This window comes from Kutzneria buriramensis (assembly GCF_003387475.1).
GTDB lineage: Bacteria > Actinomycetota > Actinomycetes > Mycobacteriales > Pseudonocardiaceae > Kutzneria > Kutzneria buriramensis.
The window spans coordinates 113370-171040 of sequence record NZ_QUNO01000011.1; the positions used below are offsets into that span (position 1 = coordinate 113370).

Here is a 57671-nt window from a genome sequence, read left to right on the forward strand (position 1 = left end):
AATAGCTGTACGTGACCCAGGACGAGCCGTTGCCCGCCGCGTCGATGCTCTCGACGGTCAGCCGGCCGGGGCCGGTCCGCGCCGGGGTGATCACGATGGTTGCCGGGCCGCCCTTACGGGTCGCGGCGACGTAGTCAACGGGTGTGTCCCACCCGTACTTGTACCCGACGACGTCGGTGGAACCGTTGGGGGAGAAGACAAAAGCTCCCGGAATTCCGCTGCCGCCCGCGGCCTTGCCGGTCGGATAGTCCGAGGAGGACACCGTCGGCGCATTCGGCCCGGTGAGGTCGAAGGTGACCTCGCAGACCGCGCTCCATGAGCCGGTCGCCTGCTGGTCGCTGGACCGCGCCCGCCAGGCGTAGGTGGCGCCGTCGGTGAGCGTGGAGCCCAGGATGGTGGCCTTGGCCGTCTCGCCGCTGGAGAGGCCGGGCGAGTTCGCGGTCGTGACCTGGTCCGGGTGGTCGACCGGCCACCAGTCGAACTCGGTCGCGATGGAGTCGCCGTTGTCCGGGTCGGACACCGTCGCGGCCAGCACGGGGTTGAAGGTCTTCCCGTGCAGCAACGGCTTCTTGCCGCAGGCCTGTCCGTCGACGGCCAGGGCGGTCGGCGCGTTCGGGGCGTGGTTGTACGTCGCCAGCAGCGTGGGTGCGTGGTCGAACACCCGGAACTGCGACGGATCGGACTGCTGGTCCTCGGGCAGCTTCAGCTCGAGGGTGATCTTCTTGGTGCCCGCGGCCAGCGCGTTCTGCACGGCCGTGGTGGCGTCCCACACCAGCCGCTCGGACGGGCATTCCCAGGTGTAGCCGACCGGGCCGGACAGCTGCGCCCGCTCGGCCGGCGGCTTGGCCCAGGTGGGCGCGGTCGCGGTGTCGGTGAGCCAGACCTGCTGGGTGCGGGCCTTGGTGCAGTCCGCCGCGGACTTCTCGTCCGTGACGAACTGGGCGAGTCCGACCGTGGTGCCGACGAACTTGGTCAGGTCGAAGGTGAAGTACGCCTTGGTTATGTGCGTTTCACCGGACGCGTAGGCCTGCGCCCCGACCGGCGCGTCGCCCGCGGGGTTGAGGAACTTCGTCGTGGGCGCCGCGGAGTCGGTGTACGCCCAGGACGTCGACGTGACGCTCGTGATCGCTGCGGACGCCGGCGCGGCGAGCGCGACGGTGGCGAATCCGGCGGTCACGGCGGTGACGGCTGCTCCCGCGAGCAGCCTGGATAAACCTGAGGCCATGAGGCCCCTCCCCCTACAAGTAGTCCAGACCACCGGACGGTGGCTGAACCGTGTATAGCCGGGGGAACCTCACGTGTTACCGAGCCTCCAGGGCGGCCGCGACCTGGTCGAGGAACTCGTCCACTTCGTCCTTTGTGTACCCCCGGCGGCCGAGTCCGGGGTGCGTGAAGGCGACGTCGCGGACGTCGCGGGCGGTGACGGTGTCCTCGCCGCGCAGGGTGGCCTCGATGCGGTCGAGGAAGGCGTCCACCTCGGCCTCGTCGTAGGCGTTTCGGCTCTTCAGGGCCAGGCTGAACGTGACTTCCCGGACATCCTCAGGGCTCATACCGGCGAACGGTACCCACGGCCTGACCGATTCGCTTGTTGATCAGATGTCGGTGCTGGGATGCGCGAGGCCGCCGCCGGCGCCTGGACCGCGGCCAGTTTTCGATCGAGTCTTTTCATCGATCGAAAACTGGCAAGGGAAGGCGGCGGCCGGGTTGGCGGCCTCGCCCCGCGCGGAACGCGCGGAAAAAACTCAGTGGAAGGCGTTCTGCGCGGCTTCCAGGCCCTTGCCGATGAGCGCCTCGACGGCGTCGGCGGTGCGGTCGATGGCGAAGGGGAGCTCCTTGCGCTCGACGGTGCCGAAGTCCTTGAGCACGTAGTCGGCGGGGTCCTGCCGGCCCGGCGGCCGGTCGATGCCGAACCGCACCCGGTGGTAGTCGCGAGTGCCCAGCGACTTGGTGATGGAGCGCAGCCCGTTGTGGCCGTTGTCGCCGCCGCCGAGCTTGAGCCGCACGGTGGCGAACGGCAGGTCCAGCTCGTCGTGCACGACGATCACGTCGGCCGGCGCGACCTTGTAGAAGCGGGACGCCGCCACGGTGGGACCGCCGGACAGGTTCATGAACGACCGGGGCTTGGCCAGCACGACCCGCCGCCCGGACAGCCGCCCCTCGACCACCTCGGCGCCGCTCTTGTGTCCCTTGAACTTGCCGCCGACCCGGTCGGCCAGCTCGTCCAGCACCAGGAAACCGATGTTGTGCCGGTTGCCGGCGTACTGCGGCCCGGGATTGCCCAGCCCGACGACCAGAACGACCTCGCTACCGTCCACGCGAGCGCAACTCCTGCTCCAACTCGTCCAACAGGGCGTCCACGGCGGCCACCCGGTAGCCCCGACGCAGCCCGGTGGTGCCGGTGAACCTGGTGTGGAACACCTCGGAGGCGGTCATCGCCGCCCGCCCGTCCAGCGTCGCGGCGGCCCGCCCGAGGAACGCCTCCACCTCGGCGGGATCGTAGCCGTGCTGCGCCTTGGGCAGCCGCACGGCCAGCAGAGCGGCCCCGGTCCGCAGCCGCGTCCCGGCGATCTTGCCGGTGCTCAGCTGCCGGTGCACCCGGTCGAGGAAAGCGTCCACGTCTCGCGGCCGGTAGCCGTGCTTACGGGAGGCGAACACCACGTCCCGGACCTGGTCGGCGGTCAGCTGCCCGCGGCCGGTCAGGGCCTGCGCGACCTGGTCGAGAAACGCGTCCACCTCGTCCACGTCGTAGCCCGGCCCGCGTTCGAACCGCACCGTCCGCACGTCGGCGGGCGTGAGACTCGGCGGCGGCATCGGCTCCGAACGCGGGAACGGCGCCCGGCCCCCCTCGTCCGGGGGCTGGGCGCCGTCGCGACGCTCTGCCGTGATGGCTCAGCTCTCGTCGTCGGCCGGCTCGGCCTCGGCCTCGGCGCCGTCCAGCTGGGCGGCGGTCGGCGCGGCGTTGACGGCGGCGACCAGCGCGTCGCCGTCGGTCACCAGCGAGGTGCCGGCGGGCAGCACGACGTCGGAGGCGTGGATCTGGGTGCCGGCCTCGACGCCCGCGATCTGCACCTCGACGTGCTCGGGCAGGTTCAGGGCGTCGGCCTCGACCTGGATGGTGGACAGCTCCTGGGTGACCAGGGTCGCCGGGGCGGCGTCGCCGACCAGCACGACCGGCACGTCGATGGTGACCTTCTCGCCGCGCTGCACCAGCAGCAGGTCCACGTGCTCGATGTAGTTCTTGATCGGGTGCGTGGTGACGGTCTTGGTCAGCGCCAACTCGCTGCCGCCGTTGAGCTCCAGCGACAGGACGGCGTTGGTGCCGTGCTCACGGACCACACGGGCGAACTCCAGCGCCGGCAGGGCCAGGTGCTTCGGGTCGGAACCGTGGCCGTAGAGCACCGCGGGGATCTTGCCGGAACGACGGGTGCGGCGGGCCGCGCCCTTGCCGAACTCGGTGCGCGACTCGGCGGCGAGACGTACCTCGGACACGGTGGGGTACTCCTTGTGGCTCTGGCGATTCGGGGTGGGGATGGCCTGCGGCGGCGGGGGCGGCGCGGACCCATGAACAGCGCGCGGCAACCAAGCCGCCGCGTCGATCACGGAGCCACGAGGACGACCCTCGCCGAGGCAACCAAGACAGTGTAGGGGGCCGATTCGCAGATGACGAATCGGCCCCTGTGTTTTCGCGCCGCGTGCCGCGGCGGGTTCGGCTGTGCCCATGCGCCGCGTGCCGCGGCGGGTTCGGCCGCCCACGAGGCCGGTGCCTTCCCTTGGCCGATTTCGATCGATGGAAAGACTCGATCGAAATCGGCCGGCGGTCCAGGCACCGGCGGCGGCCTCACAGGCTCCGACCAGGGGATCTCTACGCGTTGCCGTCGAAGAGGCTCGTCACCGAGCCGTCCTCGAAGACCTGCTGGATCGCCTGCGCGAGCAGCGGGGCGATGGACAGCACGGTGAGCTTGTCGAACTGCTTGTCGGCCGGGATGGGCAGCGTGTTGGTGAGCACGACCTCGCGGGCGCTGCTGTTCTGGAGCCGTTCGACGGCCGGCCCGGACAGCACGCCGTGCGTGGCGGCCACGATGACGCCCTTGGCGCCGGCCTCGACCAGCTGCTCGACGGCCTTCACGATGGTGCCGCCGGTGTCGACCATGTCGTCGATGACCACGCACAGCCGGTCCCGCACCTCGCCGACGACGCGGTTGGCGACGACCTCGTTGGGCTTGAGCGGGTCGCGGGTCTTGTGGATGAACGCGATCGGGCAGCCGTCGAGCATGTCGGCCCACTTCTCGGCCAGCTTGGTCCGGCCGGAGTCCGGCGACACGACCGTCAGCTCCTCGGTGCCGTACCGGTTGCGCACGTGGTCGGCCAGCAGGGCCATCGCCCACAGGTGGTCGACGGGGCCGTCGAAGAAGCCGGAGATCTGCGCGGTGTGCAGGTCGACGGTCATGATCCGGTCGGCGCCGGCGGTCTTGAACAGGTCGGCGATCAGCCGGGCCGAGATCGGCTCGCGGCCGCGGTGCTTCTTGTCCTGCCGCGCGTACGGGTAGAACGGCATGATCACGGTGATCCGCTTGGCGCTGGCCCGCTTGAGCGCGTCGACCATGATCAGCTGCTCCATCACCCACTGGTTGATGGGCGCGGTGTGGCTCTGCACCACGAACGCGTCGCAGCCGCGGACCGACTCCTCGAACCGGACGAAGATCTCGCCGTTGGCGAAGTCGTACGCCGCCTGCGGCACCACCGAGACGTTGAGGTACTTGGCGACCTCCTCGGCGAGCTCCGGGTAGGCGCGTCCGCTGAAGAGCATCAGGCTCTTCTTCGGTGTTCCGGAGATGGAGGCCACGGTCACTGCTCCTTCGGGTCGGGGGCGTCGGTCTCGGCGTCCTGCTGGGCGGCGAGTGCCTTGTGGGCCGCGTCGGCGGCCGGGGTGCCCTCACGTCGACGGGTGACCCAGCCCTCGACGTTGCGCTGCGGCGCGCGGGCCACCGCGAGCGCGCCGGGCGGCACGTCGCGGGTGATCACGGAGCCGGCGGCGGTGTACGCGCCGTCCCCGACGGTCACGGGGGCGATGAACATGGTGTCCGATCCGGTGCGCGCGTGCGAACCGATCACGGTCCGGTGCTTGCGCACGCCGTCGTAGTTTACGAACACCGACGCGGCGCCGATGTTGCTCTGCTCGCCGATGGTGGCGTCGCCCACGTAGGTCAGGTGCGGCACCTTGCTGCCGTCGCCGATCTCGGAGTTCTTCACCTCGACGAAGGTCCCGATCTTGCCGGCGACCCCCAGCTTGGCGCCCGGCCGCAGGTACGCGAAGGGGCCGACGCTGGCCCGCTCGCCGATCTCGGAGTCCGAGCCGTGCGTGCGGATCACCTTGGCCCCGGCGCCGACCACGCAGTTGCTCAGGGTCGTGTCCGGGCCGATGACCGCGCCCTCGTACACCGCGGTGCCGGCGCGCAGCTGCACGTTCGGCTCGATGAGCACGTCCCGGGCCAGCGCCACGTCGGCGTCCAGCCAGACGCTGGCCGGGTCGATCATGGTGACGCCGGCCCGCATCCAGTTCTCCACCAGCCGCCGGTTGAACTCGGCGCCCAGCCGGGCCAGCTGCACCCGGTCGTTGACCCCCTCGACCAGCCACTCGTCGGCGAGGATGAGCGTGCCGACCGGGCGGCCGTCGCCGCGGGCGATGGCCAGCACGTCGGTCAGGTACAGCTCGCCCTGGGCGTTGTCGGTGGTCAGCCGGGACAGGCCGTCCCGCAGCACGGCGGTGTCGAAGACGTAGATGCCCGAGTTGATCTCGGTGATGGCCGCCTGCTCCGGCGTGGCGTCCTTCTGCTCGACGATCTCCAGCACGTTGCCGGCGGCGTCGCGCACGATCCGGCCGTAGCCGTGCGGCTCCGGCACGACGGCGGTGAGCACCGTCACGGCGTTGCCGGCCGACTGGTGCTCGGCCAGCAGCTGGGTGAGGGTCTCGCCGTCCAGCAGCGGCACGTCGCCGTAGGTGACGATCGTGGTGCCGGTCTCGACCTCGGGCAGCGCGGCCAGCGCGCAGCCGACGGCGTGGCCGGTGCCGCGCTGCTCCTCCTGCACGGCAACGGTGATCTTGCGGTCGAGGTCGCCGGACAGGCCGTCCAGGTACTCGGCGACCAGCTGCCTGCCGTGCCCGACGACCACCACCAGGTGGTCGGGGTCGACGCCGACGGCGGCCCGCACCGCGTGCTCGACGAGTGCGCGGCCGGCGATCCGGTGCAGCACCTTCGGTGTCGTGGACCGCATCCGGGTGCCCTCACCGGCTGCGAGCACGATGGTGCTGACCTGTCCGCCCTGAGGCATGGACCTGCTCCCTAGGAGTCGACGCCTTGGATGACGACGATCCTACGGTGCGCCCTCCACCGCCACGGCCGAGCGGCTGTTGGGCTCACTCACAGTGTCCCCGGCCACAGCCGCGACGCCGTTGCCGCCGCCCCGCTTGGCCAGATACATCGCGGCGTCGGCGCGGGCGAGCGCCTGCGCGGCGCTCTCCTGTGGACGGAGCGCGATGACGCCGATCGACAGCGTCACCCCCCGCGAGAGGTCCATGGGCAGCCGCGCCACGGCGTCCACGGCTCGGCTCAGCGCCGCCTCGGCCGCGCTCAGCGGGGCCCCGGGCAGCAGCGCCACGAACTCGTCGCCGCCGTAGCGGGCGACCATGTCGTCGCCGCGGACGGCGCTACGCAGCGTGCTCGCGATGACACGCAGCACGTCGTCGCCCTCGGCGTGCGACGCCCGGTCGTTCACGCCCTTGAAGCCGTCCAGGTCGATCAGGGCCACCGCCAGCGGCTGGTCGCCGGGCGCGGTGACCAGGGCCTCCAGCCGCTCGTCCAGGGCGCGGCGGTTGGGCAGGCCGGTCAGCGGGTCCTGGAGCGCCTGCTGCGAGATCGCACCGTGCTCACGGGACAGCCGCTCGTGCTCGCGGCGGGTCTGCAGGCTCGTCACCTTGGACTCGCCCATCTGCCACATCTCGTGCTCGAGCTCGGTGGCGTACTGCTCCAGCGCGTTCGCGCCGACCTCGGTCTGCTCCGAACCGGACAGTCGCGCGAACTCCCGCATCAGGCACAGCCGCAGCGTGTTTTCGGTGGTGTCGTTGAGCAGCCGGTCGGCCGCGCCGGCGAGCACGTGGATCGCCTCGGAGAAGCGGTCCTCACGTTCCAGGCAGCGGGCCAGCGCGATCGACACCATGATCAGCTCACGGGGCGAGGCGGCCCGGTCGGTCAGCGCGCGCAGCCGCTCGATGTGCTCGGCGCCCGGGCGGGCCAGCGCGTGCGCGGCGCCCACCACCGGCAGCTGGTCGGCGGCCGGCGCCTCGGACAGCCGGGTCGGCTGCGAGTTGCGCCACGGCACCTCGGCCGCGGCGGCGATGGCCGAGGCGGTGAGGAACTTCTCGGCGGCCTTGTCGTACTGGCCGACCCGCTCCAGCCGCAGGCCCCAGCCCAGCAGCAGCCGGGTCTGGTTGATCATGTGCTCGGCGATCTCGTACGGCCCGCCGTCGCCCCGGATGGCCGCGCCGGCCCGGTTGAACACGCCGGCCGCGATCTCGTACACGCCGAGCTGGCTGAGCAGCTGGCCGATGTCCACCAGCACTGCGGACAGCAGCCGGGTCCAGGACCGGACGCCGATCAGGGTGTCCGGTGTGAGGTCCTCGTCCAGGATGGCCAGCGCGCGGGCGCCGGAGGTCAGCGCCTCGTCCTCGTAGCCGCCGAGGAACAGCCGCCGGCCGCGCAGCGCGTGCGCGCCCGCCTCCATCACGGTCAGGCCGTGCCGGCGGGTGTGCGCGATCATCTCGTCCAGCAGGGCGTCGGTCTCGTTGGTCGAGTCCGGCCCGGACAGCCGCACCAGGCAGCTGGTGCGCAGCACCTGGGCGACCATGCGCGGCTCGCCCCGCCGCTGCGCCTCCGCGAGCAGGCGGTCGGCCTCCGCGACCGCGGCGTCGGAGGTGCCCTCCACGTCGCCGCCCGACGACATCGCCAGCTCACGGGCGCGCCCCACCAGCCAGGCGTCCGACATCTCGGCCAGGGCCGGTGCGGCGTCCTCGTGCTGGTCGACCGTGTCCTCGTGCAGCTTCGACTCCTTCTCGACTGCTCCGCTGCCAGGATTCGAACCTGAACCATTGGAACCAAAATCCAAGGTGCTGCCGTTACACCACAGCGGACCGTGTTGTGGAGTCCATGTTGTCACGTCTCACCTCGTCAGGTCAGGGCGACCACCCAAGAAGTCCCTGAGATGGCCCTCGTAGCCGTTCGGGTCCACGTTCCAGGAGGCCGTGTGCTCCGCCCCGGATACCTCGACGTACGTGAGCGGCCATCCGTTCGACCTGGCCGCCGCGGCCAGGTCGCGTGACGCCTGCACGGGCACGGTGGTGTCGGCCGAGCCGTGGAACAGCAGCGTCGGCGGCTTGTGCGCCGGCGGGGTGTCGGCCAGCTCCATCCGTCCGAAGTCGATGCCGGCGCGCCAGCCCGCGACCAGCTCGGCGTCCCAGGCGAGCAGGCCGGTCATCGGCAGGCCGCGGTCCTGGCCCTGCAGCACCAGCGTCTTGTCCCAGCTCACCGCGGGCGCGTCCAGGATCACCGCGTCGACCTCGCCGGCCAGCGGGGACTGCGCCAGCACCTGCTCGGCGATCGCGCCGCCCATCGACCAGCCGTAGAGCACGAGGTGCTTGGCGCCGTGCGCGGTGGCGTACTTCGTCGCCGACTCCACGTCCTGCCACTCGGAGTCGCCGAGGTGGAAGAAGCCGTCGGGGGAGCGGGGCGCGCCCTCGTCGTTGCGATACGTGATGGACAGGACGGACATGCCCAAACCGTGCAGGGTCGGGATGGGGCGCAGGGTCTCGTTCCGGTCGCCGCCACGGCCGTGGACGGCGATCACCCAGGTGTCGCCCTTGCCGCCGGGCGTAAGCCAGGCCGGCATGTCGCCCAGTCCCGTGGGCACGTTCACATTCTGGAAATCCAGGCCCAGCGCGGATTTCGGGTCGCCCGGCCACATCTGCGGGCTGAGCCGGACCGGCGTGCCGGCCGGCGGGGCCTGACCCTTGAGCAGTTTTCGCTCAACTTTCCCGTCACGGTCGGTGAGAACCTCGCCGACCTGAGCGGCGCCGCCCTTCCAGAGCAGCGCCCACTGGCCGGCATCTGTGGTGTCCGACGCTTTTTTCAGTGCGACGGAACTCACACCGTCGACGGACGTTGGACCGAGTGAGACGTCCCCATAGCCGGGTCGCGCCTGCGCCGGATCGAGCAGCTGGCCGCTGTAGTACCAGCCGATCCCGAGCAGTGCGAGCACGGCGACGACCAGCAGGATCGGCACGGTGACGAGGGTGATCCGGAGGGCCCTTATAGAGCGAACACCTTGTGTCGGCACGGAGATGTCAACCGCCTGTCGATCCTGAGAAGTGACCTAGAACGTCCGTGCAGGGGCTGGTATTCCCGGCCGGCACAACCTACGCTTGCGTAAGTTACGGTCCCGTAGGCGAGGTTCGCCTTAGTCAAGCAAATTACTGACCGCGAGGTGTCAAAGTATGACCACAGCCCTGGAGAAGCCAAGGGAAGCGGCCGGCGGGGGGCCGAAGCCGATGCTGGACGGCCAACACGGCAACGTCGAGCAGGCCCTCATCTACATCTTCACCATCGTGCCATTCGTCGCGTTGGTCGCCGCCGTCCCGCTGGCCTGGGGCTGGGGTCTGAGCTGGGTCGACATCCTGGTCGGCGCGGTCTTCTTCTGCATCAGCGGGATGGGCGTCACGGTCGGCTACCACCGCTACTTCACGCACGGCTCGTTCAAGGCCAAGCGCGGCCTGCGGGTGGGCCTGGCCATCGCCGGCAGCATGTCGCTGCAGGGCTCGGTGATCAAGTGGGTCGCCGACCACCGCCGGCACCACGCGTTCTCCGACCGTGAGGGCGACCCGCACTCGCCGTGGCTGTTCGGCACCGGTCCGGTGGCGCTGGCCAAGGGCTTCTGGCACGCCCACATGGGCTGGCTGTACGAGCGGGACCTGACCAACCGCGACCGGTTCGCGCCCGACCTCGTCGCCGACAAGGACCTCGACAAGGTCGACAAGCTGTTCCCCGTGTGGACCGTCGTCAGCCTGCTGGCGCCGGCGGCGCTCGGCGGCCTGATCAGCTGGTCCTGGTGGGGAGTGCTGACCGGCTTCTTCTGGGCCGGCCTGGTCCGGGTCGCCGTGCTGCACCACGTGACGTGGTCGGTCAACTCGATCTGCCACATGATCGGCGAGCGCCCGTTCGCGGCGCGTGACAAGTCCGCCAACTTCTGGCCGCTGGCGATCCTGTCCTTCGGCGAGTCGTGGCACAACCTGCACCACGCCGACCCCACCTCCGCGCGCCACGGCGTGCAGCGGGGCCAGATCGACATCTCGGCGCGGACCATCTGGCTGTTCGAGAAGCTCGGCTGGGCCTGGAACGTCCGCTGGCCGAGCCCGCAGCGCCTGGCCAGGATCAGCGCCGCCAAGTAGGTGACATATCGTGGTCGGCCATGGCCGCCCGGCGCAGGACACGTGACAGCAGGGGCGACGCGGACGGCGTCGCCCCTGTGACACGTGTGCGGATGACCGGCAAGGAACGCCGGCAGCAGCTGCTCGACGTGGCCCGGGAGCTCTTCGCCGAGAAGGGCTTCGACGGCACCTCCATCGAGGAGATCGCCCACCGGGCCGGCGTCAGCAAACCCGTGGTGTACGAGCACTTCGGCGGCAAGGAAGGCATCTACGCCGTTGTCGTGGACCGGGAGATGCAGTACCTGCTCGACTCCGTGGTGACCACTCTGGCCGGCGGCGACGGCCACCCCCGTGAGCTCCTGGAGCGGGCCGCCCGAGCCCTGCTCGACTACATCGAGGGCTCCAGCGACGGCTTCCGGATCATGGTCCGTGACTCGCCCGTCGCCAGCGCCTCCGGCACGTTCTCCAGCCTGTTGAACGACATCGCGTCGCAGGTCGAGCACATCCTGGGCCTGCACTTCGACGCCCGGGGCTACGACCCCAAGCTGGCCGGCCTCTACGCGCAGGCGCTGGTGGGCATGGTGGCGCTGACCGGGCAGTGGTGGCTGGAGGTCCGCAAGCCCAAGAAGGACGAGGTCGCCGCGCACCTGGTCAACCTGGCGTGGAACGGCCTGTCCCACCTGGAGGGCAAGCCCCGCCTGCGGATGCGGTGATCAGTACGGGTGCTTCCGGACGACGCCGTCGGCGTCGGGTAGCACGAGGGTGATCGCGTGGACGCCGTCGGTGGCGGGGTCGGGATACGGGCCGAGGTAGATGTCGTGCCCGACGAGTTCGACGTAGACCTCGCTCAGCTCAAGGGAATCCGTCAGCACGTGGGCGTCCAGCACGACCTCGCCGGGGGTGACGACTCCGACGACGGCCTCCTGGGTGTCGGTGATGACGCGCAGGATCTCGACCTCGGCGTCGTCGTTGAACGCCATGCGCCGGAACCGGTCCTCGAAGTAGAAGCCGACCCAGCTGCCGGGGGACAGCCGGGCGGCGATCAGGGGCAGGTCTTCGGCGCGGCGGCAGACGTACCAGTTCGTGGTGCCGGCGACGCGTTCGAGCACGACGGTCTCGCGACGGCTGGCGGTGAGTCGTTCGGCGACGCCGGAGGTGGGCAGGACCGAGCGCTGCCAGACCAGATGCACCTGCTGCCAGGTGCGGTCATCGGCAAAACCCGCGTCCGGCACGAGTTCCCGGGCCGCCTTGACGCGCTTGGCATTGATCGTCCGCAGCACGTCGTCGGCACCGACCCGTCGGCTGAGGAACCTGTCGATCTCCGAGAAGTACCGGTGGAAGAAGGCGACCGAGCCGCGCGGCTGGTCGACGCCAAGGGCCTCCGCCCACACTCCGGCGTCGTACCCGTGCTCGAAGTCGCGGCCGGCGACGAGGCTGGAGATCCCCCGGTCGTTGAGGATCTCCATGAAGACGCCACCCGCGTGACACCGCCAGCGGCCACTTCCCGTCGGCCCACCGTCGGGGAGTGCCTCGTCCACCTCGAGCTCGGTGATGGTGTTGATGAGGTGGTGCACGTTCACGGTCAGATCCTGTAATCGCTGTCAAGGGCGTCGGTGATGAACATGTGCCCGGGCGCATGGGTGATGGCGAAGGGCGGTCGGGACGCCATGACGGCGGCCTGCGGGGTGACGCCGCACGCCCAGAACACGGGCACCTCGCCGTCACGAACCGCAACGGGCACACCGAAATCGGGGCGGTCGAGGTCGGCGATGCCCAGCTGCGAGGGGTCGCCGACGTGGACGGGAGCGCCGTGCACGGCGGGCATCAGGCGGGTGACCTCGACGGCGGTCGGTACGAGGTCGGCGGGAATCGGGCGCATGGAGACGACGAGCGGCCCCCGGAGCCGGGGAGTGGGCCGGCACGGCCGGTTGGTGACGTACATCGGCACGGTGGAACCCCGCAGCGGCACGCCGGCGGCCATCAGCGCGGACTCGAAGGTGAAGCTGCATCCGATCAGCACGGCGACGAGGTCGGAACGCCAGAACTCCGTTGCGTCAGGGCATTCCGCGGCCAGGGCGCCGTCGACCCACACGCGGTAGGCGGGCAGGTCGGTGCGCAGATCGGCGCCGGGGGCGAGCACGGTGCGGGGGTCGCCGGGCTCGCTGACGTCCAGCACGGGGCACGGCTTGGGGTTGCGCTGCGCGAACAGCAGGACGTCGTAGGCCCAGTCGGCGGGCACGGCGATCAGGTTGGCCTGGGTGTGGCCGGCGGCCATGCCGGCGGTCGGCGTGACCAGACCGGATCGGAAGCTCGCACGCGCCTCGGCAGCAGTCACGAAATCAAGGCTAGCGGAACACTATGCGCACATATAATATGTGCGCATGACAACTTACGAGTTCGAGCACACGCTGACCACGACGGCCACCCCCGCGGCGATCTGGGCGAAGTGGAGCGACCCGGCGGACTGGCCGAGCTGGGACGAGGGCCTGGAGAAGGTGACGCTGGAGGGCGGCTTCGTCGAGGGCGCGAGGGGCGAGCTGACGGTGGCCGGCCAGCCGCCGCTCGGCTACGTGTTGACGGAGGTCAGACCGAACGAGGCGTTCACCGACGAGACGGCGATGCCGGGCGGCGTGCTCCGCTTCATCCACCGGATCGAGCCGGCCGGCGACGGCCGCTGGGCGCTCACGCACCGCCTGGAGATCGAGGGTGACGACCTCGCGGCGCTGGGACCGGTGATCACGGAGGACTTTCCGGTGGCGATGGCGGCATTGGCGACAATGTGCGAATGACCGACGAGCCGCAGTCGCGCTGGACGGGGCCCGGGCGCAGCCCCGGGTTCCTGCTCTGGCGGGTGACGCTGGCCTGGCAGCGGGCGATGCGGGCCGCGCTGGCGCCGCACGACCTCACCCACGTCCAGTTCGTGCTGCTGGCCTCGACCTGGTGGCTGGGCGACCACGAGGAGCCGCCGACCCAGCAGCGCCTGGCTGCCCAGGCCGGCACCGATCCGATGATGACCAGCCAGGTGATCCGCAAGCTGGCCGACCGCGGGCTGGTGAACCGCGCGCCCGATCCCCGCGACGCGCGGGCGCTGCGCATCGTCGTCACGCCGGACGGCCGTGAGGTGTTGGCGGCGGCGCTGCGGGACGTGGAGCAGTCCGACGCCGAGTACTTCGCGTCGGTGGACGACGACTTCGTGACCGGCCTGGCCCGGCTACTGCGCTGAGTCGTACGCCCTTTCCTTGGGGCGCAACGCCTCCGCGCGGTCGGCGTGCCCGGCCCGGACGAGGTCGCGGATCTCGTGCGCCAGGTCGGTGACGTCGGTGATGTCCGAAGTCCATTCGTCGACATAGCGCCGAAGCGCCTCGCCCTTGAGTCCGATTTGGACGGCCCGATACGGCAACGTCTGCATGCGCACATCCCGGTCCGGATCCCACTGCACCCGAACGGAAGTCGCCGCGAGTCGCCGGCGCCACTCGTCGTGACTGGCGTAGGTGTCAGCGTCGTAGGAGCTCAGGCAGGAGTTGCGCATGGCCCAGTCGAAGCCGTCGCGCCGGATCCTGATCGCCAGCACGCGTTCCTGGCCTGGCGCGGTCGACCAGCTGGACCGGTGCATCATCCACCGGAAGGACGGCTTGATCCACGTCATGCGCGTTCGGCTGAACGGCGGCACGAAACCGCCGGCGGCCAGCGCGGCCTCGGCGATCTCCGGGTTGTAGGCCTGGTACACGGTGATGAGCCGCTCGTCGTAGGCGGCGTTGATCGTATTCATCTCCCGGTCCACGGTAGGCCCCGGTGGCAACCGGGTTTTCGCCCATGTCGTCACGCGGACGGCGCCGTGAGGATCCGGCTCGCCGGAGCCGGACCCTCACGTGTTCAGCGCAGCGGGCCGCCGACGAAGGACGGTCCGGCCGTGGTGTTCGCGGCGCGGGCCTGGGCGCCGGTCGCCGAGGGGCGGAACATCAGGGTGCGGTCGTCACTGTCGCGGAAAACGACGACCCAGGTGTTGGCGGTGCCGCTCACCTGGGCGGTCGACGGCTGCGACGCCGCCTTGTACTGCGGGCTGACTACCGACCAGGCGCGGTAGTCGGGGTTGCCCAGGGCGATCGGACCGGTGTTGTAGACGTAGCCGTCGGTGCCGGTGGCGACGACCTCGACTGTGTTGCTGGGGGTGAGCACCGCCGACGGGGCGCTGGCGGCGGTCAGGCCGGGGATGGTCACCCACGCGGTGGGCCAGCTGCCGTCCGCGTTCTGACGGATGGTGCGGATGGTCTTGTCGGCGTCGTTGAGGGCGAAGATCTGCGCGGTGTTGTCGGCGCGGATCACGACCGACGGCACCGGAGATCCCAACACGCCCGTCGCGAGGCCGGCCAGCTCCGTCCACGAGCTCACCGTGTCGCCGGTGACGGTGGCGGTGCTCAGCCGGTTGTTGGCGTCCAGCGCCACCAGCCGGACGGTGTCGTTCTGCACCACCGCTGTGAGGGTGTCCTTCATGCCGGTGCTACCCAGGCTGCGCCAGGCGGTGAGGTCGCCGTTCTTGACGAACTGCGGCCGGTACCAGAGTCCGCCCTGGGCGTCGAGGCCGTAGGCGACCACGGTGCCGTCGGGCTTGCGCACCAGCGACGGCTCGGTCGGGAAGTATCCGCCCGCCGATGTGATCGCCGGCCAGGTGCCGCCGACCGCGGTCTGTGCGTCGCCGCCGATCGCGCCGTCGGTGCCCAGCGCCATGACCTGGGCGCTGCCGTTGTCGTTGAGCGCCGCGGCGGGGTGCCCGGTGAAGGAGGAGCGGCCGGGCAGGGTGGCGAAGTTGGCGGTGGCGCCGTCGAGGACGTTCGTCTGGTCGACGGCCACCAGGCTGCCGTCCTTGCCGACGTAGAAGTACTCCAGCCGGCCGTTGCTGTTGGGCACCAACGTCGTCGCCGCCCCGCTGGTGGGCGAGACGTGGGGCTTGGCCGGCAGGGTCATCGGCGTGGCGCAGGTGTTGGACGTCGAGGTGATCAGCCAGCTCGGGTCCCAGCCCCAGCCGAGATTGTTGCCGCCGGCCCAGGCTCCGGTGGCGTCGGTGTAGTGGTACCAGAGCAGGTCGCCGTGCGGGTCGACGGTGTGGCCGTAGAGGGTGTCGCCGCCGGGGGAGAACATGGCGCTGAACATGTTCCAGCCGGTGCTGAGCACCTTCTGCCGCTGCAGCCAGCGCTGCGAGTCGGCGTCGTACTGGTAGCGGTAGAGCTGGCCGCCGTTCAGGCCGGCGTCGCGGGCGTAGAGCACGCCGGGGCCGGCGGCCACGATCAGGTCGTAGTTGCCCCAGTTGGTGTCGATCTCGTGCTCGACGATCTTGCCGGCGGCCGCGTCGTAGCGGGCGACGTAGAGGTTGCCGTCATGCGGAACCTCGTAGATGTCGCCGCGGGAGTCCACGGTGATGCGGTTGTGGAAGGTGGGGCTGTCCCAGCCGGTCCACTGCTGCCCGATGACCTGGAACGGGGTGTCCCAGCCGGTGCCGTTCCAGTGGTACCGACGGAACTCGCCGTTGGACTGGATGTTGTAGACATCGCCGTCCGGGCCGCCCAGCAGGGAGCCGCCATTGGGGCCGCCGACGCTGGTCGGACCGCTCCAGGCCGATGTTCCGCCGACCGGGTCGGTGTGCTTGTACAAACGGGTGGAGCCGTCCGGCAGCGCGGCGAAAACCTGCGCCGGACCGGTGCATTGCGTTGCGGAATCGGCGTGTGCTATCGCGGTCGGCACAATGATCGACATTGTGATCACCGCGGCGAGAACGGCGGCGGCCGATCTGAGGCCGGGTGTTCTCATGTTCCCCCCTGTATGGAGTTTTCCCAGATAGGCGACCCGAATCGGGTGGCCGATGCGCACCGTACCCGATGGTCGTGACGCCCGTGTGACGCCTCCTCGGATTCGTTTGTGTTACGTAATCTGCGTCGCATTCGGGTCGCTTTCCGGCCACTTGACTCGTCTCTAAAGGCGTGTTATGCGGTATTTTGCCTTGCCTTTATCGGGGTTGTTGGCGCATCCTGTCGACGCGCTATCTCGGTAGGCGTGTGTTTCAGGGGGGAGAATTTCGTGGCTGCTGGCGATGACGCGCGTCCATACGGGCGCCGGACGCGAACCGTGGTCAATCTGCTCGTGGTGGTGCTGGTGGTCGCGGTGTTCGGTCCGACCGCGGCCCAGGTGACGCCGCCGCTGTTCGGCGACCTGCCCGCGCTGGCCGACGCGCTGTCGCTGGCGCCGAAGCAGCGCCCGGGCTCGGCCGACGATCCCGCGACCCGGCAGCCGGGCGAGCACGACCACATCGTGGCCACCGGGGCCGGCAACCAGCAGGCCGCCCGCGGGCTGCGGGCCGACTACCCGTCGATCAAGTTCCCGGCGGCCGCGCCGAAGCCCAACACCGCCAGTGCCACCAACGGTCAGAGCGCGGTGCGCGGCTTCGATCCCGCCACCAGCAAGGAAGTTCCCACCGAGAGCGGCCGGAACCAGACGACGTACCGCAACACCGACGGCACCGAGACCACGGCGTTCAGCAAGGACCCGGTCAACTACCGCAAGCCCGACGGCAGCTGGCAGGCGATCGACACCACCCTGGTGTCGGACAACGACGGCTGGCGCAACGCCTCAGACGAGGTCTCCTCGCGTTTCGCCGGCCACGCCGGCGGCAGCGGCATGGTCAGCTTCGGCCTCGACGGCGACCACGTGTTCGCGTACGGCCTCGACGGTGCGCAGCCGGTCTCCGGTCAGACTCAGGGCAGCGCCGTCACCTACCCCCGTGTCCTGGCCGACACCGACCTGCGCCTGGACGTAAAGCCCGGCGGGGTGAAGGAATCGCTGGTGCTGGCCTCGCGTAACGCACCGCACAGCTTCCTGTTCCCGTTGCAGCTCAGGGGTTTGACCGCGAAGCTGGTGGACGGCCGGGTCGCGCTGGTCGACGCCGCCGGCAAGGAGCGAGCGAGCATCCCGGCCGGCTCGATGTCCGACGCCAGCCGCAACCCGCACACCGGCGATCCCGCCAGCTCCACCGGCGTGAGCTACCACCTGGCGCCCGGCGGCCTGCGGGTCGACCTGGACCAGAACTGGCTCAACGACCCGGCCCGCCAGTACCCGGTGGTGGTCGACCCGTCGGTGGACAGCCCGAACGCCAGCGCCGCGATGTACACCCAGAACGGCGTCCAGAACGACGGCGGCACCGAGCTGAAGACCGGCTTCGACGGTGACGACAACCTGCACACCGCCACGTACCTGAAGTTCGACGGCATCGAGAGCCGGCTGCGCAACGAGAAGATCTTCGGCGCGCAGCTGTACCTGGTGAACGACTGGTCCTGGTCGTGCCAGCCGAAGCCGGTGTCCGTGCACGCGGTCAACTCGGAGTGGAGCGGCAACCCGAGTGTCGGCCCCGAGCTCGCCGAGTCCTCCTTCGCCCACGGCTACATCGCCTCCGGACAGAGTCGATCCGACTGCCCGGTGGCCGGCGAGGGCATCGACCTCGGCCCGGCCGGCCGGGACGTGGTGCAGGCGTGGGTCAACGGCACCATGACCAACCACGGCCTGGCCGTGCGGGCCTCCGACACCGACAGCTACGGCTGGAAGAAGTTCACCGGCGCCTCGACCGCCAACCCGCCCAAGCTGTTCGTCACGCACACGCCGTACAACGCCGACTACAACATCACCCAGCCGGTGCCGACCCCGCCGGTCACCCGCACCACGAGCGGCCAGATCAAGATCACGGTCACCAACCGCGGCCTGGAGACCTGGACGCCGACCACGTACAAGCTGGGCTACCGCGTCTACACCAGTGCCGGCCGCCCGGTCGCCTCCAAGGAGGCGGCGACGCTGCCCGGCAACGTCGCCCGCGGCCAGTCGGTGAGCCTGGACGCGACCATCCAGGCGCTCGATCCCGGCGACTACTACCTCGACTTCAGCATGCTCAAGGTGGGCGGCCCGTTCTTCACCGACGAGCAGATCCCACCGGCGCGGCTGGTGATGCGGGTCTACAACATCCCGCCGGTCGTGCGCGCCCAGTACCCGCCCAACGGCTACTCCGCGCCGACGCTGACGCCACAGCTGTGGGCCGACGCGGTCAAGATCGACGCCCCGCCCAACACCTCGTTGCAGTACCGGTTCGAGGTCTGCGCGCAGGACAGCGCCGGCAACCCGACCGGCTGCTTCGACTCCGGCCACATTCCGTCCGACACCTGGACCGTGCCGGCCGGCAAACTCAGCTGGAGCAAGGCGTACGTGTGGCGGGCCTTCGCGTTCGACGGCACCGACGAGAGCCAGACGCTGCCCTACAGCGCGTTGCTGACCGCGGTGCCGCAGCCGGAGATCACCTCGCACCTGGGCAACGCCCCGTACAGCACCGACAGCAACGACTTCGACCCACAGGTCGGCAACTTCTACCGGAGCGCGCTGGACGCGGCGCTGGCGTTCACCGGACCGCAGATCTCCGTCGCACGCACGTACAACAGCCTGGATCCCCGGCGCGCCAACGCCTTCGGCGCAGGCTGGGCGACCCAGTACGACATGTCCGTGGTGCCGGACAACGACAACTCCGGCAACGTCGTGGTCACCTATCCCGACGGGCAGCAGGTGCGGTTCGGCCTCAACCCGGACGGCACGTACGCGCCGCCGGACGGCCGGTACGCCTCGCTGACCCACCCCAGCGACACCGTGTGGGACCTCGTCGACAAGTCCGCCACCAAGTACGAGTTCGTGGCCGACAAGCTGTCCTCGATCGCCGACAGCCAGGGCCGCACGATCGTGCTCACCTACACCGGCGGCAAGCTCGCCGCGGTGCGGCGTCCGTCGCCGCAGCCCGGTCAGACCGGGCTGGGCCTGGCCTTCACGTGGGCCGGCGCGCACGTCACCGCGGTCACCGTCGAGCAGGCCAGCGGCACGGCGCCGACCTGGAGCTACAGCTACGACGGCGACAAACTGACCAAGGTCTGCGACCCGCTGTCCGACTGCACGACCTACAACTACGAGGCGGGCTCGCATTACCGCAGCGCCGTGCTGGACGGCAAGCCCGACTCGTACTGGCGGCTGGGCGACAGCTCCGGCCCGGACGCCCGCAGCGAGGTCGGCGTCAACCTCGGCGCCGACAAGGGGACGTACAAGAACGTCACGCTCGGCGCGGCCGGCCCGGTCGCCGGCTCGTCCGCCGCCACCTTCGACGGCACGTCGTCGGCGGTCACGCTGCCGGCCGGGACCCTGCGCAAGGACCGGAACCTGGCCGTGTCGCTGTGGTTCCGGACCGCGAAGTCCGGGCCGTTGGTCGCGTACCAGAACCAGCCGCTGGGCGGGGACAAGGCGCCGACCGCCGCCGTGCCGATGCTCTACGTGGGCACCGACGGCAAGCTGCGCGGGCAGCTCTGGACCGGCCACGTCGCGCCGATCACCACTGGCGGGACCGTCAACGACGGCAAGTGGCACCAGGTCGTGCTCACCGGCGCGATGACCACCCAGCAGATGTACCTGGACGGCACGCTGGTCGGCTCGCTCGACGGCGCCATCAACGCCCTCGACATGGACAAGAACCAGCTGGGCGCGGACTTCATCGTCAACCCGGGCGACTGGCCGGGCACCTCCGGCGGGCAGTGGCAGTACTACGCCGGCGATCTGGCCGAGGTCGCGTTCTACGAGCACCCGCTCGGCCAGCCGGCGGTGGCGGCGCAGTTCGCGGCGGCCGGCGGCAGCGACGAGCTCGACAAGATCACCCTGCCCAGCGGCAAGATCGGCGCGGCGGCGACCTACGACGTCACCAACGACCGGGTGCGCCAGTACACCGACGCGAACGGCGGCGTGTGGACGCTGGCCGTGCCGACCACCACCGGCTCCGCCGACAATCCGATCAAGGTCGCGTCGGTGCGCGACCCGGCCGGCCGCCCGCACGAGTACGACTACGACCCGCTGCGCGGCCGCATCGTGCGGTCCATCGCCCCGCTGGGCCAGGGCGTGCGGCCGGAGGACACGCCGGGCGCGACCACCACGACCACACCCACCCCGACCGACACCTGCACCACACCGACCGACGGCGGCCCGATCTTCTGCGGCGGCCCGGTCGGCGGCGACCCCACCTGGGTCGGCGGCCCGGTCGCGGGTGAGGGCGTGCGCACGTACTCGTACGACTCGAGCGGCTTCCAGAACACCATCACCGACGAGAACGGCGACCAGGTCACTCTCGCCTACGACAAGCGCGGCAACGTCGTCTCCAAGAAGACGTGCCGCACTGCGCAGACCGACTGCCAGACCGCGTACGTCGACTACTTCCTCAACGCCGACAGCGCGACCGATCCGCGCAACGACAAGCCGGTCGCGACCAGGGACGCGCGGTCGGCGAACGCGACCGACTCCACGTACCTGACGTCCGTGTCCTACACCGCGACCGGTCTGCTCGACACGCAGACCACCGCCGACGGCGGCAAGGTCAAGCACACGTACACCACCGGGCGCGAGGCCATCGACCCGGCCACGGGCATGTCCGGCTCCGCGCCCGGCTTCTGCCCCTGTGTGCCGGCCGGTCTGGTGATGACCTCGACCGACGCCATGGGCGCGGTGACGACGTACAACTACTTCCTCGACGGCACGCTCGCCCAGGCCACCAGCGCGTCGGGCCTGGTCACGAAGTACACCTACGACAGCCAGGGCCGGGTGCTGACCCAGACCCAGGTCTCGGACAGCCAGCCCGCCGGTGCCACCACGCAGTTCACCTACGACGTGCTGTCCCGGATCCGTACGGTGACGCAGCCGGCCACCACCGACGCCGTCACCGGGGTCAAGCACACCGCGCGCAGCACGACCACTTACGACGCTGACGGCAATGTCGCCAAGACGGAGGTCACCGACCTCACCGGCGGCGACAAGCCCCGCTCGGTCAGCTACGAGTACGACGCGCACAATTTGGTCAGCAAGCAGACCGACGCGTTGGGCAACGCGACCAGCTACGGACACGACGCGTTCGGCAATCGCGTGTGGACGGTCGATCCCGCCGGCACCAAGACGAAGTTCCTGTACACGGCGCGCAACCAACTGGCCGAGGTGGTGCTCGTCGGGTGGACGGGCGCGGCGCTGAGCGGCGTGACCGGCAGCGGTGGCGACGGCAACGGCGACACGTCGCCGAAGGACGACTTGCCGCTGCGCTCGTATGCCTACGACCTGGGAGGGCGCTTGGTGCGTGACACCGATGCCATGGGGCGCACCACCAAATACACCTACTACAACGATGATCTGGTGCACCAGGTGATCCAGGTGGGCTTCCACTCGAACGACACCACCCGCGACATCGTGCTGCACGACTACAGCTACGACGCCGCTGGCAAGGTGGTCAAGGATGTCGCCGGCGGCGGCAAGGCCACCACGGCGACCACGTACGACGCCGTTGGGCGCATCGCCACCACCACCGTCGACCCCACCGTCCTGATGCGCAAGACGAGCTACACGTACAACCTCAACGGCGCGGTGACCAGCGTGGTGCGCACCGGCAACCGATCGAACGCCGGTCCGTTCAGCCCCGACACCGCCGAGGTCGTCGACTACGGCTACGACTCCGCCGGGCGGCAGACGAGCCAGGTGGTGCACAACAGCTCCGCGAACCTGACCACGTCGTACGCGTACGACCAGCGCGGCCTGATGACCGCCACGACCGACCCGCGGGGCAACGTCGCCAACGCCGACCGCACCGCGTTCACCACGTCGTACCGCTACGACGAACGAGGTCGGCAGATCGGCCAGACGCTGCCGCCTGTCGCCGTGGAATCCAACGGCGGCCAGCCGAGCACGCAGCGGCCGGCCACGACCGTCGGACTCGACACTTTCGGCGACCAGGTTGCGGCCAAGGACCCGGTCGGCAATATCAGTCGCGCCGAGTACGACCAGGACGGCCGGCAGGTCAGCCAGATCGCGCCGAGCTACACCGCGCCCGGCACGACCACCGCGATCACCCCGACGACGACGCTGGCGTACGACTCGCTCGGCCACGTCGTCACGGAGACCGATCCGCGCGGCAACGCCACCAAGCACGCCTACGACCAGTTGGGCCGGCTCGTGCGGACCGAAGAGCCGGGTTCGCGGGCGTCGGTGTTCCAGTACGACTACGACGGCGAGCTGCTGCAGAGCACCGTGCCCGGCGGCGCGACCACCACCGCCACGTACGACGACCTCGGTCGGATGGTCACCTCCGCGGAGTTGGAGCGGGTCCCGCAGCCCGCCGCCTACACCACCTCCTACGGCTACGACGACATCGGCCACCCGATCTCCGTGACCACCCCGGCCGGCGAGAAGTCCACGGCCACGTTTGACGGGGCCGGCGAGCAGACCAGCACCACCGACGCCGCCGGCGTTACCACCCAGTACGGCTACGACCTCGCTGGTCGCACCGTGCTCGTGTCGGATGCCTTGAGCCGCAACCACTGGACGAACTACGACCAGGCGGGCCGCGCCGTGTCCACTTCGGACTGGAAGGGTGGTAGCACCCACCTGCGCGACACGTCGGCGGCCTACGACCCGGCCGGCAACCTGCTGTCGGTCACGGACGCCCTCAACCACACGACCGCGTTCGCGTACAACGCGGCGAACCAGGTCGTGCAGCAGACCGAGCCGGTGTCCGACACGAAGTCCGTCACGACCTCGTACGGCTACGACGCGGCGGGCCGGCAGTCGCGCCTCACCGACGGCCGTGGCAACGCGACCGTCACCACGTACAACAGCCTCGGGCTGAAGGAGTCCGTCACCGAGCCGGCGACCGCCACGCAGCCGGCCGCGACCTGGACGGCCAGCTACGACGCCGCCGGCAACGTCGTCGGCGTCACCGCCCCCGGCGGCGTCGCCACCGCCAGCACGTTCGACGAGCTCAACCGGATGGTGAAGCAGACCGGCAGCGGCGCCGAGGCCGCGACCGCGGACCGGGTGCTCGGCTACGACGACGCCGGCCGGCTGACGTCGGTGTCCGCGCCAGGTGGCACGGAGACCGTCGGCTACGACGACCGGGGCGACGTCCTGTCGACCACCGGCAGCGGCGCGGACTCCACGTTCTCCTACGACGCCGACGGCCGGACGGCCACCAGGTCCGACGCCGCCGGAAAGGCCGTCTACCACTACGTGAACGGTCGGATCGCCTCCGTCCAGGACGGCATCACCGGCGTCGTGCAAACCGCGCACTACGACGCGGCCGGCGCCGTTGACAGCGTCGCCTACTCGTCCGGGCAGTCACGTGGTTACAGCTACGACGACCTGGGCCGGATCACCTCAGACACCACAAAGACCGCTGGCGGCTCGGTCCTCGCGTCCGTCAGCTACGGCTATGACGCCGCCGACAACCTCACCGAGAAGGACACCGCCGGCACCGCCGGCGCCGGCACGAACAGCTACGGCTACGACTACGCCGGTCGGATGGTCTCGTGGACCGCCGGCGGGAAGACGACCTCCTACGGCTGGGACGACGCTGGCAACCGGGTGCAGGCCGGCAGCAAGACCGCCAGCTACGACCAGCGCAACCGGCTGCTGTCCGACGGCGACTACACCTACACGTACACGCCTCGCGGCACGCTGGCGTCGCGGACCAGTTCCGGCCTGACCGAGAAGATGTCGTTCGACGCCTTCGACCGCATGGTCGGCGACGGGTCGTCGAGCTACACCTACGACGGTCTCGACCGGCTCGCCGTCCGCAATGGACAGACGTTCAGCTACTCCGGGCTGGGCGACCAGATCGCCGGCGACGGCACCAGCACCTACAGCCGCGCCCCAAGCGGCGAGCTGCTCGCTACCGGCAACGGGAACGACAAGCAGCTCACCATCTCCGACAAGCACGACGACGTGGTCGCCGGGTTCGCGCCCGGCGACGGCAACACCGGGCTGTCGCACTCCGCCGCGTACGACCCGTTCGGCCAGGTGACAGCCACCTCCGGCACGCAGCAGTCGATCGGCTTCCAGGGCGCCTACACCGATCCCGACACCGCCCAGGTGCACATGGGCGCGCGGTGGTACAACCCATCCGCCGGCGGCTTCGACTCCCGCGACAGCATCCAGATCGCCAGCGACCCGAACCGCTACAGCTACGGCCTCGGCGCTCCGACGAACTACACCGACCCCTCCGGCCACTGCCCGTGGTGTCTGATCGCGGTCGCCGTCATCGGCATCTCCTGGCTCTCCACCGCGATCTTCGCGCCGGCGCCTCCGCCGGACCCGACGGTCAGGCGCGGCAAGAAGAACATCACGTTCATCCGTCCGTGCAGCGGCAACTGCGGCGGTGGAGGCGGCAACAACCCGCCCACCCCCGGCGGTTCGCCCGGCAGTTGGGGCGGCGGCACCGGCGCCGGCAGCTGTTCCGGCTACGCGTGCGACTTCGGGCCCGCCCCCGCACCGCCCGACCCGGCGATCGCCGCGCGGCAGGCGCAGCAGCAGGCCGCCCAGAACAATCCGATTCCTGTGCCCAAGGCGTTGCAGGAGCCGCATTACACGCAGCAGGCACCGCCCGTGTCGGCGACCCCGTCGCTGCCGGCCAACCAGGTCGCGCAATCCACGAACGTCATCGCCGACAACGCCACGCAGGCGCAGCAGTTGCAACAGGCCGTCACCGGAAACCAGCCTGTGATCCAGACGGTCAAGGACGCCGGACCGTCCGACGTCGCCCCGACCGACTGCTCCACCTGCATCGGCGGCCGGGCGCCGCTCGGCGATCGGCTCGAGGCCGCCGGCCACGGCATTCTCGACACGTCAAGCCTCATTCCGGGTCTGGGCTCGATCGCCGGCGGCCTCAACGCGCTCTGGTACGGCCTCGAGGGCGACTGGGCGAATGCCGTGCCGGCCGGGGTCAGCGCCATCCCGTTCGCCAGCGACGTCAAGTTCCTCAGTTCACTGGCGGGCGACGCCGACCGGATCGCGCCCCGACTCGGCGACGATGCCGGTCCGGGTGGGGCCTGTCTGACCGGCGCGAACAGCTTCGCCGGCGACACCTCGGTCGAGATGGCCGACGGCTCGACCAAGCCCATCGATTCCGTCGAGGTCGGAGACCGGGTTCGCGCCACCGATCCCACCACCGGCAAGACCGCCGACGAGCCCGTCACCGACGTCATCGTCGGCCAGGGCCTCAAGCACCTCGTCGACGTCGACGTCACCGACGACGGCAAGTCCGGTTCCGTCACCGCCACCGACAACCACCCGTTCTGGGTGGTGGACCTCGGGCGGTGGGCGAACGCCGGTCAACTCAAGGCCGGCGAGCACCTGCTCACCGACGACGGCCGCACCGTCGTCGTCAACGGTCTGCGCACCCACGACGAGACGACGCGGGTCTACAACCTCACCGTCGACACCCTGCACACGTTCTACGTCCTCGTCGGCGCCGACCCGGTGCTGGTGCACAACTCGACGTGCATCAAGCTCTATCAGGATCTGTCCGCGGCGGAGGCCGCGAACTCCGCTGTGGACAGCCTGCGTTCGACCGGGCGGCTTCCCGCGGAGTACATCACCAAGGATGAGGCCGAGAAGCTCGGCTGGCAGCCGGGCAAGGCGCTGAACAACTACGCTCCTGGACGCCAGATCGGCGGCGACACGTACCGAAACGACGACCATCTCCTGCCCGAAGCGCCCGGCCGCACCTGGTACGAAGCCGATGTCGGCATCAGTCCGATGATGAAGCGGTCCAAGCAGCCCGGATGGCGGCTGCTGTACTCCGACGACGGATTGGCCTACGTGACCTCCGACCACTACGAGACGTTCTACCAGCTGCCGAATTGGAAGTGAGCGCATGCGAGTGGTCATCGAGGGCGCACAGATTCGCGACGTCGCGGGGCTGCACCGGGTCCTCGCCCAGGAGCTGGACTTCGGTCCGTACTACGGCGCGAACCTGTCGGCCTTGTGGGATCGCCTGTCCACCGACGTGGAGCGGCCGGTGGACATCGTGTGGCAGGACGCGGACGTCAGCCGCGACCGCTTCGGGCCAGAGGCATTCGACGCGATAGTGGCGGTGATCCGCCGGGCCGAGGAGTGGGACGTGGCGCGTGGTCACGTGGACCGGCTCACCCTCGTGGTCGAGTAGCCGCTAATGATCTCCGTGGCCGCCGTGGTTGATCACCAACCGCGGCGGCCACCTGGCATTTCGGACCACAGCCGGTTCTTGTCGGTGCGGCGGCCTAGGCTTGGTGGCGTGTCGAAGTGCACCCGAGGGGGACTGTCGAAGTGACCCAGCCCGGCCGACTGTCCGGTCTGCTGACCGCCGTGCTCGCGGACAAGTCGCTGCGTGAGGCGCTGGCGGCGGTGGACGCGCCGCGCCTGGAGTTGGAGGGACCGCCGGCGGGACGGCCGCTGTTGGTGGCAGCCCTGGCCACGGAGCGGCCGGTGCTGGCGATCACGGCCACGGGCCGCGAGTCCGAGGAGCTGGCGGCAATCGCGGCCGACCTGCTCGGCAACGACGCGGTGGAGCTGTTCCCGTCCTGGGAGACGCTGCCGCACGAGCGGCTCTCCCCCCGAGCGGACACGGTGGGCCGCCGGCTGGAGGTGCTGCGCCGCCTCGCCCATCCGGAGGAACACCCGGCGGGCCAGCTGAAGGTGGTCGTCGCGACGGTCCGCAGCCTGATCCAGCCGATGGCGCCGCAGCTGGGCGAGCTGGCCCCGGTGCACCTGGAGGTCGGCGCGGAGCACGACTTCGCCCAGCTGGTGGAGCGGCTGGCGGAGCTGGCGTACGTGCGCGTGGACATGGTGGAGAAGCGCGGCGAGTTCGCGGTCCGGGGCGGCATCCTGGACGTCTTCCCGCCCACCTCGGAGCACCCGGTGCGGGTGGAGTTCTGGGGCGACGAGGTCAGCGAGATCCGCGCCTTCTCGGTGGCGGACCAGCGCTCCCTGCCGGGCGAGATCCAGGCCTTCACGGCCCCGCCCTGCCGCGAGCTGCTGCTCACCGACGACGTCAGGACCAGGGCTGCGGCGCTGGCCGCGGACCACCAGGCGGACGCGCAGCTGGCGGAGATGCTGGACAAGCTGTCCAACGGCATCGCCGTGGAGGGCATGGAGGCACTGATCCCGGCGCTGTGCGAGGGCGAGCTCCAACTGCTCACGGAGGTCGTGCCGCAGGGCACGATCGTGCTGGTCAACGACCCGGAGAAGATCCGCACCCGGGCCCAGGACCTGGTCCGCACGGGTCAGGAGTTCCTGGAGGCCTCCTGGATGGCGGCGGCCGGCGGCGGCAAGGCGCCGATCGACCTGGGCGCCTCGGCCTACCGCGCGCTCGCCGACGTCGCGACGACCACAGTGGACAGCGGCCGGGCCTGGTGGACGCTGAGCCAGCTCACCTCGGACGCCGAAGGCGTGCTGCGCCTGGACTTCGCGCCGGTGGAGTCCTACCGCGGCGAGGTGGACCGGGCCTTCACGGACCTGCGCGCGCACACGGCGACCGGCGGCACGGCGGTCCTGGTGGTGCCGGGCACCGGCACGGCGCAGCGCGCCGTGGAGCAGATGACCGACGCCGAGGTCCCGGCCCGGCTGGCGGAGAACGGCCTGGAGACGGCGCCGGAGCCGGGCGTGGTGACGGTGGCCCGCGGCTCGATGGAGGACGGCTTCCAGGCCGGCGGCCTGGGCCTGGTGGTGCTCACCGAGACCGACCTGACCGGCGGCCGCGGCGGCACGTCCACCCGGGACATGCGCAAGATGCCGTCCCGCCGCCGCAACGCGGTCGACCCGCTGGCGCTCAAGTCCGGCGACTACGTCGTGCACGAGCAGCACGGCATCGGCCGGTACGTGGAGATGGTGCAGCGCACGGTCGCCGGCGCCACCCGCGAGTACCTGGTGCTGGAGTACGCGGCGAGCAAGCGCGGCCAGCCGGGCGACCGCCTGTTCGTGCCGACCGACCAGCTCGACGAGGTCTCCCGCTACGTCGGCGGCGAGCTGCCCACGCTGAACAAGCTCGGCGGCTCGGACTGGAAGAACACCAAGGCCAAGGCCAAGAAGGCGGTCAAGCAGATCGCCGCCGAGCTGGTGCAGCTCTACGCCGCCCGGCAGTCCGCCCCCGGCCACGCCTTCGGCGCGGACACGCCGTGGCAGCGCGAGCTGGAGGACGCCTTCCCGTTCACCGAGACGGCCGATCAGCTGGCGGCCATCGACGAGGTGAAGGGCGACATGGAGCGCGCGGTCCCGATGGACCGGGTGATCTGCGGCGACGTCGGCTACGGCAAGACCGAGATCGCGGTCCGCGCCGCGTTCAAGGCGGTGCAGGACGGCAAGCAGGTGGCCGTGCTGGTGCCGACCACGCTGCTGGCCCAGCAGCACCTGAACACCTTCGGCGAGCGGATGCGGCAGTTCCCGGTGAACGTCAAGGGCCTGTCCCGGTTCACCGACCCGTCGGAGTCGGAGAAGGTGATCGCCGGCCTGGCCGACGGCGAGGTCGACATCGTCATCGGCACCCACCGCCTGCTCCAGACCGGCCTGCGCTACAAGGACCTCGGCCTGGTCATCGTGGACGAGGAGCAGCGCTTCGGCGTCGAGCACAAGGAGCACATCAAGGCGCTGCGCACGCACGTGGACGTGCTGACCATGTCCGCGACGCCGATCCCGCGCACGCTGGAGATGAGCCTGGCCGGCATCCGCGAGATGTCGACCATCCTGACCCCGCCCGAGGAGCGGCACCCGATCCTCACCTACGTCGGCGCCTACGACGACAAGCAGGTCGGCGCGGCCATCCGCCGCGAGCTGCTGCGCGACGGCCAGGTGTTCTACGTGCACAACCGGGTGTCCTCGATCGAGCGGGCCGCCCGCCGGCTGCGCGAGCTGGTGCCGGAGGCCCGCATCGCCACCGCGCACGGCCAGATGAACGAGGACCGCCTCGAGAAGATCATCGACGGCTTCTGGGAGCGCGAGTTCGACGTCCTGGTGTGCACCACCATCGTCGAGACCGGCCTGGACATCTCCAACGCCAACACGCTCATCGTGGAGCGCGGCGACCTGCTCGGCCTGGCCCAGCTGCACCAGCTGCGCGGCCGGGTCGGCCGGGCCCGGGAACGCGGCTACGCCTACTTCCTGTACCCGCCGGACGGCACGCTCACCGAGACCGCGCACGACCGGCTGGCCACCATCGCCCAGAACACCGAGCTGGGCGCCGGCATGGCCGTGGCGATGAAGGACCTGGAGATCCGCGGCGCCGGCAACATCCTCGGCGCCGAGCAGTCCGGGCACATCGCCGGCGTCGGCTTCGACCTCTACGTGCGACTGGTCGGCGAGGCCGTGGAGGCGTTCCGCAAGCACGCCGGCGCGCCGTCCGAGGAGGACTCCGAGGAGCTGGCCGAGGTCCGGGTGGACCTGCCGGTGGACGCGCACATCCCGCACGACTACGTGCCGGGGGAGCGGCTGCGGCTGGAGGCGTACCGCAAGATCGCGGCGGCGGTCGACGAGACGTCGCTGGAGGCCGTCCGCGAGGAGCTCCAGGACCGCTACGGCCAGCCGCCGGCCCCGGTGGAGCGGCTGCTGGCGGTGGCCCGGTTCCGGCAGGCGTGCCGCCGGCACGGGGTGACCGAGGTGGCAACCCAGGCCAGCTCGATCCGGTTCGCGCCGATGGAGCTGCTGGACTCGCAGCTGGTCCGGATGAAGCGGTTGTACCCGAAGGCCATGTACAAGGCGGCCACGCACATCGTGTCGGTGCCGCGGCCGACCGAGGGTCCGGCCGGCGGCCGCATCGGCGCACCGCCGCTGCGGGACACCGAGCTCCTGGACTGGTGCGCGCACTTCATCGGGTCACTGCTCGGAAATCCGAAGCCGGTGGCGGCTGGTTGAGATCATCTTCACTGTGAGAGAGTGCGCACTGTGACGATCGCCATTCGCCGTCCCATCACCGTGCTAGCCGCCTGCGCCGCTGTCGGTGCCCTGGTCACCGGCTGTGGCGCCGGACCGGGCGGCACGGCGGCCCAGATCAGTTCCGCCGCGCTGGTCGGCGGTCACCCGGTCAGCCTTCAGACGGTGCAGCAGAACATCACCGACGTGTTGGCCGACAGCGCGGACGCGCGCAAGCTCCAGCAGCAGAAGCCGAGCGCGTTCCCGCCGGTCGCCCGCACCATCGCGCAGTACGCGGTGTGGGACGAGGTGACCAACCAGCTGGCGGCGAAGATGGGCGTCACGGTCGGCCAGGACAAGGTCGACCAGCTGTACAACCAGGTCACCGCGTCCGGCCAGTTCCCGACGCTGGGCCAGCCCTCGAACATCCCGGTCAAGGGCGACCTGCTCAAGACGTTCGCCAAGGACAACCTGCTGTGGGGCCAGCTGGGCACCAAGCAGCTCGGCAGCACCGTCTACACCCTCAGCTACGGGGCCGCGCCTGATCGAAACGGCGCGCAGCAACTGGTCGACAAGATCGTCGCGCACCCCGAGCAGCACGGGGCCATCCTCGACGCGGCGATGGTCGCCAACGGTGGCTCGACCCCGAGCGACAAGGGCAAGACGATCGACCAGACGTTCCCGGCCGCGGCCGTGCCGCAGGCCCTCCAGCCGCTGTGGGGCGCGGACGCCGGGACGGTCGTCGCCTTCCCGGTGCAGGACCAGTCCGGCAGCGGCGCGCCGAGCGTGTGGGCCGTGGTCTACGTGCAGAAGATCCAGGACAACGTGCGCTCCAGCGCCGGCGGCCAGGATCTCAGCCAGCTCGCGGGGCAGTTCGGCTTCGACATGATGGTGCGTTACGCCCAGCAGGTCGGCGTCGACCTGAACCCGCGGTTCGGCGTGTGGGAGCCGTTGATCGGCGGGGTGTCGGCCAGCGAGGGCGAGACCGCCACTCTCACCGCGAAGGTAACCTCGGCTCCGTGACCGCTGTTGTCGTCCTGCTCAGCCCCCGTCTGCCCGGCGTGCTGCCGGCCGCCGCGTTGCCCGCGCTGCGTGCCGCGACGGAGGTGTACGCCGGCAAGGACGTGCCGGAGGAGTTGCGACGGTCCCTCGGTGCGCGGGAAGTAGCCGCCGAGGAACTGTCGGCCGGCGCGGACGTGGTGCTGATCGCGGCGGACGACAGCGAGCCGGCGGCTGCCGCACTGCTGGCGGCGGGGGCGACGAAGATCGCCACGCCCGAGCCGGCCGGCGCGGGACTGCTGGACGCGGCGGCGGTGATGGACCGGCTGCGCTCGCCGGGCGGCTGCCCGTGGGACGCCGAGCAGACCCACGACTCGCTGCGGCAGTATCTGGTCGAAGAGACCTACGAGCTGCTGGAGGCAATCGAGGACGGCGACCGGGCGGCGCTGCGCGAGGAGCTCGGCGACGTGCTGTTGCAGGTTCTGTTTCACGCCCGCGTGGCGGCCGAGCACGGCGAGGACCCGTTCGACATCGACAAGGTCGCCGGCGACCTGGTGGACAAGCTCGTCGGCCGGCACCCGCACGTGTTCGCCACCGAGGAGGAGGGCTTCGAACTCGACCGGCACGACCGGCGGTGGGAGGAGCTCAAGCAGGCCGAGAAGAAGCGCGAGTCCAGTGTGGACGGTGTGGCGCTCGGCCAGCCCGCGGTGTCGCTGGCGGCCAAGCTCACCCAGCGGGTCGCCCGCGTCGGTCTGCCGGTGGACCTGCTGCCCGGCGGCGACGACACCGGCTCGACCCTGTTCGGCGTGACCGCCGTGGCCAAGCTGGCCGGCGAGGACCCGGAGAGCGAGCTGCGGTCCGTCGCCCGGCGGTTCGAGCGGGACGTGCGCGCCGCCGAGCTCTCGGCGAAGGCCGAAGGCCTGGACGCCACGCGGCTGACCGCCGAGGATTGGCGCCGGCACTGGCCGCAGGCCACGTAGCCTGGGTCGCATGGCCTACTCGACCCCACCGCGCTCGCAGGCCGAGTCGCCATCCTTTCCGACGCCGCCGCGGCGCCCCCGGCGCGGGCGCGGCGGCGAGATCGCCGGCAAGGTCTTCCTGATCGCGCTGGTCCTCGCGCTGGGCGGCGGCGCGCTGTACGCCGTGAACTGGCTGAGCCACCCCAACCCGCCGGCCCCGCCCGGGCCCACCGGCCCGCCGCCGTTCGAGGTGCCGCCGCTGGACGTGGCCAAGGACGCCACCATCCCCGGCCCGGCCATGCCGCCGGCGCCCGCCGCCGCGGCCGTGCCGAAGGAGAACCTCCAGGGCTGGGTGCACCGCGTCTCGTACTACAGCGACATTCCGGAGCGGGTGCTGCTCGCGTACGCCAACGCCGACATCGCCTACCAGGCCAAGAACCCGGCCTGCCACATCACCTGGGCCACGCTGGCGGGCGTCGGCCGCGTCGAGTCCAAGCACGGCCGCTACGGCGCCGGCAGCGTGCAGGCCAACGGCGAGGAGTCCCGGCCGATCATCGGGCCCGCGCTGGACGGCTCACCGGGCTTCCTGGCCGTGCCGGACACCGACCAGGGCGCGCTGGACGGCGACACCAAGTGGGACCACGCCGTCGGCCCCATGCAGTTCACGCCGGCGACCTGGCACCGGTGGGGCGTGCGGGCCAGCGGTGACGGCAAGCCCGCCGATCCGCAGAACATCGACGACGCCTCGATGACCGCCGCCCGCTACCTGTGCGCGATGGGCGGCGACCTGTCCGTGCCGAAGAACTGGTGGTCGGCCGTGTTGACGTACAACAACTCCACGGCCTACGGCCAGGAGGTCTTCAGCAACGCGGACGCCTACGGCAAGGTCAGCCTCGGCAAGTTGTTCTAGTTGTCCGACTGTCTCTCGTTGCGGAAGGCCAGGCGGGCGCTGACCTCGCCCAATGCCTCCTGGTACTCGGGCAGCGGGCTCATCGCCACCGCCAGCCGGAGTTTGGTGATCGCCTCGGACAACCGGCCCTGCCGTTGCAGCGTCTTGCCCAGCGCGAACAGCGAGTAGTGGTCGCTGGGGTCCATCTCGACGAGTCGGCTGAACGCCTCCTCGGCCCGCCGGAACTGGGCGGAGTTGAGGTAGGCGCGGCCCGCGAGCTGCACCACGCTGGGCAGGTCCGGTTCGGCGTCGAGCACCGGACGCAGTTCGCGCAGCGCGTCCAGCGGACGGCCGTTCGACACCAGCGCCTCGGCCCGTCGGAACGCCTCGAAGGTGCTGTCGCTCATGGTCGTTCCCACAGTACGCAAGATCGGCTGCGAGTTCGATGGACCATCCGGGGACTACCCGGGCGAGAGGTGGCGCGTGCGACCGGCGGTTTGATATATTTAACGGTCTGAGCGCGTAAGTGAATAACACGAGAAACGTGTCTTCGTGAGACAATAACGGTGAGTGAGGTCAGTTGTCAAGCCCTGCGAGTATTCCGGACACCGAGGAAATCGACCGTGAGCAGGAATACGTGTCGATGCTCTACGGCCGTCTCGACGACCTCCGGGAACAGACGTCGCGGCGGCTGGCCAGGGTGCTGCTGGAAAGCGGTGGCACGCCGCAGGCCCGCTCCGAGCGGGACACCGCCACCGCGATGCACTCCAGCGACCTCGCCCAGTACAGCGCCGTGGAGAACGGCCTGTGTTTCGGCCGCCTCGATTTCGAGGACGGCGAACACCAGCACATCGGGCGAATCGGCATCTTCCGCACCGAGGGCGACTACGAGCCCTTGCTGATGGACTGGCGCGCCCCCGCCGCGCGTCCCTTCTATCTCGCCACCGCGGCCTCCCCGGACGGCGTGACCCGCCGCCGGCACATCCGTACCCGCCGACGCAACGTCGTCGGCCTGGACGACGAGGTGTTGGACCTGGCCCAGGCCGTGCCCGGCCGCAACGAGGGCCTGGTCGGCGAGGCGACCCTGCTGGCCGCGGTCGGCGCCAGCCGCACCGGCCGGATGAGCGACATCGTCGCCACCATCCAGGCCGAGCAGGACAAGATCATCCGGTCCGAGCTGAACGGCGTGCTGGTCGTGCAGGGCGGCCCGGGCACCGGCAAGACCGCGGTGGCCCTGCACCGCGCCGCCTACCTGCTCTACACGCACCGCCGCCAGCTGGAGAAGCGCGGCGTGCTGGTGGTCGGCCCCAACTCCACCTTCCTGAACTACATCAGCCAGGTCCTGCCGTCGCTGGGCGAGACCGGCGTGCTGCTGAACACCGTCGGCGAGCTCTACCCGGGGCTCAAGGCCGTCGGCGGCGAGCCGGTCGAGGTCGGCGCGGTGAAGGGCCGCCTGGTGATGGCGGACGTGCTCGCCGCCGCCGTGCGCGACCGGCAGTGGGTGCCGCGCGACGGCATCGAGATCCCGCACGAGCGCGAGACACTGGTGCTGGACCGCAAGACGCTGGCCGACGCCCGCGGCCGGGCCCGCCGCTCGCGCCGCCCGCACAACGCGGCCCGGCCGGTGTTCGAGCGGGAGATCATCGGCGCCCTGGCGCGGCTGATCGCGCACCGGCTCGGCGCGCAGTTCCTGGACTCCGACGACGTCGCGGACATCCGCGCGGAGCTGCGTGAGGACGAGCGGGTGATGGCCGCGATCGACAAGCTGTGGCCGATCCTCACCCCGGAACAGCTGCTCACCGACCTGTACGCGTCCGAGAAGCGGCTGGGCGCCGCCGGCCGCGCGCTCTCGCCGCGGGAGCGGCAGCTGCTGCGCCGCGACCCCGGCGCGGAGTGGACGCCGGCCGACGCGCCGCTGCTGGACGAGGCCGCCGAGCTGCTCGGCGAGGACGACCGGGCGCTCAAGGCCGCCGCGGCGGCCAAGCGCCGCCAGGACCTGGCCTATGCCCAGGGCGTGCTGGACATCCTGGACCTCCAGGACGAGTCCGACCCCGATGTCCTGATGGCCGTGGACATGCTGGACGCCGACGCCCTGGTGGCCCGCGTCGCGCAGGGCGACTACCTGACCGCCGCCGAGCGTGCCGCGGACGACCGCACCTGGACCTTCGGCCACGTGATCGTGGACGAGGCGCAGGAGCTGTCGGAGATGGCGTGGCGGGTGCTGATGCGCCGCTGCCCCAGCCGATCCATGACGGTGGTCGGCGACATCGCGCAGACCGGTGACCTCGCCGGCACCTCGTCGTGGGGGCAGGTGCTCAGCCCGTACGTGGCCAACCGGTGGCGGCTGGCGGAACTCACCGTGAACTACCGGACCCCGGCGGAGATCATGGCCGTGGCCACCGACGTGCTGGCCAGCCTGGACCCGGACGCGGTGCCGCCGAGCTCGGTCCGTGACTCGGGATTGCCGCCGTGGCACGAGAAGGTCGCCGCCGACGGGCTCAAGGACGCGGTCGCCGTGGCCGTCGAACGGGAGGTCGCGCGGCTGGAGGACGGCCGGCTCGCGGTGCTGGTGCCGCGCTCGCTGGCCGGCGCGTTCGCGGTCGGCGGCGACGACCTGGAGAGCCCGGTGGTGGTGCTGACCGTCGGCCAGGCCAAGGGCCTGGAGTTCGACTCGGTGCTTCTCGTGGAGCCGGAGTCGATGTTGACGGAGTCCCCGCGCGGCGCGAACGACCTGTACGTGGCCATGACGCGTGCTACCAAGCGGCTCGGCGTGCTGCACACCGGCGAGCTGCCGGCGATCCTGTCCAAGCTAGCCTCTTTCTCCCTCGATTCAGAATGATTACGCTCATGTTTCGGCACGCGAGCGTGCCGCCTCCGGGTGATCTGCGAGCCCGGCTAGGCTGGTCGAGGGATGAGCCCCTGAACGCTGGATAGGAGCTGTTGTGGCGGTCATCGAGCAGGTCGGCGCGCGCGAGATCCTGGACTCGCGAGGCAACCCGACCGTCGAGGTAGAGGTCGCGCTGGACGACGGCACGCTGGCCCGGGCCGCGGTGCCCTCCGGCGCGTCGACCGGTGAGCACGAGGCCGTCGAGCTGCGCGACGGCGACACGACCCGGTACAACGGCAAGGGCGTGGAGAAGGCCGTCACCGCCGTCCTCGACGAGATCGGGCCCGAGCTGGTCGGCATCGAGGCCGTCGAGCAGCGGGTGGTCGACCAGAAGCTGGTCGACCTGGACGGCACTCCGGACAAGGGGCGCCTGGGCGCGAACGCCATCCTCGGCGTCTCGCTGGCGGTGGCCAAGGCCGCCGCCGAGTCCAGCGGTCTGGAGCTCTTCCGCTACCTGGGCGGCCCGAACGCGCACATCCTGCCGGTGCCGATGCTGAACATCCTCAACGGCGGGTCGCACGCGGACACCGACGTGGACATCCAGGAGTTCATGATCGCGCCGATCGGCGCCGAGTCCTTCCGCGAGGGCCTGCGCTGGGGCGTCGAGGTCTACCACGCGCTGAAGTCCGTGCTGAAGAGCAAGGGCCTGGCCACCGGCCTGGGCGACGAGGGCGGCTTCGCGCCCAACCTGTCCAGCAACCGCGAGGCGCTGGACCTGATCGCCGTGGCGATCGAGAAGGCCGGCTACAAGCTGGGCCGCGACGTGGCGCTGGCGCTGGACGTGGCCGCCACCGAGTTCTACTCGGACGGCGCCTACACCTTCGAGCAGAGCAAGCGCAGCGCGGAGCAGATGACCGCGTACTACAGCGAGCTGGTCAGCTCCTACCCGCTGGTGTCCATCGAGGACCCGCTGTCCGAGGACGACTGGGACGGCTGGGTGCAGCTGACCGCCGAGCTCGGCGACAAGGTCCAGATCGTCGGCGACGACCTGTTCGTCACCAACCCGGAGCGGCTGGAGGAGGGCATCTCCCGGCGCGCCGCCAACGCGCTGCTGGTGAAGGTCAACCAGATCGGCACGCTGTCCGAGACGCTGGACGCGGTCGCGCTGGCCACCTCCTACGGCTACCGGTCGATGATGAGCCACCGGTCCGGCGAGACCGAGGACACCACCATCGCCGACCTCGCGGTGGCCACCGGCGTCGGCCAGATCAAGACCGGCGCGCCGGCCCGCGGCGAGCGCACCGCCAAGTACAACCAGCTGCTGCGCATCGAGGAGACCCTCGGCGACGCCGCCCGCTACGCCGGCGAGCTGGCCTTCCCGCGGTTCACCGCGGAGGCCTGATCCGGGTGCCCGAGCGCGAGCACGGCCGGCAGCCGCGACGCAGGCAGGAGACTTCCGCCCAGCGTCGCGGCTCCGACCGTGCTCGCCGGGCCGCCTCGTCCGACCAGCAGCGGCCGTCCCGGTCTCCTCGGAAGCCGGCCGAGCGCACGCGCACCGGCGGCGCGTTCGGCCTGTCCGCGACGAGGCAGGCTGCCGTGCTGGCGATGGTCGTGTGCGCCCTGGCGCTGTCCGTCGCCGTGCCGCTGCGCACGTACCTGACGCAACACGCCCAGGTGCAGCAGGAGTTGGCCGCGCAGGCCCAGCTCCAGCAGCAGGAACAGCAGCTGGAGCAGCGCAAGCAGCAGTTGTCCGACCCCGCGGAGATCCAGGCCGAGGCGCGCAGCCGGCTGGGCATGGTGATGCCGGGGGAGACGCCGTACACGGTGCAGCTGCCCGGCGACGGGCAGCAGGGCGACCAGCACGGCTCGCCGCAGCAGCAGGCGGCCGACAAACCATGGTTCGAGCAGTTGTGGACATCGATCACCGGGAGTGGCTCGTGACGGCGGGGGTCAGGGAACCGATCACCGAGGCGGACCGGGAGGTGATCGCCCAGCAGCTCGGCCGGCAGCCGCGGGCCCTGCGGGCGGTGGCGCACCGTTGTCCCAGCGGTCATCCCTCCGTCGTGCAGACCGCGCCGCGGCTGGAGGACGGCACGCCGTTCCCGACGCTGTACTACCTGACCTGCCCCCGGCTGACCTCGCTGGCCAGCCGGCTGGAGGCGGCCGGCATGATGCGGGAGCAGACCGCGCGGCTGGCCGAGGACGAGGAGCTGGCCGCCCAGTACCTGGCCGCGCACCGCTCCTACCTGGCCGAACGCGACGCCATCGAGCCGCTCGGCACCGACGTCAGCGCCGGCGGCATGCCCGGCCGGGTCAAGTGCCTGCACGTGCACATCGCGCACGCCCTGGCCTGCGGACCCGGCGTCAATCCGTTCGGGGACGAGGCCCTCGCCGCGCTCGCCGAGGACTGGCCGGCCGGCGACTGCGCTTGAAATCTGTACGCCTATGACACCTTTGGTGACGCTGTGTGCACCGTTTGGGCTAGCGGTACGTCCCCGAGGTGCAAATCTCACTCAACGCAGTGACACCTGCCCGGGTGTGTAGCAGGCTGACCGTGAGCTAACGGCGTGTAGGCGACGATCGATTCAGTGGTCGGGGATCGAGACGAGGAGCGTGGATCCGCGTGGGTGTGCACAGCGTTCGAGCCCGGACTCCCAAGCCCGCGCGCGTCGCACCCCAACGCAGATGGCGGGCCGCCGCGGCCGTGACCGCGATGCTCGCGCCGCTGGTGCTCACCGGCGACGCGACGTTCGCCTGGGTCAACACCGCACACACCACGCCCATGAACCAGCCCAAGCCGCCGCCGCAGAACCCGCTCGGCGCGACCGGCCAGCTGCCTCAGGACCCCGATCCGCAGATCGGCGACCCCGCGAACACCCCGGACGCCGACGCCGCCGCGTTCGGCCTGCCCAACGGGCCATTAGGCATCCCCTCCGCCGCGCTCGAGGCGTACAAGCGGGCCGAGCAGCTCGAGGCCGCCCGCAACCCGAACTGCCACCTCGACTGGCCGCTGCTGGCCGGCATCGGCCGTATCGAGTCCAACCACGCCCGTGGCGGGGCCGTGGACGCCGCCGGCAACACCCTGTCGCCCATCCTCGGGCCCGTGCTCGACGGCAGCGGCGGTTTCGCCATGGTGCCCGATACCGACCACGGCGTGTGGGACGGCAACACCCAGTGGGACCGGGCCGTCGGCCCGATGCAGTTCATCCCGCAGACCTGGCAGCAGTACGCCGCGGTCTCCAACGCCAAGAGCTTCGGGTCCGCGAACCCGAACAACATCTACGACTCCGCCTACGCGGCCGCCAACTACCTGTGCGCCGGCGGCGGCGACATGCGCGATCCGGCGGCCCGCTCGGCCGCCGTGTACGGCTACAACCACTCCGACGCCTACGTCGCCAACGTGCTCGCGTGGGCCACGTCGTACGCGACCGGCGTGGCGTCCCTGCCGAACGACACCATCGTGCCGTTCGTGCAGCCCAGTCCGATCGGGCCGTACGTCGGCCCGCCGCCGCCTCCTCCGCCCGTGAACACCGGCGGTGGGGGTGCCAACAACGGCGGCGGGGGCGACAACGGCGGCACCAACGGTGGCGATGGCTCGACCACCACCAGCCCGACGTCGACCACCACCAGCACCTCCACGTCGACGTCCACGAGCACCACGACGCCGGGCACGAGCTCGTCCACCACCCCGTCGTCGCCGCCCAGCTCGACGCCGCCGACCAGCCCGTCGTCCACCACGCCCACGACGACCCCCGTGTGCCCGACGCCGACCACCTCGGTGACGCCGAGCAGCAGCGTCTCGCCGACCACGCCCAGCGTGCCGCCGGGCTGCCCGACGCCGACCAGCTCCACACCGCCGCCGCCTCCGTCGTCCACCTCGCCGACGCCCAGCAGCACCAAGGCCAGCTGAGCGACTAGCGTTGGCGGCATGAAGCACTCGCGGGTGGCCGCCATCGACTGTGGGACGAACTCGATCCGTCTGCTCATCGCGGACGTCACTGTCCGGGACGACGGATCGAGTTCGCTCCGCGATGTCCACCGCGAGATGCGCATCGTCCGGCTCGGGCAGGGCGTCGACGCCACCGGCCGGCTCGCGCCCGAGGCCATCGAGCGCACCCGGTCCGCGCTCGTCGACTACACCGCGCTGCTGCGCCGCAAGGGCGTCGAGGCCGTGCGCATGGTCGCCACCTCCGCCACCCGCGACGCGTCCAACCGGGACGACTTCTTCGCCATGACCCGTGAGGTGCTCGGCGTCGAGGCCGAGGTCATCTCCGGCGACGAGGAGGCCCGGCTCTCCTTCACCGGCGCCGTCGGGGACTGCGACCCCGCGGACGGTCCGTTCCTCGTCGTCGACATCGGCGGCGGCTCCACCGAGCTCGTGCTCGGCTCCGAGGACGGGGTCGAAGCCGCCAAATCCGTCGACATCGGCTGCGTCCGCATCACCGAGCGGTGTCTGGTCACCGACCCGCCCTCCGACGCCGAGGTCGCTGCCGCCACCTCCTTGGCCGGCTCCGTCCTCGCCGCTGCCTTCGACGCCGTCCCCGTCGCCAAGGCCCGCACCTGGATCGGTGTCGCCGGCACCGTCACCACCCTGTCCGCCGTCGCCCAGGACCTCCCGTCCTACGACGTGCTCGCCACCCACCTGTCGACGCTGTCCGTCGACCAGATCCACTCCGTCGGCGACCGGCTGTTGTCCATGACCCACGACGAGCGCGCCGCCGTCCCCACCATCCACCCCGGCCGGGTCGACGTCATCGGCGGCGGCGCCATCATCCTCCGTGTGCTGGCCGACCACCTCGCCGAGCACGCCGGCATCACCCAGCTCACCGTCAGCGAGAAGGACATCCTCGACGGCATAGCCCTGTCACTGGTGAAGCCCTGATGCAGGGAAGGACGCCTTGCCCTCGTTCAACGCGGGTAAGGCGTCCTTCCCTGCGTCATGCGATGTTTCTCGATCGGACGGGTGGTCGGGGTCGCGCTTTCGCTGCCTCATAGGCCATGCGCAGTTCCGTGATCACGCCGGCCGGATCGTCACGGAGGCGCGACGGGAGCGTCTGGACGACAGCTATGCCCGCGCCCGCGTACCTGGTGTTGCGCGCCACGGTTCGGGCGTAGTTTTGGCGTTGAAGTGCCAGTCGTAGGAATCGATCTCCCACGCCAGGGCCACGTCGTCCCACCAGGCGTCAGGCATTGCCACGAAGGCACCCTTCGCGTCATGTACCGGGACGTTCCACTGTGCTGAGGGCAGACCTGATTTCCGCCAGACTGCCAACCCATGCGTCTCCGCAACCGACCGTAGCCCGAGCTCCAGCTCGTGGAGCACCTGACGGGGCAACGCAGATCCGCGGCGACTGATCCCGTCGAGTTCCAGCATCAGGTCGGTGGGTACGACCCGGCCCTGCTGGACGGCCTCGGCGAGTAGCGCTCTCACCGGGTCGATCCTGCGCCATCGACGGACAGCGTCCAGCACCGCGCGATCCAGTGGCGCCACTCGGATCCCGTTGCGCACAACCGGCTCGGGCAGGTGAATCGTCCGTTCGACCAGTGCGAAGCCGGCGCTGCGGACATGCTGGTCGTGCGGGATGAGCATGTGGACGGTCTCGTCCGTCGGAAGCTGGCGCATGCCGTGCCGACGAGCAGCCTCGACGCCGGTCACCACCGCGTCCGGGCCGCCGTGCAGTAGCGCTGCTTCCACCCGCTGACGTGGTGTCGGTTGCCCGTTCGACAACATGATGATGCCGGGCAGAAGCCACCGCCACGGACCGCCGGGTTGACATCGTCGATATGAGGTGTAGTCGGGTACACCGAGCTGCACCAATGTCGAGACGCGAATCACCCCGTTGTGGCTGGCCCGGGCCAGGTCGTCAGTGCGGGCCGCCCACTCTCCTCGTTTCATGCCTCGATGCTGCCCCGCACCCCTGACACTTCTGTCCGTGATGCAGGGAAGGACGCCTTACCCTCGTTCAACGCGGGTAAGGCGTCCTTCCCTGCATTAGGTCACCCCCAGGGGGCGCGTCAGCGGTGGGAGGAGGTGCGGACGAAGGCGGCCAGGTCGGCGGATTGCTGCAGGCGGCTGGGTTCGTGGACGTACATCATGTGGCCGGCCTCGTAGTAGTGGAGGTCGATGTTGCCGCGCAGCTCCTCGGGGATGGCCAGGTGCGCGACGACGTAGTCACTGCCGGCGAAGGGGGTGGCGCCGTCGTGGTAGCCGGCGGCGACATGCACGCGGAGGTGAGAGTTGACGCGCATGGCGGCGGCGAGCTTGTCGGCGACGGTGACGTGGGAGTTCTCGAAATCCTTGTACGACCACGGCCGCACCCGGTCGGAGAGGACCTCGTACGGCAGGTCGTTCTGGTAACCGAGCTCCCCGCGCAAATAGTGGTTCAGGGCCGAGGCGTACGGGCCGGTGATGGCGCTGATCGACGGGTCGTGGCTGAAGTGCTCACGCCCGTAATCGCCCTCCCAGCCGGTGAATCGCCCGTCGATGCGACCCACGGTGAGCCTCCGCGAGCGCAACAGCTCGGTGAAGAACCGGATGTGCTCGATACGGAGGTTGACCCGGTCGACGTAATCCGGTGACAGGCCGGTCAAGGCCGCGATACGGTCCACAATGGACTGTCGGTCGTCGGCGGAGAGGCGGTTTCCCTGAACCAGGGCCCAGATGTAGTCGCGCTCGGCGAAGGCGGTGGCCTCGGCGACGACCTCGGCCAGCGGCCGAGAGCCGTGCAGGCCGTGGTAGTGGGCGATGGCGGCGTAGGTCGGCAGGAACAGCGCGTACGGCAGTTCGTTGCCCTCGCTGAAGTCCAGGGCGTTGAAGTCGAGCGCCGTGGAGATGAGCATCAGCCCGTTGAGGTACATGCCGTACTTGGACTGGAGCCGCTCGGCGATGGCGGCGCCGCGGGTGGTGCCGTAGGACTCGCCGGCGATGAACTTGGGCGACATCCACCGGTCGTTGCGCGACGTCCAGAGCCGGATGACCTCGCTGATGTACTCGATGTCGGCGGCGAAACCGTGGAACTCCTCGGGCTTGCCGCCCTTGACGGCCCGCGAGTAGCCGGTGGAAACGGGGTCGATGAACACGAGGTCGCTCTCGGCGAGCAGCGTCTCGGCGTTGTCGACGAGCTCGTACGGCGGCGGCGTCAGCGTGCCGACATCGCCGCTGACGACCCGGCGCGGCCCGAGCAACCCGAGGTGCAGCCACACGCTCGCGGACCCCGGCCCGCCGTTGAAGGCGAAGGTCACGGGCCGCCGCCCGGCGTCCGCGCCGTCGAGGGTGTACGCGGTGAGGAACACCTCGGCCTTGGCCACGTTCCCGTCGAACGCGCCCTCGGTGTGCTTCTCCTGCCGCAGCACGATGCGCCCGGTGGTCGCGGTGTACTCGAGAGCCCGGCCGCCGACGGTGATCGAGTGACGGGTGGTCACCAGGTCGTCGGTCGGCTCGTCGGTGGGCTTCTGCTCGTCGTTGCCTGACATGGGTGGAACCCTAACCATCGTGCGTCTACAAGATCTGGACAATGCGGTGGTCGAGTGTCGACGATGCCCGCGCCTGGTGGCCTGGCGCGAGTCGGCGGCGACGCAGAGCCGGGCGCGCGCCGAGGAGTACTGGTCACGTCCGGTGCCGGGCTTCGGGCCGGCGGACGCCCGCATCGCGGTGATCGGCCTCGCGCCGGCGTTGCACGGGTCGAACCGCACGGGCCGGATGTTCACCGGTGATCGCAGCGGCGACTTCCTGTTCGAGGCGCTGCACGCGGTGGGCCTGGCGTCGCAGCCGCACGCGGTCTCGCGGGACGACGGCATGCGGTTGTACGACACGAGGATGGCGGCACCGGTGCGTTGCGCGCCGCCGGAGAACAAGCCGACGCCGGAGGAGCGCGACAACTGCCGGCCGTGGCTGGCACAGGAACTCCAACTGCTGCGGCCGACCCTGCGAGCGGCGGTGGTGTTGGGTGCTTTCGGCTGGCAGGCGCTGCTACCGGTGCTGAGCGCGGCGTGCTGGCGGGTGCCCAAGCCGCGGCCGGTGTTCGGGCACGGCGTCGAGCTGCGCCTCGAGGCGACCGACGGTGGCGCGCCGCTGACCCTGCTGGGGTGCTTCCACGTCAGCCCGCACAACACCTTCACCGGTCGGCTGACGCAGCAGATGGTGCGGGACGTCTTCGAGCGGGCGAAGGCGGTCGCAGATGACCAAGAGTGACGGTAAGGTGCGCCGCCGCTGACCCGAACGGGCGGGTGAACCGATCAGGTCAACCGGGAGAAAACCGGCGTAACAGACACCGCGACCACCGACCGTGATCATGCTCACGAGGGATCGCCGTCACATCGGGCCGATTGTGGTCTGCGGCCCCTGGCGGTGGGTGCGACCATGGCAGGTATGGCGGCAGTGAAGTCGGAACCCGCGAGGATCCTGATCGTCGGCGGTGGCTACGTCGGCATGTACACCGCGTTGGGGCTGCAGAAGAAGCTGCGGTCCCGGGAGGCATCGGTCACCGTTGTCGACCCGCAGCCGCACATGACGTATCAGCCGTTCCTGCCCGAGGCCGCCGCCGGCTCCATCGAGCCGCGGCACGTGGTGGTGCCGCTGCGGCGGGTGCTGCGCAAGTGCCACGTGCTCACCGGCCGGGTCACCAAGATCAGTGACGCCGACAAGGTGGCCACCGTCGAGGCGCTGGACGGCCACGTCGAGGAGATCCCCTACGACGTGCTGGTCGTCGCCCTCGGCTCGGTCGCCCGCACGCTGCCGATCCCCGGCCTGGCCGACCGCGGCATCGCCTTCAAGACCATCGGCGAGGCCATCTACCTGCGCAACCACGTGCTGTCGCGGCTGGACCTGGCGTCCACCACCGACGAGCCGGAGCTGCGCAAGCGGCTGCTCACCTTCACGGTCATCGGCGGCGGCTACGCCGGCATCGAGGCGCTGGCCGAGCTGGAGGACATGGCCCGCTACGCGCTGCGCTACTACGAGAACCTCGACCCCGACGACATGCGCTGGGTGCTCGTCGAGGCGACCGGCCGGATCATGCCGGAGGTGCGCGACAGCCTCGGCGTCTACACGGTCAAGGAGCTCGAGGCCCGCGGCATCGAGGTCTACCTGGACACCCGGGTGAAGACCATGGAGGACGGGCACGTCGTCCTCGACGACGGCACCGAGTACGACTGCGACACCATCATCTGGACCGCCGGCGTGAAGGCCAACCCCGTGTTGGCCGAGACCGACCTGCCGCTGGACCAGCGCGGACGGGTGATCTGCACGGCGACCATGCAGGTGCAGGGCCTGGACGGCGTCTGGGCTGCTGGCGACAACGCGGCCGTGCCGGACCTGTCCAAGACCGACGTCGACCCGGCCGCCACGTGCAGCCCGTCGGCGCAGCACGCCGTGCGGCAGGCCAACCAGCTGGCCAAGAACATCGTGGCGGTGCTGCGGGGCCGCAAGCCGAAGCCGTACGTGCACAAGTACGCCGGCTCGGTGGCCAGTCTCGGCCTGTACAAGGGTGTCGCCGACGTCTACGGCTTCAAGGCCAAGGGCTTCATCGCGTGGGGCATGCACCGCGCGTACCACGTCTCCCGGATGCCCACGTTCAACCGGAAGGTGCGGGTCGCCTTCGACTGGCTGGGCTCCTGGGTGCTCAAGCGCGAGGTCGTGTCGCTCGGTCAGATCAACGACCCGCGGGCCGAGTTCGACCGGGTCACCAAGAGCTGAACGTACGTATCGGCGTGCAACACGACCCTCTTGATCCGCCGAATGGGCTATGATCGGTGTCAGTCGTCTTGACATTGCGTTAGGCGGGTCCCGAAACTACCCGGGGCGGATCGCCTGAACGTGTGACGCCTTGGGGAAAGAGGTGACCGCGATGTCGATGGAAGACCTGGCCGCGCAGCTGCGCAACGGCGAGATCGAGGACCAGGCGCTCGCGGAGTTCGCTGCCGAGTACGCCCGGGCGGAGCGGATCTCCCGCAGCAAGAAGGACGACTGAGCATGATCGGCGCTGGGCGGGCCCAGTCGGACGGCCCGCCCCAGCCGATGCTCCCCGCGCGGCCCACCCCGCTGCTCCTGCAAGGCCAGGACTACGTCTTCCGGGCGCCCAGCGGCTGTTACGACTTCCAGGAGCAGATCCACCGCCTCGAGATGGTCGAGGACACCGGCGACCCCGAGCCGTGCGTGCTGGTGCTGGCCCGATCCGCCGACATGGAGATGAACGAGCTGTCCATCGCGCTGGCCGAGCGCGGCATCCGGATGGCCCGCATCGACGTCGACCGCTGCCTCGACCTGGCGTTGACGATCTACACCGACGCGCCGCTGGTCGAGCTCGACCGCTGGCTGCTGCGGCCGCTGCTGGTGTGGCGCCGGCACTTCGAGCTCGCCGCCATGCCCGTGGACCCCCGGACCATCTCCGGTGCGTACGCGCTGGACCAGTGGGGCACCGTCGCCGGCTGGCTGACCGAGCGCACCGAGTGGGCGCACGTGAACCCCGCGCGGGCCACCGGGCATCTCAACCGGCTCACCCAGCTTTCCGATGCCACCGCATTCGGGCTGAGGACGCCCAGGACGGCCGTGACGACCCAGCCCGGGCGGAGCAGGCCCGGAGGGGGCCAGTGCATCGTCAAGACGGCCGGGCGGCACCTCGTCGAGCCGCGGCCCGGCGTGCAGCACGGCCTGTTCCCCCGGCCGCTGGACACCTCCCGCGCCGGCGACGTCCCCGAGGCCGCGCCCGTGATCGTGCAGCAGTACCTCGCCGCCGACACCGAGCTGCGCGTTTTCGTCGTCGGCGACAAGCTGATCGGGTACCAGGTCGACAAGTACGACCCGGCGCAGCTGTGGGTGGATCCCGACAACGTCTCCGTCAAACCGGCCGAGGTGCCGTGCTCGCTGGCCGACCGGCTGCGGGCGCTGGCCCGGCACTGGCGGCTCCAGGTCGCCGCGTTCGACCTCCTCGTGGTCGACGGCGAGTACGTGTTCCTCGAAGTCAATGTCAACTGTGACTGGCGCTGGTTCGAGCACCGCGCCGGCAGCAGCGAGGTGTCCGACGCCGTGCACGAGTGGGTGGCCGTGCGTTTCGGCGAGCTGCTGGCCGCCGATCGGGGCCGGTGACCGGTGCGCACGTACCTCCACAGGGGGTCGAGCCGATCCGCCGGGTGGGCGAACAGGGTCTCAATTGGCTGTAAGTACCTGACCGTGGGCAGTCGGACGGCTTAGGCTCCCCACGCCCCCGTAGCCCAATCAGGCAGAGGCAGGCCCCTTAAAAGGGTCAGAGTGTCGGTTCGAGTCCGATCGGGGGCACTCTCCGTAACCTGGGGTGGCCATCCCCTGACCAGCGTTAAGCCAGTCAGGGGACGATCACGTCCCGTCCAGTGATGTCCCGTGATTCACAGCCGAGGGGGACTCCGGCAGATGTAGGCCCGTAGGCGGGTCGTCGTGCCAGTTCTCCTCGAACACCGGCGGTGCGTCGTAGGCGCCCGGCGTGCTCAATCGGACCGTGCCGCCACGGATGTCCGCGCCGACGAAGTCGACCTTCCCGCCGGAGAATCCGGCGTAGTCGAAATCGACCGTTCCGGCGGTGAAGGACGCGCCCTGCGAGAAGCGCGTGCCGTCGGCGAGGCTGTGACCGAAGCCGACGGTTGCGCCGTCGAATGACGCCCCGTGGAAATCGACCTCCGCTCCCGAGAACTCCGCGCCGACGAAAGCGACCTCGCCGCCGGTGAACTTGGCCATGGAGAAGTTGACCAGGCCCGCGAGGAACTTGGCGGCGATGAAGTTGGTCAGTCCGCCCGAGAACTCCGCGAAGGAGAAGTCGACGACGGCGCCGGTGAACTTCGCGCCGACGAATGCCGCCTCGCCGTCGGGGAACTTCGCCCCGTGGAAGCTGACCCGGCCGCCGGAGAACTCGGTGTTGATGAACCTGTCCTCCTCGCCGGCGAAGATCGCGTAGTCGAAGTTGGTGGCCCCGGAGAAGACGGCGTCGTCGAAGGAGCCGCCGTCGAAGACGGCTCCCTTGAAATCGAAGTTCCGGCCCTGCCAGGAGACGTCCGCGCCTGGGCGTAAGCGGGACGTGATCACTCGAATGATGGTGTTGCGGACGAGGCGTTCCTCGTAGCCGGCCTGTCCCGCCGGCGGGCCGTCCTCGGATTCGGCGGCCGCGACGTAGGGCATCCGAAGGTAGGCGCAGAGCACGTCGATGCACGTCTGGCGGCCGGCCTGCCAGTCGTCGGCGAGACCGGCCATCGCGTAGACCCCGGCGAGCCGGGCGGCGGGCTTGTCCGCGCTCAACTGATCGGCGGCCCGGCCGAACCGCTCGTTGAACAGCTTGGTGTCCTCCCGGCGCGCGGCGTCTTCCTGCCGACCGTGCTCGGCCTCGCTCAGATGCTGTTTGCGTGACGCGACCACCAACGCGACCACCGCACCGATGCCGGCGGGGACCGCCAACGTGATCTTGAGCAGTTCGATGCGGCCGGCGCTGTCCGGCGGACTGAGGAACTGCCACAGCACCACGCCGCTGCCGACGGCGATCACGACGGCCAGGGCGAGCCATGCCGCCACGTGCCAGCCGAACCGCAAACGAAACCTGCCCGGCTGGCGCCCCGCGCGTCGAGTCACGTCAGCGGGTGTACCGGGCGGGTGACGGCGTCCGCAAGGCTGTGACTCGCCCGGTCACCACATTCGCCGGCCACCGCGGGCGAGGGCGCGGGCGCGGCGGACGAGGTCGTCGATGACCTCGGCGTCGGCCGACGGCGGCGTGCCGGTGCGCGGGTCGCAGCAACTGGGCTTGGTGCGGCGGGTGTTGTCGGTGGGCCAGGTGCCGGCGAGTTCGTACAGGGCGTCGTAGACGTTGCGGCCGGGGTCGGTCTGCTCGTGCGGACCGACGAGCACGATCCACGCCCGGGCGGAGCCCTCGAAGGCGACGACGACTCGGTCGTTGTCACGCAGGTGGCGCACGCACAGCCGGGGCAGCGGCGCCGGGCCGGTGACGCGATAGCCCAGGGCGGCGCAGCCGCGGTGGGCCAGATCGTCCAGGAAGGACTCGTACGCCTTGCGGGCCGGTCCGCGCAGCAGCGCGGCCTGCGCCGAGGCGACGCGGGTCTCGACTACTTCGATCACTCAGGAATCGTCGTCCCCGGGCGCACAACCGTTCCCTCGCCCCGCACTACTTCTTCCAGGCTCACGGCCAGGTCCTCGCGTTCCAGCAGGGCCTGGTCGGACAGCCGGCGGTGCACCTCGTCGAGCAGGCCGCGGGTGCGGCCGATGCGGCGGATCTCCCGGACCAGGTGCAGCACCTCGTGCACCCGGCGCGGCTCCAGCCGCATGGTGGGCTCCTGCTCGCTGACCACCAGCACGCCCTCGCTGGCCCACGCCCGCACCGTCTTCTCGGTGAGTTCGAGCAGGTCGGCGGCCACGACCGGGCGGATGGGCGTCGCGCTGGCCAACAGGTCGTCGGCGACGTCGTACAGCTTGTCGCGGCCGGGCGCGCCGCTGGGCAGCGTGCCGGCGACCTCCTCGATCGCCTCGACGTTGGCCAGCAGCCGCTCGGTCTGCTCCCTCTCGGCGGCCACCGACATGACTACCTCCCCGTCTCGACTACCGATTATGGGGTGTGTTTTCGGTAGTGACAAGCCGAGTGTGTGATTCACGTGAAACGTCAAGCGAACACGCCGATGTCACCGGACTTTCCGCCCGCCCCGGTGACGGGCGTCACGGAGTTGGGACCTCCCTGATGTAGGTTCGTCTCCCTGCTCCCGTAGAGATGACGCGATGCCCAGTCCCGAGTTCGAGGCGCTGCTCACGGCGATCCGGGCCAGTCCCCGGCCCGAGCCGGCCGCTGGCGCGGACGGCGTGCGGCGGGCACGCGAATCGATGGACCTGGCGCTGGGCGCGATTCCGCTGGCCGACGGCGTGCTGACGGGCGAGACCGACGCGGGCGGCTGCCCGGCGGTGTGGGTGCGCCCGCAGGGCAGCGCGATGGACCGCGTCCTGCTCTACCTGCACGGCGGCGGCTACCGCGCCGGCTCGGCGCAGGCGTTCGCCGGCTTCGCCTCGCAGTTCGCGGCGGTGATGGGCATGCCGGCGCTGGTGCCGGACTACCGGCTGGCCCCCGAGCACCCGTTTCCGGCGGCGGTCGAGGACGCCGTGCAGGCGTACAAGTGGCTGCTGGCCGAGGGCTACTCGCCGGGCCGGGTGGTGCTGCTCGGCGACACCGCCGGCGGCGGACTCGCGGTGGCGACCATGCTCGCGGTCCGCGACCTGGGCCTGCCGCAACCGGCCGCGGCGGCCTGTCTGAGCCCGCTGTTCGACCTGACGGCCAGCGGCGAGTCGTACGAGAAGTTCGCCGAGGACGACCCCATCTACAGCCGGGCGCAAGCGCTTGCCGCCGCGGCGGACTACCTCGGCGAGGCCGATCCCCACGAGCCGCTGGCCTCGCCGCTGTTCGCGGACCTCGCCGGCCTGGCGCCGCTCATGGTGCACGCCGCCGACCGCGAGGTGCTGGTGGACGACGCCCGGGTCCTCGTCGCCGGCGTGCTGGCCGCCGGCGGGCGGGCGAACCTGGAGGTCTGGCCCGACCTCATGCACTTCTGGCACGTCTTCGTGCCGGACATCCCCGAGTCGACCGCGGCGGTGCTCGGCGTCGCGGAGTTCCTGCTCACCTACATCGGGGCCTAGGAGTCGTCGTTCAGGCGCGCGTCCTCCAGGTCGAGGGTGCGCTGGAGCCGTCGGCGCGTGTTGTCGTCGATGGTGCCGTCGTCGAAAAGCCTGGTTAGTTCGGCCATTTCCACGGCGAGCAGCTCGCGCCGGAGCCGTCGATAGGTGGCCCCGGTGGGCTCGTCGGGGGTGTCGCCGTGGTCGATCCGCGCCAGCAGGCTCTGTCTGAGCCGGTCGAGCACGGCCGGCGGCGCGGTCTCGAGGTCGTAGAGCTGCTCGAGATGCGCCAGGCCCGCCTCGGCCAGCCGCACGTTGGCGATGGCCTGTTCCTTGCGCGCCTCGGCCGGAGTGCGGGCGACGCCGGCCTTGCGCACCAGCGGCGCGAGGGTGAAACCCTGTGCCACCAACGTGATCACGATGACGGTGGTGGCCAGCGCCAGCACGAGGTCCCGCTGCGGCACGGGATCGCCGTCGTCGGCGAACAGCGGGATGGACAGCACGGCGGCGAGCGGCACGACGCCTCGTGCGCCGGCCCAGGAGACCACTGTGGACGTACGCCAGTTGACCCGGCGATTGCCGCGCCGCAGCTGCATGATCCAGCCCAGCGGGAACACCCAGAGGAACCGGATGACGATCAGCGCGGCGGTGATCACCAGCGCCTGCCACGGCCAGCCGGGGTCGGAGCCGGCCAGCGCCCGCACGAGGTACGGCAGCTGCAGCCCGATCAACGCGAACACGGCGCTCTCCAGGATGAAGATCACCGTGCCGTAGACGGCCTCGACCTGGAGCCGGATGTGCGCGGTGGTGATCTTCGGCGTCTGCGCGCCGAGCACGACGCTGCACACCACCACGGCGGTCACGCCGGAACCGCCGAGGCTCTCGGCCAGCACGTACGCCGCGTACGGGCTGACCAGCGCGATCACCGTCTCCAGCACGGGATCCACCGTCCGCCGCCGGATCAGCCAGATGCCGCCGGCGACCACCAGCCCGAGCACCAGGCCGCCGCCGGCCAGCAGCAGGAACTCGCCGCCGACGGACTCGAACGACACCGCGCCGCCGGCGATCGCCGCGGACACCGCCAGCCGGAACAGCACGAGGCTGGTGGCGTCGTTGAACAGGCTTTCGGCCTGTACCAGCACTTGGATCCGCGGCGGCAGCGACAGCCGGCGACCGAGCGCGCTGACCGCGACCGGGTCCGTGCTGGCGAGGACCGCGCCCAGCACGAAGGCCATGCTTGCCGGCAGTGGTGCGACGAAGGCGGCCACCAGTCCCACGACCCCGGCCGACGCCAGCACCAGTCCCACCGCCAGCACCGTCACCGGCCGCCACACCGCGCGCAGGTCCCGCCACGGCATCTCCTCGCCGGCGGCGTAGATCAACGGCGGCAGGACGACCAGGCTCACCAGTTCCGGAGTGGCTCGGACCTCCGGCACCCCGGGCAGCAGGCCGACCACCACGCCCGCCACCACCAGCAGCGACGGCGCGGGAATGCTCAGCCGCCGGGCGAATGCGGCGACGACGGTCGCCAGCACCACCAGCAGGAGCACCGTCTCCACGCTCTGCATCGCTGGCACGCCTTTCGCCGGGGTCGACAACGCCTCGCCGACCAGACTTCCCGGCACACCGCGTGGAACCCTACCTGCCACGCCACTCGAACGGGTGGATCAGCCGTTCAGATACGCCAGCACGGCCAGCACCCGGCGGTTGTCGTCCTCGTGCTGGTGCAGGCCCAGCTTGGCGAAGATGTTGTTGGTGTGCTTGCCCACCGCCTTCTCGGTGACGAACATGCGCGCGGCGATGGCGGCGTTGGAGCGGCCCTCGGCCATCAGCCCCAGGACCTCCTTCTCACGGGGCGTCAACGTGCCGAGCGGCGCGTCGCGTTCGCGGCTGGTCAACAGCTGGGCGACGACCTCGGGGTCCATGGCGGTGCCGCCGTCGGCGACCCGCCGCACGGCGTCGATGAACTGCTTGACATCAGAAATGCGATCCTTGAGCAGGTAGCCGACGCCGCCGCTGCGGTCGGAGAGCAGTTCGCGGGCGTAGAGCTGTTCGACGTACTGGGACAGCACGAGCACCGGCAGCCCCGGCCGGGAACGGCGGGCCTCGATCGCCGAGCGGAGGCCCTCGTCGGTGAAGGTGGGCGGCAGCCGCACGTCGACGACGGCGACGTCGGGCTTGTGCTCGGTGAGCGCGGCGAGCAGCTCGGGCCCGGACTCGACGGCGGCGACGACCTCGAAGCCGTGCGCCTCCAGCAGCCGGATCAGGCCGTCCCGAAGCAGCAACAGGTCTTCCGCGATGACTACACGCACGCGGTGGAGCTAACCACAGCTCACCGGCCGCCGAGAGCGGTTTGCAGCCGTAGCAACAGCTCCTGGAGCTCGATGATCCGCCGGATGCCAGCGGTGTTGATGCCCTCGCGCTGCGACAGGTCCCGGATCTGGCGCAGCCGCTCGATGTCGCGCGGGGAGTACCGGCGCTGCCCGTTGTCGGCACGGTAGGGCCGCACCAGCCCGTGCGCCTCGTACGTGCGCAGCGTCTGCGGATGCAGGCCGACCATCGAGGCGGCGGCCGAGATCGAGTACACGGGCGTGGTGTCAGCCACCGAACGCGGCCTTGAGCGCGGGCATGTCGCCGTCGTCGAGCGCCTTGCGGACGGCGGCGATCCGGTCCGGTGGATACGCGTCGGCGTTGTGCAGCATGGACTCGGCGGCGTTGCGCAGCTCCGCCTCTTCACGGCGCCGGCGGTCCTGCGAAGCGTGCTCCGAGGCGTCCCGGATCATGCGGTCGATCTCGTCGGCGGGCAGGGCGGAACCGCCGGTGATGGTCATCGACTGGGAGGCGCCGGTGTCGAGGTCCCTGGCCGACACCTGCACGATGCCGTTGGCGTCGATGTCGAACCGCACCTCGATCCGCGGCACGCCCCGCGGCGCCGGCGCGAGGCCGGTCAGCTCGAACATCCCCAGCCGCTTGTTGTCCGCGGTCATCGGGCGTTCGCCCTGGTAGACCTGCACGGGGATGGAGGTGTAGTTGTCGCCCGCGGTCGTGACGACCTCGGTGCGGCTGGTCGGGATGGTCGTGTTGCGCTCGATCAGCTTGGTCATCACGCCGCCGAGGGTCTCGATGCCCAGCGACAGCGGGGTGACGTCGAGCAGCAGGACGTCCTTGACCTCGCCCTTCAGCACACCGGCCTGCAACGCCGCGCCGACCGCAACGACCTCGTCCGGGTTCACGCCACGGTTCGGCTCCCGGCCGGTCAGCTCCCGCACCAGCTCCGCCACCGCCGGCATGCGGGTGGAGCCGCCGACCAGCACCACGTGGTCGATGTCGGCGACCGCCACGCCGGCGTCCTTGATCACGCTGGCGAACGGCGCCCGGCAGCGGTCCAACAGGTCCTTGGTGATCCGTTCGAACTCGGCGCGGGACAGCGTCTCGTCCAGGAACAGCGGGTTCTTGTCGCCGTCGACCGTGATGTAGGGCAGGTTCAGCGTCGCCGACACCGCCGACGACAGCTCGATCTTGGCCTTCTCGGCGGCCTCGCGGACCCGCTGCATGGCCATCTTGTCCCGGCTCAGGTCGACCCCGAACCGGCCGAGCACCCAGTCGACGATGCGCTGGTCCCAGTCGTCGCCGCCCAGGTGGTTGTCGCCGGAGGTCGCGCGAACCTCGACCACGCCGTCGCCCAGCTCCAGCAGCGAGACGTCGAAGGTGCCGCCACCCAGGTCGAACACGAGGATGGTCTGTTCGTGCTCCAGACCGTGGGCGAGCGCCGCTGAGGTGGGCTCGTTCACGATCCGGAGCACGTTGAGGCCCGCGATCTGGCCGGCCTCCTTGGTGGCCTGCCGCTGCGCGTCCTCGAAGTACGCGGGCACGGTGATCACCGCGTCGGTGATCTCCTCGCCGAGGTAGGCCTCGGCGTCCCGCTTGAGCTTCATCAGCACCCGCGCGGAGATCTCCTGCGCGGTGTACTTCTTCCCGTCCGCCTCGATCGACCAGTCGGTGCCGATGTGCCGCTTCACGGACCGGACCGTGCGGTCCACGTTGGTGACGGCCTGGTTCTTCGCCGGCTGGCCGACCAGCACCTCGCCGTTGCGGGCGAACGCCACCACCGAGGGCGTCGTGCGGGCGCCCTCGGCGTTGGCGATCACCGTCGGCTCGCCACCCTCCAGCACCGCCACGACCGAGTTCGTCGTTCCCAGGTCGATGCCGACCGCACGCGCCATGGCCACCCTCCAGAGTTGAGCATCCTGGAGTCAACTATGCACGCACCGCTGAGCTCAACGCACAAACCTTAGTCGGGTCGACTCAAGTCTGGGCGTTGGGTCAGTTCGTGGGCCCGCAGGTCCAGCCGGAGGTGAACTTGGCGTCGTCCTCGACGCAGGCGGCGAGGCTGTTCCCGGGCCCGTCATAGATGCCACGGCTCTCCGCGCCGCTGTGCGTGGGGCCGTAGCGGTAGCTCCAGTTGCTCATGTCCACGATCGCGAATTCGCAGCTGCTCGCGTTCACGGTCGGATCGATGTACATGAAGTCGTGCAGCCGGCCGTCGGGGCCGGTGTGCAGCTCGGTGAACTCGGTGGCCTGGCAGGCGCTGTCGAAGGCGAACGAGGTGGGGGCCACGCTGGCGTCGGCGGGCAGGGTCGTGATCCCTGCCGCCAGACAGACCAACGCGGCAACGGCGCCGACTCGTCGCGCGGTCGCGAATCCCATGATCGTCTCTCTCGGTGGTCGTCCGGTCGGCCGCGCGTCACCGCAGGCCGGAGTGCCCGCCGACGCTATGGACAGGCGTCCTGGGCCCGTCCTAGATTCGTCCTAGGACGAGGTCGGGGTGGCCGGGGGAACAATGAGATTCGGCGTGCTGGGGCCGCTGCATGCCCAGATCTCCGGGCGCGAGGTCCGGCTGGACGGCCCGCGGCAGGCCAAGGTGCTGGCGGCGCTGCTGATCGACGCGAACGCGGTCGTGGCCATGGAGCGGCTCGTCGGCGTGATGTGGGACCGCGACGCGCCGGCCACCGCGATTCGCCAGGTCCAGGACGCCGTTTCCGGGCTGCGCCGCAACCTCGCGGCCTGCGGCGCGCCGACGACGTTGATCAGCACCGAACGCGGCGGGTACCGGATCCACCTGACCCCGGACCAGCTCGATCTTCTCGAGTTCGAGCAGTGGCTGGCCGAACAGCACGCGGCTCCGACCGAGACCGTGACGGCGCTGCGGTGCGCGCTGGCGCTGTGGCGCGGCAGCGCGCTGGTCGACATTCCCAGCCAGGCCCTGGAGATCGACGCGGCCCGGCTGAACGAGAAGCGCGTGGCCACACAGAAACAGTGCCTGAGCGCGGAGCTCGAACTGGGCCGGCACCGTGAGGTCGTCGACGAGCTGACAGCTCTCCAGCGCGAGCAGCCCTTCGACGAACACGTCGCCGAACAGCTGATGATCGCCCTCTACCGGTGCCGGCGGCAGGGCGAGGCGTTGCAGGTGTACGAGCGGGTGCGCCGGACGTTGGCCGAGGAGCTCGGCGTCGACCCCACGCCGCCGATTCAGGCGCTGCACCAACGCATTCTCGCCGCCGACCCGTCCCTGACGGCCACCGATCCCGTGATGGCGATGCCGGTGCGCCAACTGCCGCTGGACGTCCCGGATTTCGTGGGGCGGGCCGACGCGCTGGCCGAGGTTGCCGGGCTGCTCGACGGACCGGCCCCGGTGGCCGTCATCGTCGGCGGTCCCGGCGTCGGAAAGTCTTCCCTGGTCACGCATGCGGCGCGCCGGGCCCGCGCCGCCTTCCCGGACGGCCAGCTCTACCTCAACCTCGCGGCGACCTCGGACGAGCCGCGCGATCCGGCGCTGATGCTGGCCGAGGCGTTGCGGGCGCTGTCCATTGCCGGCAGCGCGATCCCGAACAGCCTGTCCGAGCGGGCCGCGCTCTACCGGTCCCTGTTGGCGGACCGTCGAATGCTGGTCGTGCTGGACGATGCCGGTCACGCCGATCAGGTGCGGCCGCTGCTGCCGGGGGCCGACGGCTGCGCGGTGTTGATCACCAGCCGGACGCTGCTGACGCAACTGCCCGGCACCCGGCACATCGACCTGGACGTGCTCAGTCCGGCCGAGGCGCGCGAGCTGTTCACGGGCATCGTCGGGCGGGAGCGGGTCGAGCGCGAACCGACGGAGGCCGACGCGATCCTGGACTGCTGCGGCAATCTGCCGCTGGCCATCCGGATCGCCAGCGCCAAACTTGCCGGCCGCCCGGCCTGGCCGCTGCGGGTGCTGCGGGAACGGATCGAGGACGAGTCCCGACGGCTGGCCGAACTGCGGATCGGCGACCTCAGCGTGCGCGCCAGCGTCGAGCTGAGCCTGCGGCTGCTGCCGCCGGAAGCCGTGCGGGCGCTGGGATTGCTGGGCCTGCTCGGCGCGTACACGCTGCCGGGCTGGGTGGTCGGCCCGCTGCTGGACCGCCCGGACGCCGACGAGGTGCTGGACACGCTCGTCGACGCCAGCCTGGTGCGGCTGACCGCCACCGACGCCATCGGCCAGCCGCGCTACCGCCTGCACGACCTGATCCGGACCTGCGCGGTGGAGGTCGCCGCGCAGCTCCCGGAAACCGAGCGGCGGGAGGCGATCACCCGGGTGCTGGCCGCCTGGCTCGACCTGGCCGAGCACGCCACCGCCCGGCTGCCGGCGGGGCTGCTGATCGCCGCGCCCGGATCGGCGCCGCGCCGGCCGCTGCCCGGCGTGAGCCGGCTGCTGGCCGACCCGGTCGGCTGGTTCGACGCGGAACGCGACACCCTCCTCGGCGCGGTCAAACTGGCCGTGGACTGGGGCCAGGACGAGCTGGCCTGGGAGCTCGCGGCCAGCGCGGTGACGTACTACGACCAGCGTTGCCTGTACGAGGACTGGCAGCACGGGCACCGGATCGCGTTGGACGCGGCCGAGGCCGCCGGCAACGTGCGCGGGGCGTCGGTGCTGCTGCGCGGCCTGGGCCAGCTGCACATCTACCGTGACGAATTCGAGGACGCCACAAGGGATTTGGAGTCGTCCATCGGGCTGTGCCACCGGCGCGGGGACAAGCGCGGCGAGGCGCTGTCGGTCGCGATGCTGGGCACGGTGAGCCGGGTCCAGGGCCGGTACGAGGAGGCCGTCGACCGGGTCGAGCAGGCGCTGGCCATCGCCGTCGCCG

The 57671-nt window shown here is 70.7% G+C and carries 46 protein-coding genes and 2 tRNA genes (2 of these 48 cut by a window edge); 23 read left to right on the forward strand and 25 right to left on the reverse strand.

Features of this window, described 5'->3' with window-relative positions; genetic code table 11:
• From BCF44_RS30365 to BCF44_RS30410, 10 genes are all read right to left on the reverse strand, one after another.
• Positions 1 to 1225, reverse strand: the 5' portion of a protein-coding gene (locus BCF44_RS30365) for a hypothetical protein (RefSeq protein WP_147328696.1). 842 nt of this gene lie to the left of the window's left edge; 1225 of the gene's 2067 nt are visible here — the first part of the coding sequence; the start codon lies at positions 1223 to 1225; the stop codon falls past the left edge of the window.
• Positions 1226 to 1301: 76 nt separating this feature from the next.
• Positions 1302 to 1550: a DivIVA domain-containing protein gene (locus tag BCF44_RS30370; protein ID WP_116177850.1), complete on the reverse strand. Its 249-nt coding sequence runs from the start codon at positions 1548 to 1550 to the stop codon at positions 1302 to 1304.
• A 192-nt stretch (positions 1551 to 1742) separates the two neighbouring features.
• Positions 1743 to 2315, reverse strand: a complete 573-nt coding sequence (gene pth / locus BCF44_RS30375; RefSeq protein WP_116177851.1) for an aminoacyl-tRNA hydrolase — start codon at positions 2313 to 2315, stop codon at positions 1743 to 1745.
• Positions 2305 to 2811 carry a DivIVA domain-containing protein gene (locus tag BCF44_RS58650; protein WP_116177852.1) on the reverse strand — a complete coding sequence of 169 codons (507 nt, stop codon included), beginning with the start codon at positions 2809 to 2811 and terminating at the stop codon, positions 2305 to 2307. The genes pth and BCF44_RS58650 overlap by 11 nt, the downstream gene beginning before the upstream one ends.
• 78 nt (positions 2812 to 2889) lie before the next feature.
• On the reverse strand, positions 2890 to 3489 hold the full coding sequence (locus tag BCF44_RS30385; protein WP_116177853.1) for a 50S ribosomal protein L25/general stress protein Ctc: 600 nt from the start codon (positions 3487 to 3489) through the stop codon (positions 2890 to 2892).
• A 373-nt stretch (positions 3490 to 3862) separates the two neighbouring features.
• On the reverse strand, positions 3863 to 4843 hold the full coding sequence (locus BCF44_RS30390) for a ribose-phosphate diphosphokinase (RefSeq protein WP_116178086.1): 981 nt from the start codon (positions 4841 to 4843) through the stop codon (positions 3863 to 3865).
• Positions 4844 to 4845: 2 nt separating this feature from the next.
• Positions 4846 to 6330, reverse strand: a complete 1485-nt coding sequence (glmU, locus tag BCF44_RS30395; RefSeq protein ID WP_116177854.1) for a bifunctional UDP-N-acetylglucosamine diphosphorylase/glucosamine-1-phosphate N-acetyltransferase GlmU — start codon at positions 6328 to 6330, stop codon at positions 4846 to 4848.
• 42 nt (positions 6331 to 6372) lie between these two features.
• Positions 6373 to 8040, reverse strand: a complete 1668-nt coding sequence (locus tag BCF44_RS30400; protein WP_116177855.1) for a GGDEF domain-containing protein — start codon at positions 8038 to 8040, stop codon at positions 6373 to 6375.
• Positions 8041 to 8114: 74 nt separating this feature from the next.
• Positions 8115 to 8185, reverse strand: a tRNA-Gln gene (locus tag BCF44_RS30405).
• 29 nt (positions 8186 to 8214) lie between these two features.
• Positions 8215 to 9333, reverse strand: coding sequence for an alpha/beta hydrolase family protein (locus tag BCF44_RS30410; RefSeq protein WP_246015745.1), 1119 nt, complete (start codon positions 9331 to 9333; stop codon positions 8215 to 8217).
• A gap of 211 nt (positions 9334 to 9544) precedes the next feature.
• Here BCF44_RS30410 and BCF44_RS30415 point away from each other — a divergent pair, with 211 nt between their 5' ends.
• Both BCF44_RS30415 and BCF44_RS30420 read left to right on the forward strand, forming a co-directional pair.
• Entirely contained in the window at positions 9545 to 10495 is a 951-nt protein-coding gene (locus BCF44_RS30415; RefSeq protein ID WP_116177857.1) for an acyl-CoA desaturase, read from the forward strand.
• Positions 10496 to 10587: 92 nt separating this feature from the next.
• Positions 10588 to 11187 (forward strand): TetR/AcrR family transcriptional regulator, encoded by a 600-nt coding sequence (locus tag BCF44_RS30420; RefSeq protein ID WP_147328697.1) that lies wholly within the window; start codon positions 10588 to 10590, stop codon positions 11185 to 11187.
• Here BCF44_RS30420 and BCF44_RS30425 read toward each other — a convergent pair whose 3' ends face one another.
• Together BCF44_RS30425 and BCF44_RS30430 are read right to left on the reverse strand one after the other, a co-directional pair.
• Positions 11188 to 12054 (reverse strand): hypothetical protein, encoded by an 867-nt coding sequence (locus tag BCF44_RS30425; RefSeq protein WP_116177859.1) that lies wholly within the window; start codon positions 12052 to 12054, stop codon positions 11188 to 11190.
• Positions 12055 to 12056: 2 nt separating this feature from the next.
• Entirely contained in the window at positions 12057 to 12809 is a 753-nt protein-coding gene (locus BCF44_RS30430) for a putative hydro-lyase (RefSeq protein ID WP_116177860.1), read from the reverse strand.
• Between the two features lie 46 nt (positions 12810 to 12855).
• Between BCF44_RS30430 and BCF44_RS30435 the strand changes: the two genes are divergently transcribed.
• A complete protein-coding gene (locus BCF44_RS30435; protein ID WP_116177861.1) occupies positions 12856 to 13263 on the forward strand; it encodes an SRPBCC family protein in 408 nt (135 codons plus the stop codon).
• Positions 13260 to 13697: a MarR family winged helix-turn-helix transcriptional regulator gene (locus tag BCF44_RS30440; RefSeq protein WP_116177862.1), complete on the forward strand. Its 438-nt coding sequence runs from the start codon at positions 13260 to 13262 to the stop codon at positions 13695 to 13697. The genes BCF44_RS30435 and BCF44_RS30440 overlap by 4 nt, the downstream gene beginning before the upstream one ends.
• Here BCF44_RS30440 and BCF44_RS30445 read toward each other — a convergent pair.
• Both BCF44_RS30445 and BCF44_RS30450 read right to left on the reverse strand, forming a co-directional pair.
• Positions 13686 to 14243, reverse strand: coding sequence for a DUF4291 domain-containing protein (locus BCF44_RS30445; protein WP_116178087.1), 558 nt, complete (start codon positions 14241 to 14243; stop codon positions 13686 to 13688). The two genes, BCF44_RS30440 and BCF44_RS30445, sit on opposite strands and share 12 nt — an antisense overlap.
• Positions 14244 to 14347: 104 nt before the next feature.
• Positions 14348 to 16222 carry a DUF8189 domain-containing protein gene (locus BCF44_RS30450; protein ID WP_170217834.1) on the reverse strand — a complete coding sequence of 625 codons (1875 nt, stop codon included), beginning with the start codon at positions 16220 to 16222 and terminating at the stop codon, positions 14348 to 14350.
• A 369-nt stretch (positions 16223 to 16591) separates the two neighbouring features.
• Between BCF44_RS30450 and BCF44_RS30455 the strand changes: the two genes are divergently transcribed.
• From BCF44_RS30455 to BCF44_RS30480, 6 genes are all read left to right on the forward strand, one after another.
• Entirely contained in the window at positions 16592 to 26206 is a 9615-nt protein-coding gene (locus tag BCF44_RS30455) for a polymorphic toxin-type HINT domain-containing protein (protein WP_116177864.1), read from the forward strand.
• 4 nt (positions 26207 to 26210) lie between these two features.
• Complete coding sequence (locus BCF44_RS30460; protein WP_116177865.1) at positions 26211 to 26501, forward strand: barstar family protein; 291 nt, start codon at positions 26211 to 26213, stop codon at positions 26499 to 26501.
• 140 nt (positions 26502 to 26641) lie between these two features.
• Positions 26642 to 30217 (forward strand): transcription-repair coupling factor, encoded by a 3576-nt coding sequence (mfd, locus tag BCF44_RS30465; protein WP_116177866.1) that lies wholly within the window; start codon positions 26642 to 26644, stop codon positions 30215 to 30217.
• Positions 30218 to 30238: 21 nt separating this feature from the next.
• Complete coding sequence (locus BCF44_RS30470) at positions 30239 to 31237, forward strand: hypothetical protein (RefSeq protein ID WP_147328698.1); 999 nt, start codon at positions 30239 to 30241, stop codon at positions 31235 to 31237.
• Positions 31234 to 32193 carry a nucleoside triphosphate pyrophosphohydrolase gene (locus tag BCF44_RS30475; protein WP_116177868.1) on the forward strand — a complete coding sequence of 320 codons (960 nt, stop codon included), beginning with the start codon at positions 31234 to 31236 and terminating at the stop codon, positions 32191 to 32193. Before BCF44_RS30470 ends, BCF44_RS30475 begins: the two co-directional genes overlap by 4 nt.
• A gap of 10 nt (positions 32194 to 32203) precedes the next feature.
• A complete protein-coding gene (locus BCF44_RS30480) occupies positions 32204 to 33082 on the forward strand; it encodes a lytic transglycosylase domain-containing protein (protein ID WP_116177869.1) in 879 nt (292 codons plus the stop codon).
• Here BCF44_RS30480 and BCF44_RS30485 read toward each other — a convergent pair.
• Positions 33079 to 33468, reverse strand: coding sequence for a tetratricopeptide repeat protein (locus BCF44_RS30485; RefSeq protein ID WP_116177870.1), 390 nt, complete (start codon positions 33466 to 33468; stop codon positions 33079 to 33081). The two genes, BCF44_RS30480 and BCF44_RS30485, sit on opposite strands and share 4 nt — an antisense overlap.
• 173 nt (positions 33469 to 33641) lie before the next feature.
• On the opposite strand from BCF44_RS30485, the gene BCF44_RS30490 reads away from it, so the two are divergent.
• The 6 genes from BCF44_RS30490 to BCF44_RS30515 all read left to right on the forward strand — a co-directional run bounded on the left by BCF44_RS30490 (position 33642) and on the right by BCF44_RS30515 (position 40770).
• A complete protein-coding gene (locus BCF44_RS30490; protein WP_379799607.1) occupies positions 33642 to 35900 on the forward strand; it encodes a HelD family protein in 2259 nt (752 codons plus the stop codon).
• 103 nt (positions 35901 to 36003) lie between these two features.
• Positions 36004 to 37290, forward strand: a complete 1287-nt coding sequence (eno, locus tag BCF44_RS30495) for a phosphopyruvate hydratase (protein WP_116177872.1) — start codon at positions 36004 to 36006, stop codon at positions 37288 to 37290.
• Positions 37291 to 37295: 5 nt separating this feature from the next.
• The gene (locus BCF44_RS57895) at positions 37296 to 37829 is read left to right on the forward strand and encodes a septum formation initiator family protein (RefSeq protein WP_246015747.1); all 534 of its coding nucleotides are present in this window, start codon (positions 37296 to 37298) and stop codon (positions 37827 to 37829) included.
• Entirely contained in the window at positions 37826 to 38320 is a 495-nt protein-coding gene (locus BCF44_RS30505) for a DUF501 domain-containing protein (protein ID WP_246015749.1), read from the forward strand. Before BCF44_RS57895 ends, BCF44_RS30505 begins: the two co-directional genes overlap by 4 nt.
• Before the next feature lie 191 nt (positions 38321 to 38511).
• Complete coding sequence (locus BCF44_RS55785; RefSeq protein ID WP_170217835.1) at positions 38512 to 39798, forward strand: lytic transglycosylase domain-containing protein; 1287 nt, start codon at positions 38512 to 38514, stop codon at positions 39796 to 39798.
• A gap of 18 nt (positions 39799 to 39816) precedes the next feature.
• On the forward strand, positions 39817 to 40770 hold the full coding sequence (locus tag BCF44_RS30515) for a Ppx/GppA phosphatase family protein (RefSeq protein WP_116177874.1): 954 nt from the start codon (positions 39817 to 39819) through the stop codon (positions 40768 to 40770).
• Between the two features lie 183 nt (positions 40771 to 40953).
• On the opposite strand, the gene BCF44_RS30520 is transcribed toward BCF44_RS30515, so the two are convergent.
• Positions 40954 to 41784, reverse strand: a complete 831-nt coding sequence (locus BCF44_RS30520; protein ID WP_342775662.1) for a hypothetical protein — start codon at positions 41782 to 41784, stop codon at positions 40954 to 40956.
• A 119-nt stretch (positions 41785 to 41903) separates the two neighbouring features.
• Positions 41904 to 43361, reverse strand: coding sequence for a S10 family peptidase (locus BCF44_RS30525; protein WP_116177875.1), 1458 nt, complete (start codon positions 43359 to 43361; stop codon positions 41904 to 41906).
• Between BCF44_RS30525 and BCF44_RS30530 the strand changes: the two genes are divergently transcribed.
• From BCF44_RS30530 to BCF44_RS30545, 5 genes are all read left to right on the forward strand, one after another.
• Entirely contained in the window at positions 43360 to 44079 is a 720-nt protein-coding gene (locus BCF44_RS30530; protein WP_116177876.1) for a uracil-DNA glycosylase, read from the forward strand. The genes BCF44_RS30525 and BCF44_RS30530 overlap by 2 nt on opposite strands.
• A gap of 177 nt (positions 44080 to 44256) precedes the next feature.
• Positions 44257 to 45582: an NAD(P)/FAD-dependent oxidoreductase gene (locus tag BCF44_RS30535; RefSeq protein ID WP_116177877.1), complete on the forward strand. Its 1326-nt coding sequence runs from the start codon at positions 44257 to 44259 to the stop codon at positions 45580 to 45582.
• Positions 45583 to 45733: 151 nt separating this feature from the next.
• On the forward strand, positions 45734 to 45856 hold the full coding sequence (locus BCF44_RS58655; protein WP_281283156.1) for a hypothetical protein: 123 nt from the start codon (positions 45734 to 45736) through the stop codon (positions 45854 to 45856).
• A 2-nt stretch (positions 45857 to 45858) separates the two neighbouring features.
• On the forward strand, positions 45859 to 46971 hold the full coding sequence (locus tag BCF44_RS30540) for an ATP-grasp domain-containing protein (protein ID WP_246015751.1): 1113 nt from the start codon (positions 45859 to 45861) through the stop codon (positions 46969 to 46971).
• A 114-nt stretch (positions 46972 to 47085) separates the two neighbouring features.
• Positions 47086 to 47160: transfer RNA gene (locus BCF44_RS30545), tRNA-Leu, on the forward strand.
• A gap of 57 nt (positions 47161 to 47217) precedes the next feature.
• Here BCF44_RS30545 and BCF44_RS30550 read toward each other — a convergent pair.
• The 3 genes from BCF44_RS30550 to BCF44_RS30560 are packed head-to-tail and all read right to left on the reverse strand — an operon-like array spanning position 47218 to position 49433.
• Positions 47218 to 48474, reverse strand: coding sequence for a pentapeptide repeat-containing protein (locus BCF44_RS30550; protein ID WP_147328699.1), 1257 nt, complete (start codon positions 48472 to 48474; stop codon positions 47218 to 47220).
• Between the two features lie 54 nt (positions 48475 to 48528).
• Positions 48529 to 48975 carry a hypothetical protein gene (locus BCF44_RS30555; RefSeq protein WP_116177879.1) on the reverse strand — a complete coding sequence of 149 codons (447 nt, stop codon included), beginning with the start codon at positions 48973 to 48975 and terminating at the stop codon, positions 48529 to 48531.
• Positions 48972 to 49433 carry a hypothetical protein gene (locus BCF44_RS30560; protein ID WP_116177880.1) on the reverse strand — a complete coding sequence of 154 codons (462 nt, stop codon included), beginning with the start codon at positions 49431 to 49433 and terminating at the stop codon, positions 48972 to 48974. The genes BCF44_RS30555 and BCF44_RS30560 overlap by 4 nt, the downstream gene beginning before the upstream one ends.
• Positions 49434 to 49626: 193 nt before the next feature.
• Here BCF44_RS30560 and BCF44_RS30565 point away from each other — a divergent pair, with 193 nt between their 5' ends.
• Entirely contained in the window at positions 49627 to 50532 is a 906-nt protein-coding gene (locus BCF44_RS30565) for an alpha/beta hydrolase (RefSeq protein WP_116177881.1), read from the forward strand.
• On the opposite strand, the gene BCF44_RS30570 is transcribed toward BCF44_RS30565, so the two are convergent.
• The 5 genes from BCF44_RS30570 to BCF44_RS30590 form a co-directional block, all read right to left on the reverse strand.
• Positions 50529 to 52133, reverse strand: coding sequence for a Na+/H+ antiporter (locus BCF44_RS30570; protein ID WP_246015753.1), 1605 nt, complete (start codon positions 52131 to 52133; stop codon positions 50529 to 50531). The genes BCF44_RS30565 and BCF44_RS30570 overlap by 4 nt on opposite strands.
• Before the next feature lie 42 nt (positions 52134 to 52175).
• Complete coding sequence (locus BCF44_RS30575) at positions 52176 to 52820, reverse strand: response regulator transcription factor (protein ID WP_116177883.1); 645 nt, start codon at positions 52818 to 52820, stop codon at positions 52176 to 52178.
• 20 nt (positions 52821 to 52840) lie between these two features.
• Positions 52841 to 53113, reverse strand: coding sequence for a heat shock protein transcriptional repressor HspR (locus BCF44_RS30580; protein WP_246015755.1), 273 nt, complete (start codon positions 53111 to 53113; stop codon positions 52841 to 52843).
• Entirely contained in the window at positions 53106 to 54731 is a 1626-nt protein-coding gene (dnaK, locus tag BCF44_RS30585; protein ID WP_116178090.1) for a molecular chaperone DnaK, read from the reverse strand. Before dnaK ends, BCF44_RS30580 begins: the two co-directional genes overlap by 8 nt.
• A 100-nt stretch (positions 54732 to 54831) precedes the next feature.
• Complete coding sequence (locus BCF44_RS30590) at positions 54832 to 55215, reverse strand: hypothetical protein (RefSeq protein WP_116177884.1); 384 nt, start codon at positions 55213 to 55215, stop codon at positions 54832 to 54834.
• Between the two features lie 133 nt (positions 55216 to 55348).
• On the opposite strand from BCF44_RS30590, the gene BCF44_RS30595 reads away from it, so the two are divergent.
• On the forward strand, positions 55349 to 57671 hold the 5' portion of the coding sequence (locus BCF44_RS30595; protein ID WP_116177885.1) for an AfsR/SARP family transcriptional regulator. 515 nt of this gene lie beyond the right edge of the window; 2323 of the gene's 2838 nt are visible here — the first part of the coding sequence; it begins with the start codon at positions 55349 to 55351; its stop codon lies beyond the right edge, outside the window.

Bases quoted from the DNA above. Each gene is read 5' to 3' on its own strand.
- BCF44_RS30590 (WP_116177884.1), bottom strand. From the start codon at position 55,215: ATGGGATTCGCGACCGCGCGACGAGTCGGCGCCGTTGCCGCGTTGGTC.
- BCF44_RS30480 (WP_116177869.1), top strand. From the start codon at position 32,204: ATGGCCTACTCGACCCCACCGCGCTCGCAGGCCGAGTCGCCATCCTTT.
- glmU (WP_116177854.1), bottom strand. From the start codon at position 6,330: ATGCCTCAGGGCGGACAGGTCAGCACCATCGTGCTCGCAGCCGGTGAG.
- dnaK (WP_116178090.1), bottom strand. From the start codon at position 54,731: ATGGCGCGTGCGGTCGGCATCGACCTGGGAACGACGAACTCGGTCGTG.
- BCF44_RS30400 (WP_116177855.1), bottom strand. From the start codon at position 8,040: ATGTCGGACGCCTGGCTGGTGGGGCGCGCCCGTGAGCTGGCGATGTCG.
- BCF44_RS30450 (WP_170217834.1), bottom strand. From the start codon at position 16,222: ATGTCGATCATTGTGCCGACCGCGATAGCACACGCCGATTCCGCAACG.
- BCF44_RS30530 (WP_116177876.1), top strand. From the start codon at position 43,360: ATGGGTGGAACCCTAACCATCGTGCGTCTACAAGATCTGGACAATGCG.
- BCF44_RS30560 (WP_116177880.1), bottom strand. From the start codon at position 49,433: ATGTCGGTGGCCGCCGAGAGGGAGCAGACCGAGCGGCTGCTGGCCAAC.
- BCF44_RS30535 (WP_116177877.1), top strand. From the start codon at position 44,257: ATGGCGGCAGTGAAGTCGGAACCCGCGAGGATCCTGATCGTCGGCGGT.
- BCF44_RS30370 (WP_116177850.1), bottom strand. From the start codon at position 1,550: ATGAGCCCTGAGGATGTCCGGGAAGTCACGTTCAGCCTGGCCCTGAAG.
- BCF44_RS30460 (WP_116177865.1), top strand. From the start codon at position 26,211: ATGCGAGTGGTCATCGAGGGCGCACAGATTCGCGACGTCGCGGGGCTG.
- BCF44_RS30525 (WP_116177875.1), bottom strand. From the start codon at position 43,361: ATGTCAGGCAACGACGAGCAGAAGCCCACCGACGAGCCGACCGACGAC.
- BCF44_RS58650 (WP_116177852.1), bottom strand. From the start codon at position 2,811: ATGCCGCCGCCGAGTCTCACGCCCGCCGACGTGCGGACGGTGCGGTTC.
- BCF44_RS30420 (WP_147328697.1), top strand. From the start codon at position 10,588: ATGACCGGCAAGGAACGCCGGCAGCAGCTGCTCGACGTGGCCCGGGAG.
- BCF44_RS30565 (WP_116177881.1), top strand. From the start codon at position 49,627: ATGCCCAGTCCCGAGTTCGAGGCGCTGCTCACGGCGATCCGGGCCAGT.
- BCF44_RS30520 (WP_342775662.1), bottom strand. From the start codon at position 41,784: ATGAAACGAGGAGAGTGGGCGGCCCGCACTGACGACCTGGCCCGGGCC.
- BCF44_RS30440 (WP_116177862.1), top strand. From the start codon at position 13,260: ATGACCGACGAGCCGCAGTCGCGCTGGACGGGGCCCGGGCGCAGCCCC.
- BCF44_RS30415 (WP_116177857.1), top strand. From the start codon at position 9,545: ATGACCACAGCCCTGGAGAAGCCAAGGGAAGCGGCCGGCGGGGGGCCG.
- BCF44_RS30540 (WP_246015751.1), top strand. From the start codon at position 45,859: ATGATCGGCGCTGGGCGGGCCCAGTCGGACGGCCCGCCCCAGCCGATG.
- BCF44_RS58655 (WP_281283156.1), top strand. From the start codon at position 45,734: ATGTCGATGGAAGACCTGGCCGCGCAGCTGCGCAACGGCGAGATCGAG.
- BCF44_RS30445 (WP_116178087.1), bottom strand. From the start codon at position 14,243: ATGAATACGATCAACGCCGCCTACGACGAGCGGCTCATCACCGTGTAC.
- BCF44_RS30485 (WP_116177870.1), bottom strand. From the start codon at position 33,468: ATGAGCGACAGCACCTTCGAGGCGTTCCGACGGGCCGAGGCGCTGGTG.
- BCF44_RS30435 (WP_116177861.1), top strand. From the start codon at position 12,856: ATGACAACTTACGAGTTCGAGCACACGCTGACCACGACGGCCACCCCC.
- BCF44_RS30515 (WP_116177874.1), top strand. From the start codon at position 39,817: ATGAAGCACTCGCGGGTGGCCGCCATCGACTGTGGGACGAACTCGATC.